Genomic DNA, 57671 nt, shown 5'->3' with positions numbered 1-57671 from the left:
CAAAGGTCACGCTGTAGAAGAACATGAACCACCAGCTGTCGCGGTCGCCCAAGGCTTTAAAATAGTCGGCCATGGATTTGGCTTTCGGGCGCTCAGGCGCATTGCGTGCCAGCCACGCGAAGACAATCAGGGTGAGAATCAACGGAATCAGCGCGAAGCCAAACACATTGCTCCAGCCATACGCCGCGGCCAATAAAGGCGCGAGCAATGCGGCAAACACGGTGCCGGAGTTGCCGGCGCCGGCGATGCCCATGGCCTTGCCTTGGTGCTCGGCCGGGTACCACTGGGAGGCCAAGGGCAGCGCGACCGCAAAAGACGCACCGGCCATGCCGAGGAATACGCCCAGCAGCAGGGCTTGCTCGTAGCTGTGCACCCCGAGTTTCCAGGCCCCGAACAAGGCTGCGATCACAATCACCTGGCCGATCAGCCCGGCGGTCTTGGGCGACAGTTTGTCGGCCAGCATGCCCATTAGAAAGCGCAGCACCGCGCCCGCCAGAATCGGCGTCGCTACCATCAGGCCACGTTGCTGGGTGGTCAGGTGCAAGTCGGCCGCGATCTGTATCGCCAGTGGGCCTAACAAGTACCAGACCATGAAGCTCAGGTCGAAATACAGGAACGCGGCAAACAGGGTCGGGGTGTGCCCGGATTTCCAGAAGCTTGATTTCATCACGCACCTCAACGGTTGGGAGTCTTGTAAGAAGGCCTGTGATGGAACAGCCGGTTGAGGCCGCCCCACCGGCCCCATGAACTGGGGCCAAAACGAAAAAACGCCGCCACCGGGTTTGCTCGGCAAACCGGGTGGGCGACGTCTTTGTCGTAGAGGGGGCAACCGCCGTTGGTTACCTGTAATGAATGCTTAGCAAGTCCTGCGCCAACGCGGCCGGTTGTTCAGCCGAGCAACTCGCTCATTGCGATGATCTGCTCCGCCACCTGGATCAGCTTCTGTTGGCGGCTCATTGCCTGGCGGCGCATCAGGGTGTAGGCCTCTTCCTCATTGCAGTGCTTCATTTTCATCAGCATGCCTTTGGCCAGCTCGATGCGTTTACGTTCGGCCAACTGCTGGTCGCGTGCGTGCAGCTGCGCGCGCAACGACTGGTCGCTTTCAAAGCGGGCCATGGCCACATCAAGGATCGGTTGCAGGCGCTGGGCCTGGATGCCTTCGACGATATACGCGCTGACGCCGGACTTGATCGCCTGGCGCATTACGCTGGGGTCGTGTTCGTCGGTAAACATCACGATTGGCCGTGGTTGGTCGCGGCTCACCAGCACCACTTGCTCCATCACATCGCGGCCTGGTGACTCGGTATCGATCAGAATCACGTCCGGGCGCACTGTTTCGACGCGCGCGGGCAGGTCGATGGTCAGGCCGGACTCATCGATCACCTCAAACCCGGCCTCTGTCAGCGCAGCCTTGAGGCGGCCGACCTTGCGCGGGGTGTCGTTGATCAACAGTATTCGCAACATATCGGTCGTCCTGTCAGCGCAGCGCTTGGCGGCTGGAATCGTCCACCATCGCATGCAAGCGGAAGCTGCGGGCGTAGGCGGCGGGGTCAGAGCCGTTCCAGATTTTGCCGTCGATCAATTGGCTGCTGCGCAGGTCCTGGCTGTTTGCTGGCACGCCAACGGCGTTGGCGGCCTGGCGGTACAGGTCCAATTGCTGCACCTTACGGGCGATGCCCACGTAGTCCGGGTCTTCGCGCAGCAAACCCCAGCGCCGGAACTGAGTCATGAACCACATGCCGTCTGACAGGTAGGGCAGGTTCACCTCGCCATCACCGAAAAAGCGCAATGCATGCGGGTCCTGCCATTGGTTGCCCAGACCGTCATCATAGGCACCCAGCAAGCGCGGCTCGATGCAATCGAGCGGTGCGTCGAGGTATTCGCGGGCGCTCAACAACTGCGCGGTAGAACGGCGGTTTTCCTGGCTTTGTTCGATAAAACGGCTGGCTTCAAGTACCGCCATCACCAGCACGCGTGCGGTATTGGGGTATTGGTCGACAAAGGCCTGAGTGCAGCCGAGGACTTTTTCCGGATGGTCCGGCCAGATCGCCTGTGTGGTTGCCAGGGTAAACCCCTGGTTGTGTTTTACCGCACTGGCGCACCACGGTTCGCCGGCACAGAAGCCATCGATGCGCCCCGCTTGCAGGTGCGCGACCATCTGCGGCGGCGGCACCACCACGCTGTTCACATCCAGCAATGGATGAATGCCTTGGCTTGCCAGCCAGTAATACAGCCACATGGCGTGCGTGCCAGTGGGGAATGTTTGAGCGAAAGTCAGTTTTGTACGGCTTTGGTGCACGTGGCGATCGAGTGCCTCAGGAGTGACCACCCCCTGCTGCTGCAGGCTGTTTGACAGGTTGATGCTCTGGCCGTTTTGGTTGAGCCCCATCAGCACGGCCATGTCGGTAGGCGCAACGCCGCCAATGCCCAAATGCACCGCATAAACCAGCCCATACAGGCTTTGCGCCGCGTCCAGTTCACCGCTGACCAGCTTGTCGCGCAGGTTGGCCCACGATGATTGGCGCTTGAGGTTCAAGGTCAGACCGAACGGTTGGGCGAAGCCTTGGGTCGCGGCCACCACCAGTGAGGCGCAGTCGGTCAGCGCCATGAAGCCCAGGTCGAGGCTGCTCTTTTCCGGAGCGTCACTGCCATTTACCCAAGCCAGCGGATTGTTCACCGGGCTGTTGTCGACCGAATCGTTCATCAACACCTACCTTATCTGTCAAAAAAAAGCGTCGTTTCCCGGGATGGCGCTACAGGCCATTGCAGGATAACGACGCCTTTGTCGGTAGGCACGCTCCGACGTTGGTGCGCGCTTATGCGGAGTTCGTAGCAAGGCACATGCCACGCGCAGACAGGCGCAGTCTTCCGTCAGCTTTCCATCAAGATTCAAACGCGTCTGCCTTTCAGTATGGCCGCCTCTTTACGCCAGACTGCCAGGAACCCCATGGTGTCTATCGATTCCCCGGCCATGATGCGCCACCACTGGCTGCATCACAGGTTGCATTTCTGGTTGCATTTCTGGTTGATGTGCCTCGCATTGTTGTCAGCAAATGTTCATGCCCAAGGGGACAGCTACCTGGCGCGGGATGAAAGCTTGCACACCTTTTTTACTGCGCTGTCGGTGCCGTTGGGCTTGCCCGTGGTGGTCAGCCGCGAAGTCGCGCGTAAACGCATTTCGGGGGCCTTCGATCTGGCGGCGCCGCAGCTCACGCTTGAGGCGGTTGCGCAGCAGCAAGGGCTGATCTGGTACAGCAACGGGCAAGTGTTTTATCTCTATGACGCAGGCGAAGCGAAAAGCTCTGCGGTGGCACTGCGGCATATTTCGGTCGACAGGCTGCGAGGGTTCATGCGCCGATCGGGGCTGGATGAATCACGCTTCCCCTTGCGCGAGAGCGGTGCGCGCACGTTCTATGTGTCGGGGCCACCTGATTATGTGGACCAGGTACTGCACCTGGCCCAACTGATGGACAAGCAACCGCGCGAGGTGCGCGTGGGTGCGCAGACCTTCGGTGTGGTGCAGGTGTTCAATACCCATGTGGCCGACCGTCAGTACGCCATGGGTGACGAAAAGGTCACTGTGTCGGGCATGGCCTCGATGATCGACGCCGTGCTGGCCATCGAGCAGAAGAATGGCGCGCAGCGCCCCGTGAGTTTACTGGCCGACAAGAGCCTGTTGGTGATGGCCTACCCTGACTCCAACAGCTTGTTGGTCAAGGGCAAACCTGCCCAGGTGGCAGCGATTGAAGCGCTGGTAGAGGCGCTCGACACACCCAAGCGGCCGGTTGAAGTGTCGTTGTGGCAGTTAGACGTAGACCGCGACGAACTCCAGAAAATCGACGCGGCCTGGGCTCAGGGCAGCAACGATTCGCCGTCGCCGACGCGCGTGCTGGAACCTCTCGACGACAAGCGCTTGATGCTGCAGCTCGGTGCGCTGGAGCGTCGCCGTAAAGCCAGGGTGACCGCGTTCCCCGCGGTGCTCACAGAGGAAAACGTTCCGGCGGTTTTCCAGGACAACCATACGTTTTACCTGCAAGGCTCCGGGGACGATGACCGAGACTGGCAGCCCGTGCGGTATGGCACTGATGCCAGTGTGCTTGCGCGTTTTGTTGAATCGAATCAAATCGAAATGCTCCTGACCCTGAAGGATGACCGTCAGCTCGACAGCAAACTCAGGCCCGGTGCGGCAGGCGGGGTGGGGCGAGTCGGTATCAGCACGGTGGTGCGCGTGCCTCAGGGCAAGCGTCTATGGCTGGGCGGTTTTCGACGTGACGACGAAGCGAGCGCGCGCGGCCGACGTGCGCAGGTACGGCTATTTGTGATCCAGGCGCGTGCGGTAGGGCTCGACACCAAGATGTTGGCCGGCGCCGTCGGCCCGCCACCGCTGACTCAGAGCCAACATGAGCGCGTGGAGCGCGCGTTTGTGCGTGAAAACCGTGAGGACGCTGAATGAAATAGCCCGATTAAGCGCACATCTTGACGCTTGCCTGAGCGCTTGCTGCGCATGACTGCGAAAAGTCCTACGCAGTGCATGCCAAATGCCTCGATCAAATGGGTTTTTTCCTAACGTTGTTGGCGACTCAGGTTTTTATAGTCGTGATGTTGCCGTATCGGCCGTTTTTGGAAACAAGGAATTCAATGTCAGTAGTCGGATGCAGAGGTGTGTATGACCCTCGTGAATGAAGCGCTTGCGGCCTCACGGGTGTTTGCGGGCTGGACCTTGCAGAGCGATGGCCGCTTGACCGGCGAAAGCGTCGATATTCAATTGCCGCCCAAAGAGTGGCATGTGCTGCGGCTGCTGCTGGGCGCCGAGGGGGCATTGATCACCAAGGATCGTTTGCTTGAGTTGGTCTGGCCGCGTGGCGAGGTCGCAGAAGAGTCGCTCACCCGCTGCATCTATGCGTTGCGCAAGTACCTCAAGCAAGACAAAGGGTTTATCAAGACCATCTATGGCCAGGGTTATCGCTTTACCTGTGCCGTACACACAGAGGGTCACGAACCGCGCAATCCCGAACGCGCGGTCGTGCGGCACGTTTGTTCGGCCTGTGGCCAGGTGACCCATGATTAAGCTTCTGAGCCAAGGCTTGCTGCTGTGCGTAATGATGGGCAGCCATCAGGCTTGGGCCAGTTGCTGGGATGAGGTAGCCAGCCGCTACGACATCGAGCCGGAGTTGCTGCAGGCCATCGCCGCCGTGGAATCGGGTTACCGCACAGAAGCGATGAACCACAGCAACACCGATGGCTCGCGGGATATTGGCCTGATGCAGATCAACAGCATGCATCTGCCGCGTCTGCTTAAGCTGGGGATTACCGAAGACCGACTGTTGAGTGAGCCGTGTTTGTCAGTCGAAGTGGCGGCCTCGATCCTTGCCGAGTTCATTCAGCGTTTCGGCTACAACTGGACCGCCGTGGGCTCCTACAACGCAGGCGGGTCGCCTGAGCGTGAGACGTTGCGCATGCGTTATGCCGAAAAAATATGGGCTCGGTATGAGGCGTTGGTTGCGCAGCGCCACTGACGATTGGGCGGCGCACCTCGCACCTGGCGCGCCACCCCGGCTATAATCGGCGCCACCTTTTGCCGCCATCCGAGTCTCGCCCGCCCATGTATACCTTGGCCCGCCAGTTGTTGTTCAAACTCTCCCCGGAAACCTCGCACGATCTGTCCCTGGACCTGATCGGTGCCGGTGGCCGCCTGGGGCTTAATGGCCTGGTATGCAAGGCGCCGGTAAAACTGCCGGTGTCGGTGATGGGGCTCGATTTTCCGAACCCGGTCGGGTTGGCGGCTGGCCTGGACAAGAACGGCACGGCCATCGACGGTTTTGCGCAACTGGGCTTCGGGTTTGTCGAAGTGGGCACCGTGACGCCCCGGCCACAACCGGGTAACCCCAAGCCACGCATTTTTCGCTTGCCGGAAGCCGAGGCAATCATTAACCGCATGGGCTTCAACAACCTGGGCGTTGACCATTTGCTGTCGCGTGTTCAAGCGGCGAAGTACACAGGCATCCTCGGTATCAATATCGGCAAGAATTTCGACACCCCGGTAGAGCGCGCGGTGGATGATTACCTGATCTGCCTGGACAAGGTTTACGCGCACGCCAGCTACGTCACGGTTAACGTCAGCTCGCCGAATACCCCGGGCCTGCGCAGCCTGCAGTTCGGCGATTCGCTTAAGCAGTTGCTCGAAGCCTTGCGTCAGCGTCAACAAGCGTTGGCGGCTCGCCATGGCAAACACGTGCCGCTGGCCATCAAGATTGCGCCGGACATGAGCGATGAAGAAACCGTGCTGGTTGCCCAGGCCCTGGTGGATTCGGGCATGGACGCGGTGATCGCGACCAACACCACCCTCAGCCGTGTCGGCGTTGAAGGGCTGGCGCAGGCCGATCAAGCGGGCGGGCTGTCGGGCGCACCGGTACGCGACAAAAGCACCCACATCGTCAAGGTACTCGCCGCTGAACTGGCGGGGCGTTTGCCGATCATCGCGGTCGGCGGCATCACCGAGGGCAAGCACGCGGCCGAGAAAATCGCTGCTGGCGCAAGCCTGGTGCAGCTCTACTCGGGCTTCATCTACAAAGGCCCGGCGCTGATTCGCCAGGCGGTGGATGCGATTGCGGCGTTGCCCAAGGCCTGAGGCGTGCGCGTTACCCATTAAAAAGGGCTCCATAAAGGAGCCCCTGGGCCGAAGCCCGCCGCCCGGATGGGGCGTGCGTGGTTAAGTCGTCACGTGGTATTCAAGCTGGTATGTCGGATTAAATGCCCTGTGTTAGCCGACGGCGTGAAGTTCGTTGAGTCTGTGGATTCCCGCAGTGCCGGTCATACCGTCCCAATTGTCGCCGCGTCCTTCTCGCCAGCCGTTGATCCAGGCTTGGCGTACCGACGGTAGAGTAAATGGGCAAAGCTCACGGGATTTGCCATGAACGCCATACTGGTATCCGCGTAAAAATGCTCTTTCCAACGGATCACGCTTAAGTCTTCTCATAGGGTGTTTCCCTCACTTGTTGACTGTCTTGATATCCTTCGGCCTCGTGCGAGGCCAGGCAGAGTTTTCTGCCGTTGGTGGGCTCGCTGCCGGCGTGGCGAGCCTATGTGTCAGTGCCGTTACGGCGCTGACCTGTGTTGAGTTCTAACCAATAGGTCACATGGATTCAATGATCGTTTTGTCATAAGCACGTAACGATAACGATGCTATAGCCATAAGCTGGGATGGCTTTTCGCCCCAATTATCAGGTAAACCCAGCTATGATGTGCCCTGCAAACAGGATGGGTTTCACCTGTTAGTGAGAATGTCCGCCCGTTGCAGTCGGTTATTATTCGACGAAGGGTCGGAATATTTCTTTTTGTTGCATCAATTATTGATCTGCCCCTGCATTCAAGGCCTGAAGGCCCGGCAGCCGGGGTGGAAAGGCACATTCGTGCCACGCGAGCACTCTTCAAGAAAAGTGCTTGATTGAAAACCGAGCCGGCGATGCGTCGCCCGTTCATTTATTGCTGAAAAGCCTGGATTGCCCATGTCGGACCGTTTTGAACTCTTCCTCACCTGCCCCAAGGGCCTCGAAGGCCTGCTGATCGAGGAAGCCATCGGGCTTGGCCTTGAGGAAGCCCGCGAGCACACCTCGGCCGTGCGCGGCATGGCCGACATGGAAACCGCCTACCGCCTGTGCCTCTGGTCGCGCCTGGCGAACCGCGTGTTGCTGGTGCTCAAGCGCTTTCCGATGAAAGACGCCGAAGACCTTTACCACGGCGTGCTGGACATCGAATGGGCAGACCACATGGTTGCCGACGGTTCGCTGGCGGTGGAGTTCAGTGGCCACGGCTCGGGCATCGACAACACCCACTTCGGCGCGCTGAAGGTCAAGGATGCAATCGTCGACAAGCTGCGCACGCCCACCGGCGAACGCCCGTCCATCGACAAGATCAACCCGGACCTGCGCATCCATTTGCGCCTGGACCGCGGCGAAGCAATCCTCTCCCTCGACCTCTCTGGCCACAGCCTGCACCAGCGCGGCTACCGCTTGCAGCAGGGCGCCGCGCCGTTGAAAGAAAACCTCGCGGCGGCGATTCTGATTCGTGCCGGCTGGCCACGTATTGCTGCCGAAGGCGGCGCGCTGACCGACCCGATGTGCGGCGTGGGCACCTTCCTGGTGGAAGGCGCGATGATTGCCGCCGACATGGCGCCCAACCTCAACCGTGAACTGTGGGGTTTCACCACCTGGCTCGGCCACGTCCCGGCACTGTGGAAGAAGCTGCACACCGAGGCGTCTGAACGTGCCGCTATCGGCATGAACAAAGCGCCGTTGTGGGTGCGTGGCTATGAAGCCGACCCGCGTTTGATTCAACCGGCACGCAACAACATCGAACGCGCCGGCTTAAGCCACTGGATCAAGGTGTACCAGGGCGAAGTCGGCACCTTCGAGCCGCGCCCTGACCAGAACCAGAAGGGCCTGGTGATCTGCAACCCACCCTACGGCGAGCGTTTGGGTGACGAAGCCAGCCTGTTGTATCTCTACCAGAACCTCGGTGAGCGCCTGCGCCAGGCCTGCATGGGCTGGGACGCGGCGGTGTTCACCGGCGCGCCGGACCTCGGCAAGCGCATGGGCATTCGCAGCCACAAACAGTATTCGTTCTGGAACGGCGCCTTGCCGTGCAAATTGCTGCTGATCAAGGTCAACCCGGACCAGTTCGTGACCGGCGAGCGCCGCACGCCGGAGCAACGTCAGGCCGAGCGTGAGCAAGCGGCTTACGACCAGGCCCCGACCGAGCCGCAAGAGCGCCAGTACAACAAGAACGGCAACCCGATCAAACCCGCTCCGGCGCCTGCGCCCGTGGTTGAACAGGCGCGCCTGAGCGAAGGCGGGCAGATGTTCGCCAACCGCTTGCAGAAGAACCTGAAGCTGCTCGGCAAATGGGCCAAGCGCGAAGGCGTGGACTGCTACCGTGTGTACGATGCCGACATGCCGGAATACTCGATGGCCATCGACCTCTACCACGATTGGGTGCATGTGCAGGAATACGCCGCGCCTAAATCCATCGACCCGGAAAAAGCCTCCGCGCGTATGTTCGATGCTTTGGCGGCGATTCCGCAGGCGCTGAACGTCGACAAGAGCCGCGTGGTGGTCAAGCGTCGTGAGCGTCAAAGCGGCACCAAGCAATACGAGCGCCAGAGCGCGCAGGGCAAGTTCACTGAGGTCAGCGAAGGTGGCGTGAAGCTGCTGGTCAACCTCACCGACTACCTGGACACCGGCCTGTTTCTGGATCACCGCCCGATGCGCATGCGCATCCAGAAAGAAGCCGCCGGCAAGCGGTTCCTCAACCTGTATTGCTACACCGCCACCGCCAGCGTGCACGCCGCCAAGGGCGGCGCGCGCAGCACCACCAGCGTCGACTTGTCGAAGACTTACCTGGACTGGGCGCGTCGCAACTTCTCGCTCAACGGTTTCTCTGACAAAAACCGTCTGGAGCAGGGTGATGTGATGGCATGGCTGGAAGCCAGCCGCGATGAGTTCGACCTGATCTTCATCGACCCGCCGACGTTCTCCAACTCCAAGCGCATGGAAGGCATCTTCGATGTGCAGCGCGACCATGTGCAATTGCTCGACCTGGCCATGGCCCGGTTGGCACCGGGCGGCGTGCTGTACTTCTCGAACAACTTCCGCAAGTTCGTGCTTGAGGACAACCTCAGCGAACGTTACGCGGTTGAGGAAATCAGCGACAAGACCCTGGACCCGGATTTTGCGCGTAACGCGAAGATCCATCGGGCCTGGAAAATCACCGCTCGCTGATCGCCGTAGCCAAAAGCCGCAACCCCGGAATATTCAGGGCTTGCGGCTTTTTTACGCTGGTCAAATGTTGGGCCGATGGCTATAACTAAGGCCTAGCCAAAGTGGCCCTCCCGCACGCTGGCGTTGTGAGTGTTGCCTATGCCAATGCAAGCCGTTCGCCCTAAAATCCTTGGCTTTATCAGTGAGCAGGCATCGGCTTGGCTGGTTGCATTGGTGGTGTTATCGGCAGGGTGCGCGCTGACCTCGATCATCGCCTGGGCGGCCGCCGACCTCTATCAGCAACAGGTTCGCCAACGTTTCCAGTTGTTGGTCAACGAGCGTTACACCCGCCTTCAAGAACGCTTCGAAGACCAGGAGCAACGCCTGGCCAGCCTGCAGCGGTTTTTCGCCAACTCCGATGAGGTGTCCAGCGCAGAGTTTGACGGTTTCGCCCAACCCCTGTTATTGCACGCCCGCGCCTACGCCTGGGCACCGCGGGTATTTCGCGATCAACGCAGCCGGTTTGAACAAGACATCGCGCGCCAACGCGGCGCACCCTTCGTCATCCGTGAACTGAACGCGTCGGGTGATTTGGCGCCTGCGGCCGAGCGGGATGAGTATGTGCCGGTGTTGTACAGCCAGACCCAAAGCTTGCTGGGCTCGCCATTGGGTTTTGACTTGCTGGCGCAGCCGCTGCGGCGTTCGACCCTCGAGCGTGCGCAACAAAGTGGCAAGCCTGCGGTGTCCCAGCCCATGCAGCTGGTGGGGGTTGAGCCGGCCTATGCCGCCGGCGTATTGCTGGTGGCGCCGGTCAGCAAGCCAACTGATACCGAGCCTTTCGGGTTTGTCATGGCGGTGATCAGCATGCGCCAACTGGTCGCCGACGGTTTGCCCAAGCCGAATCGGGACAACCTGGTGATGCAAATCGACGACACCTCCGGCAGCCAGCCGCACGTGTTGTTCGCGTCCAGCAATGCAGTTGGCATCAGCGACCTGAACGCCGTGCGCCGCCTGACCCTCGGCGATCATGTGTACGCGCTGACATTGCGTACCAGCCACATTTTCGATCAGGCCAATCACTCCTCGGTGAGCATGATTTTGGCCATGGGCGGGCTTCTCAGTCTGCTGCTCAGCGTGTTGCTGTACGTGTTGGTCAGCCAGCGCCAGCGCGCGTTAAAGATGGTCGAGCAACGCACCGTAGAATTGCGCCAGCGCGAGAAGGAGTTGCGCGGGGCGCATGGGCAGTTGCGCAGCATGCTGAACGCCGCCACTCAGGTCGCGATCATCGCCACGGACCTGCGCGGCGTGATCAATACGTTCAATGCCGGTGCCGAGCAGATGCTTGGGTTCAAGTCCGAACAGGTATTGGGGCGCATGACCCTGGAGAGCCTGCACCTGAGCGCTGAACTCGACGCGCACGCGGCCAGTTTGAGAGTGACCATGGGCAAGCGCATCCCACCGAGCCAGGCGATGCTGGTGGAGAGCCCGGACGCCCAGCATGAGGCGCGAGAGTGGACGCTGGTGCGTCAGGATGGCAGTCATTTGACGGTCAACATGCTCGCTACCGTGTTACTCGATGACTTTGGCCTGTGGGTCGGGCACTTGGCGATTTACCTCGACATCACCGAGCAAAAGCGCGCCTACGAGGCGCTCGCAGCACGCGACCGCTTGCTCAAAAAGCTCAGCTCCCACGTACCCGGTGGCATCTTCCAGTTCATCCTGGAGCCCAAGGGCAGCGCGCGTTTTATCTACGCCAGCGATGGCATGCGCGATATTTATGAAATCGATCCAGGGGTGTTGCAGCAGGACGCGAACAGGGTTTTCCAACGCATCCACCCGCTGGACCTGGAACGGGTGCGCGAGTCGATTCGTTTGTCGGCGCTGCAGTTGAGCCATTGGCGTGAAGAGTACCGCGTGCTGTTACCGCAACGCGGCCTGCGCTGGATTCGCGGCGAGGCCACACCGGAAGAATTAGCCGGAGGCGGCACGTTGTGGCACGGTTACGTGTCGGATATTTCCGATCTCAAGCGGGTCGAGGAAGAGCTGCGTGCGCTCTCCATTACCGACTCGCTGACGGGCATCCACAACCGGCGCTACTTCCAGGATCGTCTCAGGGCCGAGATGGTCAGGCTCAACCGATTATCAGGGGCATTGTCATTGATCATGCTCGATATCGATCACTTCAAGCGCATCAACGACCAGTATGGGCACGCGGTGGGGGATGCTGTTTTGCAGGAAGTGTGCAAGCGCATTGGCCAGCGTCTGCGTCGCACCGATGTGTTCTGTCGCTTGGGTGGCGAAGAATTCGTGGTGCTGTGCCCCCAGACCAGTGGCGATCAGGCGCACAACCTGGCGATGGAGTTGTGGCAGTCGCTGCGCAGTGCACCGATGGAGTCCGTTGCGCGCGTGACCGCCAGTTTTGGGGTGGCCAGTTGGCGCGGGGATGAAGGCATCGACGAACTGTTGCTGCGCGCGGACTCGGCGGTGTATGCGGCCAAACAGTCGGGCAGGGACCGGGTTGAGGCGGAGCAATTGCGTGTGTGATGGTCACATTTCAAATGTGGGAGCGGGCTTGCTCGCGATAGCGGTGTGTCAGATAAATATTTTTCAACTGACACAGCGCTATCGCGAGCAAGCCCGCTCCCACAAAGGCAGCTTTTGCTGCTTTATCCAAATAACCTATGCGCACTCGATCTAGAGCACCGGCGCAGCCGCCGTCAGCTTCGGCTGGCGATACAAGTCCAGCAGCACCTGATCCAGCACCGACGAGGCGCCCCAAGGCTTCGAATCGTTGAGGATCGCAACCACTACCCAGCTGTTCCCATTGTTGTCGCGACTAAACCCGGAAATAGCGCGCACTGTGTTCAGGGTGCCCGTTTTAACGTGAGCTTCCCCACGCATGGCGGTAGTTTTCAGACGCTTGCGCATCGTGCCGTCGGTGCCTGCAATCGGCAGCGAGCTGATGTATTCCGCCGCATACGGGCCTCTCCACGCAGCCTGCAGCATCGCGGCCATCTCGCGCGCGCTGACCCGTTCGGCGCGGGACAGGCCAGAGCCGTTCTCCATCACCAGGTGCGGCGCAGTAATGCCCTTTTTCGCCAACCACTGGCGCACCACACGTTGCGCCGCCTTGGCGTCGTCGCCGTCGGCATCGTTGCGAAACTGCGCGCCGAGGCTCAGGAACAACTGCTGGGCCATGGTGTTGTTACTGTATTTATTGATGTCGCGGATGATTTCCGCCAGGTCCGGCGAAAACGCACGGGCCAGCACCTTGGCGTCCTTGGGCACTGGCGCCTGAATGTCACGGCCCTGAATGGTGCCGCCCAATTCTTTCCAGATCGCGCGCACGGCGCCGGCGGTGTAGGTGGCGTGGTCGAGCAGCGACAAGTAGGTCTGCGAACTGCAACCATCGCCCAACTGCCCGCTGACGGTCACGGTAACGCTGCCATCGGCGGCGGTTACCGGGCTGTAGCGCACGTCGCCGGTGCACTGCTTGGCGTTGGACACTTTTACCTGGTTGTCGATGCGAATGCTCGCAATCGGTGGCTCGACCGACACGATCACTCGGCCCGCGTCATTACGGGTGACAAAGCGCAGGGCCTTGAGGTTGACCAACAGGGCATCCGGCTTGACCAGGAACGGTTTGTTCTCATCGTTGCCGTCGTCATTGAATTCGGGCAATTGCGGCGGGTTGAAGAAGCTGCGGTCCAGCACCAGGTCGCCGGTGACTTGCTGCACGCCGTTGGCGCGCAGGTCGCGCATCAACAGCCAGAGTTTTTCCATGTTCAGCTTGGGGTCGCCGCCGCCCTTGAGGTACAGGTTGCCGTGCAACACGCCACCGCTGAGGGTGCCGTCGGTGTAGAACTCGGTTTTCCACTGGTGGTTGGGGCCGAGCATTTCCAGGGCCGCGTAAGTGGTGACCAGTTTCATGGTAGAGGCCGGGTTCACCGAAACATCGGCGTTGAACACGGTCGGCGTGCCGGGGCCGGTGAGGGGCAACATCACCAGCGACAGCGAGGTATTGGGTATTTTGGCCTTCTGCAGGGCCTGCTGAACATTCGGCGGCAGGGTGGTATTGATCGGCGCGGCAGTCACGGAAAAGGCCAGTGGCAGGAGAAAGCTGGCGAGTAGTGCTGAACGAAAAGACTGAGGACGTAAAGAAAGGCAACGCAACGATTTGATCATAAGGAATAAGACCCTGCAGCGGAAAGGGCGAAAAAAGGCGAGGGGTATGTAAGAAAATCCCTCATTGGTCACGAAAGTGTCGGCATTATGCCCCAAGGTGGAGCCAGTTGTAGCTGAACGATAGCTGCAAATCAGCGTTTTTTTTAGCGGCTATTGGCCGCCTGTCTTAGAGAGTCGGGCAATCGTCACCTTAAACTGCTAAAGTGCCGCCCGTTATTACTTATGAGGATTGTTCCAATGGCGACTAACCGTTCCCAGCGTCTGCGCAAAAAACTGTGCGTTGATGAATTTCAAGAGCTGGGTTTCGAACTGAACCTGGACTTCAAAGAAGGCCTGAGTGAAGAAGCTATCGACGCTTTCCTCGAAGCATTCATCAAAGAAGCCATGGAAGCCAACGGTCTGGGCTATGTCGGCGGCGACGACTACGGTCTGGTTTGCCTGCAGAAGCGTGGCTCGGTCTCCGAAGAGCAGCGTGCTGCTGTTGAAGCTTGGCTGAAAACCCGTTCCGAGCTGACCAAGGCTGAAGTCAGCCCGTTGCTGGACGTGTGGTATCCGGAAAAGCCGATCAACGCGGCTAAGTGATACTGAAAAAACGGCGACCCTCGGGTCGCGTTTTTTATGCCTTGCGCCCGTTCAAAATCAGCAGCGTCAACACGCCCGCCACAATCCCCCAAAATGCCGACCCGATAGAAAACAACGTCAAGCCTGACGCAGTGACCATAAAGGTGATCAGCGCCGCTTCGCGTTCCTTCGGCTCATTCATGGCGATGCTCAAGCCATTGATGATCGAGCCAAACAACGCCAGCGCCGCAATCGACAGCACCAGCTCCTTGGGCAAGGCTGCAAACAATGCCGCCAAGGTCGCGCCAAATACCCCGGCAATGCCGTAGAACACCCCGCACCACACGGCAGCGGTGTAGCGCTTGTTGCGGTCTTCATGGGCATGCGGCCCGGTGCAGATGGCTGCACTGATCGCTGCTAAATTGATCCCGTGGGAGCCGAAGGGTGCGAGCACCAACGAGGCCAGACCCGTCACTGTGATCAATGGCGAGGCGGGCACGGTGTAGCCGTCGGCGCGCAACACGGCGACGCCGGGCATGTTCTGCGAGGTCATCGCCACCACGAACAGCGGGATGCCGATGCTGATGGTTGCCGCCAGCGAGAAGTGCGGCGTGGTCCATACCGGCGTTGCCACTTCCAGGTGAAAGTGGCTGAAATCCAGCAGCCCCATCAAGCCCGACAGCACGCTGCCGATCACCAGCGCAGCCAGCACCGCATAACGCGGCGACAGGCGCTTGATGATCAGGTAAGTAAAAAACATCCCCAGCACCAGCCCGGTGCGATGTTGGGCGGCGACGAAAATCTCGCTGCCGATCTTGAACAGAATGCCCGCCAGCAAGGCCGCCGCCAGCGATGCCGGAATGCGCTTGACGAGCTTTTCAAAACTGCCGGTCAGCCCGCAGAGCGTCACCAGCACTGCGCAGGTGATGTAGGCGCCAATCGCCTCGCCGTAACTCACGCCGCCTAGGCTTGTGATCAACAGCGCCGCGCCCGGCGTCGACCACGCAATGGTGATCGGCGTGCGATAGCGCAGCGACAGGCCGATGCTGCACACCGCCATGCCGATGGAGATGGCCCAGATCCACGAGGAAATCTGCGCCGTGGTCAGCCCGGCGGCTTGACCGGCCTGGAACATCAGCACCAGCGAACTGGTGTAACCGGTCATCATCGCAATAAAGCCTGCGACAACGGCCGACGCAGAGGTGTCGGCCAGCGGGCGCAAAGGCGCTTGGGTGGCGTCGGTCATGGGGCGGTGTTCCTTTTACCAGGGTGTTTGCCGGTGAAGGCGCAGATTCAAGCCTAAACTTAAACGCAACGAGCCATTGCAATACAGCCGGGGCCGCAAACAGCCGTACAGTGTGTTGGCGCATTCGGTTGTGTACAATATGCCGTGTTTTTAGGTGATACTTGCCAGCGGCTCGCCGTTGCCGTATTACCGTTAATTCGCCGCCGTTCTCCAAACCCGAGTGCCCATGAACGAACAGTTGCAACCTCTCAAGAAACAACCGCGAGCCGGCAAGGTCGGTCGCACCGGAACCCAGGACGACATCGTCTACGCGCATATCTTCGAGGCAATCCTTGAGCAGCGCCTGGCACCCGGAACCAAATTGAGTGAAGAGGCACTGGGCGAAATCTTTGGCGTCAGCCGCACCATCATTCGCCGAGCGCTGTCGCGCCTGGCCCATGAAGGCGTGGTGTTGCTGCGGCCCAATCGCGGCGCGGTAGTGGCCAGCCCGAGTGTCGAAGAAGCGCGTCAGGTATTCCTGGCCCGGCGTCTGGTCGAGCGGGCGATCACGGAGTTGGCGGTGCAGCACGCCACCGCCGAGCAGTTGGCCGAGTTGCGCCAGATGGTCAACGACGAGCGCGACAGCTTCTCGCGTGGCGATCGCGGTGCCGGTATCCGCCTCTCCGGCGAATTCCATTTGAAGTTGGCAGAAGCGGCAAAAAACGCACCGCTGATCAGCTTCCAGCGCAGCCTGGTGTCGCAAACTTCGTTGATCATCGCCCAGTACGAAAGCGGCAACCGCTCGCACTGTTCCTACGATGAACACACCCAGTTGATCGATGCGATCGAAGCGCGGGATGCGGTGCTGGCGGTGAACCTGATGATGCACCACATGGATCACATCGACAGCAAACTCAACCTCGATGAGGAAAGCGCGTCGGATGATTTGCACGCGGTGTTCTCGCACCTGTTGCAGACCAAAAAGCCAGGGCGCTCCTCAGTAAAACTGTAATTTCCCTGACTCACCAGGGCCAAGAAATGTGGGAGCGGGCTTGCTCGCGAATGCGGTAGATCAGTCAATGCATCTGGTGACTGACACTGCGTATTCGCGAGCAAGCCCGCTCCCACATTTGTTTCTCGGTGTGCTTTAGATCAGCGTTGATGCACGAGATTGCCAGCCGCGTAGGTCTGCAGAATCGCCCGGTCATCCCCCAGCGTCATCAACACAAACAAGGTTTCGGCAATGCTGTTCGCCTGCTTCAAGCGATAGCTGAGCAGCGGCGTCGCGTTGTAGTCCAGCACTAAAAAGTCCGCGTCGGTGCCCGGCTGCAACGTGCCGATCTTGTCTTCCAAACGCAGCGCCCGTGCACCGCCCAGCGTCGCCAGGTACAGCGACTTGAATGGGCTCAACCGTGCGCCCTGCAACTGCATGACCTTGTACGCTTCGTTCAGCGTTTGCAGGAGCGAGAAGCTGGTGCCGCCGCCGACGTCCGTGCCCAGGCCCACGTTCAACTTGTGTTTCTCGGCCATCGGCAGGTTGAACAAACCACTGCCGAGGAACAGGTTCGAGGTCGGGCAGAACGCCACCGCTGAACCGGTTTGCGCCAACCGTGCGCACTCGTCATCACACAGGTGCACGCCGTGGGCGAACACCGAGCGTTCACCGAGCAATTGGTAGTGGTCGTACACATCCAGATAGCCGCTGCGCTCCGGGAACAGCTCCTTCACCCATTCGACTTCCTGGGTGTTCTCACTGATGTGCGTCTGCATATACAAGCCCGGATACTCGCCGAGCAGTTGCCCGGCCAGCGCCAACTGCGCAGGTGTGCTGGTCGGTGCAAAGCGCGGCGTCACCGCATAGTGCAGGCGGCCTTTGCCGTGCCAGCGCTCGATCAGCGCCTTGCTTTGCTGGTAGCCGGTTTCGGCGGTGTCGGTCAAATAGTCCGGCGCGTTGCGGTCCATCATCACCTTGCCGGCGATCATGCGCAGGTCGAGTTTTTGCGCCGCTTCAAAAAACGCCTCCACCGACTGCGGGTGCACACTGCCAAACACCAGCGCGGTGGTGGTGCCGTTGCGCAGCAGTTCCTTGATGAAAATATCGGCGACTTCTTCGGCATGGGCCGTGTCGGCGAACTGGCTTTCACACGGGAACGTGTAGGTGTTGAGCCAGTCCAGCAACTGCTCGCCATAGGCGCCGATCATGCCGGTTTGCGGCAGGTGGATGTGCGTGTCGATCAGGCCGGGGGTGATCAGTGCATCCGGGTAATGCGTCACCGTGACGTCGGCGGGCAGGCTCGCCAGTAAGTCACTGGCGTGGCCCAAGGCGCTGATCTGGCCGTTATCGATCACCAGCAGGCCGTCTTCAAAATACTCATAAGAAGCGTCGACGCCCACCTCGGCAGGGTCGGCGATGCTGTGCAGGATGGCGGCTCGGTAGGCTTTGCGAGTCAAAGGCATGGTTATCTCAATACTTGGCAACAGAAGCTTGGCTGCGGCGTGAAGCCGGCAGCAGTTTGGCAATCGGTTCGGCGCTCGCAGTGTGCTGGCCGAAATTCGCGTTATAGGTGGCGATGATTTCGCCGGCGATAGAGATCGCAATCTCCTCCGGCAATTTGCCCTTGACCTCGCTGAGGCCCATGGGGCAACGCATGCGTTGCATGTGTGCGGTGTCGAAGCCGCGATCACGCAGGCGGTGTTCGAACTTGACCCGTTTGGTCTTCGAGCCGATCAGGCCGAAGTAGGTAAAGTCATTGCGCTTGAGCAGGGCGGCGGTCAGTTCCAGGTCCAGCGCGTGATTGTGGGTCATGACGATGCAGTAACTGCCCACGGGCAAGTCGGCAATTTCGTCGACCGGGTCTTCGCTGACGATTTTACGCACGCCTTGCGGGATATGTTGCGGAAACTCCTGATCACGCGAATCGATCCAGCGTACCCGGCACGGCAGGCTGGCCAGCAGCGGCACCAGCGCGCGGCCGACATGGCCTGCGCCAAACACGGCGATCTGCGCCTGCACCTGGCCCATCGGTTCGAACAGCAGCACGGTCACGCCGCCGCAGCATTGGCCCAGGCTTGCGCCGAGGCTGAAACGTTCGAGATGGGTATTCTGTTGGCCGCGCACGAGCATGTCCCGGGCGATCTGCATCGCCTTGTATTCCAGGTGCCCACCACCGATGGTGTCGAAGGTCTGCGCGGCGCTGATAACGATCTTCGAACCGGCATTGCGCGGCGTCGAGCCGAGCTCCTCGATGATGGTTACCAGTACGCAGGGCTCACCCTGGTTTTGCAGGTCGGCAAGGGCGCTGATCCAGTTGTTCATGTTTACCTCAACATTTCTGTTGTCAGTTCGGCCGTCATCGGGAGCAAGCCCCCTCCCACATTTAGAGCTGCGAGTACATTCCAGTGTGGGAGGGGGCTTGCCCCCGAGGGTGGCGCCTCGATCTAAAGCGACGCCATCTCGGTATCAGCCTCAACCACCTTCGCCACCGTCAATTGGCGCATCTGCTCGCACCCCCACAACACCCGCTCGGGCGTGGCTGGCGCGTCGATATTGGGCTGATGCCGATAGTCGCCCAAGCTCGCCACGGCGTCCTTGATCGCACACCACGAGGCAATGCCGAGCATAAACGGAGGCTCGCCGACCGCCTTGGAATGGAACACCGTGTCTTCCGGGTTCTTGCGGTTTTCCACCAGCTTCACGCGCAAATCCAGCGGCATGTCCGCAACGGCCGGGATCTTGTAGCTGGCCGGCCCGTTGGTCATCAACTTGCCTTTGTTGTTCCACACCAGCTCTTCCATGGTCAGCCAGCCCATGCCCTGAATAAAGCCGCCCTCGACCTGGCCGATGTCGATGGCCGGGTTCAGCGAGGCGCCCACATCGTGGAGGATGTCGGTGCGCAGCATCTTGTACTCGCCCGTCAGGGTGTCGACGATCACCTCGCAACAGGCCGCACCGAACGCAAAATAATAGAACGGCCGACCACGCGCCTGGCTGCGGTCGTAGAAGATCTTCGGGGTTTTGTAGAAGCCGGTACTCGACAGCGACACCTGACCGAAATACGCCTGCTGAATCAGCGCCTCAAACGTCAGGATCTGCTCACGCACGCGCACATGGCCGTTGCGAAATTGCACCTCCGCTTCACTCACGTCGTACTTGCGCGCGGCGAATTCCACCAGGCGTTGCTTGATGGTTTCGGCGGCGTTCTGCGCGGCCTTGCCGTTCAGGTCGGCGCCGCTGGACGCAGCGGTCGGCGAGGTGTTGGGCACTTTGTCGGTGTTGGTCGCAGTGATCTGCACGCGGTCGATGTCAACCTGGAACACTTCGGCCACCACCTGCGCAACCTTGGTGTTCAACCCCTGGCCCATCTCGGTGCCGCCGTGGTTGAGGTGGATGCTGCCGTCGGTGTAGATATGAATCAGCGCACCCGCCTGATTGAGGAAGCTTGCGGTGAACGAAATGCCGAATTTAACCGGGGTCAGCGCCAGGCCTTTTTTCAGGATCGGGCTGTGCGCGTTGTACAAGCGAATCGCCTCACGGCGCTCGGCGTATTGGCTGCTGGCCTCAAGCTCGGCGGTCATTTCTTCGAGCATGTTGTGCTCGACGGTCTGGTAGTAATGGGTGACGTTGCGCTCGGTCTTGCCGTAGTAATTGGCCTTGCGCACGGCCAGCGGGTCCAGGCCCAAGTGGCGGGCGATGGCGTCCATCACTTCTTCAATGGCGACCATGCCCTGCGGGCCGCCGAAGCCGCGGTAAGCGGTGTTGGAGGCGGTGTTGGTCTTGCAGCGATGGCCGTTGACGGTGGCGTCGCCCAGGTAATACGCGTTGTCGGCGTGGAACATTGCGCGGTCGACAATCGAGTTCGACAGGTCCGGCGAGCAGCCGCAGTTACCTGCCAATTCCAGGTTAATACCGTGCAGGCGGCCGCTGTCGTCAAAGCCCACATCGTATTCAATATAGAAGGGGTGGCGCTTGCCGGTCATCAGCATGTCTTCGACACGCTGCAGGCGCATTTTGGTCGGCTGGCCGGTGAGGCGCGCGACCACCGCGCACAGGCACGTGGGGCTGGCCGCCTGGGTTTCTTTGCCGCCGAAACCGCCGCCCATGCGGCGCATGTCGACGACGATTTTGTTCATCGACACGTCGAGCACTTCGGCCACCAGCTTCTGCACTTCGGTGGGGTTTTGCGTGGAGCAGTAGACGATCATGCCGCCGTCTTCGGTGGGCATCACCGACGAAATCTGCGTCTCCAGGTAAAAGTGTTCCTGGCCGCCGATGTGCAACGTGCCCTGCAGGCGGTTCTTCGCCGTGGCCAGCGCGCCCGCCGAATCACCGCGTTGGTGGGTGTGGCTGTCGAGCACGAAATGCTTGTTGCGAAACGCCTCGACCACGTCCAGCACCGGCTCCAGGTCTTCGTATTCGATCACCGCGGCCATCGCGGCTTTGCGTGCGGTTTCGAGGTCGCGGGCGGCAACCGCCAGCACCACTTGGCCGACGAATTGCACCGTGTCGATGGCCAGCAACGGGTCGCCGGGCAACAGCGGGCCGATGTCTTTCAGGCCCGGCACGTCTGCGTGCGTGATAGCAATGCGCACGCCGTCAAACGCATAGCAGGGCGCGGTGTCGATGCTGATGATTCTGGCGTGGGCGCGGTCGGACATACGCGCATACAGGTGCAACTGATTAGGGAATTCCAGGCGGTCATCGATGTACTGCGCTTCGCCGCTGACGTGTTTGGCGGCGCTGTCATGCTTGACGCTGCGGCCGACGCCGGAGGTCAGGTCCTGGGCAAACAGCTCGGCGAGTTCGGCCTGGGTTTTTACCACGACGTGATGGTTAGACATAAGCGGTCACCCGAGTCTCGATGTGCGGCGTTTGCAGTTCGATGAAGTATTTGCGCAGCAGGTTTTGCGCGCTGAGCAGGCGGTATTCCTTGCTCGCGCGAAAGTCTGACAGCGGGGTGAAATCCTCGGCCAGGGCGGCGCAGGCTTTTTCTACGGTGGCGCAATTCCACGTGGCGCCGACCAGCACCGCCTCGCAGTTTTTAGCGCGTTTGGGCGTGGCGGCCATACCGCCGAAGGCAACACGCGCCTCGCGGATCACGCCGTTCTCAAGCTTCAGGTTGAAGGCCGCGCACACCGCAGAAATATCATCGTCCAGGCGCTTGGAAACCTTGTAGGCGCGAAACAAGGTATGGCCCTTGGGCACGATGATCTTCTCGATGAACTCGCTGTCTTGGCGCGCGGTGACCCGGTAGTCGACAAAGTAGTCTTCCAGCGCCAGGCTGCGGCGCGCAGTGCCTTTGCACAGCACGATTTGCGCGCCCAGCGCGATCAGCAACGGCGGCGAATCACCAATCGGCGATGCGTTGCCGATGTTGCCGCCCAAGGTGCCCTGGTTGCGTATTTGCAGCGAGGCGAAGCGCTGCAACAGCTCGCCAAAATCCGCGTATTCGTGGTGCAGCGCGCTGTAGCAATCAGACAGCGCGGTGGCGGCGCCGATTTCCAGACGGTCGTCAAACGACTCGATGCGCTTCATCTCCTCGATGTTGCCGACGTAGATCATCACCGGCAAGCTGCGGTGAAACTGCGTCACTTCGAGTGCCAAATCCGTCCCGCCAGCGAGTAGCCGTGCTTGCGGGTAAGCGTCGTAAAGGTCGGCCAGGTCGGCGACGGTCAACGGCACCAGGCAGCGCTTGTCACCGCTGTTGAGTTCGCCGGTGTGGGTTGGCGCGATGGCTTTGAGGCGAGCAATGGTCTGCGCCTCACGGCTGTCGAACTGGTCGTGGGGCTTGTTGCAGCAGGCCCGTTCGGCGGCCGCCAGAATCGGCCGATAGCCAGTGCAGCGGCACAGGTTGCCGGCCAGCGCTTCATGGGCTTTTTGGCTGTCGGGGGCATCGCTGTTTTTTTGCAGGGCAAACAGCGACATCACAAAACCTGGCGTGCAAAAACCGCATTGCGAGCCGTGGCACTCGACCATGGCTTGCTGAACGCTGTGCAGTTGGCCTTGATGTTTGAGGTCTTCGACGCTGATCAGTTGTTTGCCGTGCAATGACGACACAAACGTCAGGCAGGAGTTGAGGCTGCGATAACGAATCTGCTCGGTGCCTTGCGCGTCGCTGTGCAGCTCGCCGACTACCACGGTGCACGCGCCGCAATCGCCGCTGGCGCAGCCTTCCTTGGTCCCGGGTTTGCCCACGTGTTCGCGCAAATAGTTGAGCACGGTGAGGTTCGGGTCCAGGGCGTGCTCGCTACGGAGTTCCTGGTTAAGTAAAAACTGGATCACGGAAGGCCTCACAGAGTCATTATTGTTGTAAACCGCATTGCGCCGAATCTAGTCATGTCTGACTTTTCGGTCAATGAGTTTCTGACCTAAGGGTCAAGAAATTGCGATCACAACACCTTTAATTAAAGCCCAGTCTTTTGCAGCCAGTGTTTTTGCCGGCTTTCAGGCTTCTTCTGGTGATTGATCTTTGCTTATTTCATGCCAAATTCGCCAAGGTGGGCGTAGCGCCATCAGCGGGCCAATGCGCTACACTGCCGCGCTTGTACTGATAGAAGATTTTGAAGGGAAAACATGACGTTCAAGGCGCCGGACAGTCTCGCCGAGCAAATCGCTCACCACCTCGCCGAACGTATTATTCGCGGCGATCTCAAGCCTGGAGAGCGGATCCAGGAGCAGAAGGTCACGCTGGCGCTGAATGTCAGCCGTGGTTCTGTGCGCGAAGCTTTATTGATCCTTGAACGCCGCCACCTCGTCGCCATCCTGCCGCGCCGTGGCGCCCACGTTACCGAACTCACCGCGCACAAGGTGCAGAGCCTGTGCACGCTGATGGGCGAGCTGTACATCCTGCTGGGCAATGCGGTGGCCGAGGGCTGGCAGGTGCAGGCCGACATGGCGCCGTTCCTGCACATCCAGCAACGCCTGGTGAGCAGTTTCGAGCGTGAGGACATCCGCGCCTTCGTCGAAGAAAGCTTCAACGTGATGCGTGCTGCGTACCCCTTCGCCAATAACCCGTATTTGCAGGAAACCGTCGATAACCTGCAACCGGCGATGAGCCGCGCCTATTACTTGGCGCTGGAACAGCGCAAGGCAGAGATGAGCGAGTACCTGGCGTTGTTCGAGCAATTGCTCGCGGCCGTATTGGCGCGTGACCTGGCGCAGATCCGCCTGGTGCTGTCGGCCTACTGCCACCGCAGCAGCGCGTTGGTCATCGCTGCGTTGGCGGACGCCTAAACGTGCGGCTCAAGTGCATCAAACTGGCGGGGTTCAAATCCTTCGTCGACCCGACCACGGTGAACTTCCCCAGTAACATGGCGGCGGTGGTGGGGCCCAATGGCTGCGGCAAGTCGAACATCATCGACGCCGTACGCTGGGTGATGGGCGAGAGCTCGGCGAAAAACCTGCGTGGCGAGTCGATGACCGACGTCATCTTCAACGGCTCCACCAGTCGCAAACCCGTGAGCCAGGCCAGCATCGAACTGGTGTTTGATAACTCCGACGGCACGCTGGTCGGCGAATACGCGGCGTACGCGGAAATTTCCATCCGCCGCAAGGTCACGCGCGACAGCCAGAACAGCTACTTCCTCAACGGCACCAAGTGCCGCCGCCGCGACATTACCGATATTTTCCTCGGCACGGTCTCGGCCCGCGCAGCTACTCGATCATCGAGCAGGGCATGATCTCCAAGCTGATCGAGGCCAAGCCCGAAGACCTGCGTAACTTTATCGAAGAAGCGGCCGGCATCTCCAAGTACAAGGAGCGCCGCCGCGAAACCGAAAACCGTATCCGCCGCACCCACGAAAACCTCGCCCGCCTGACTGACCTGCGTGAAGAGCTGGAGCGTCAACTTGAGCGCTTGCACCGCCAGGCCCAGGCCGCCGAGAAGTATCAGGAATACAAGGGCGAAGAGCGTCAGCTCAAGGCGCAACTGTCGGCGTTGCGCTGGCAGGCACTGAACGATCAGGTGGGCCAGCGCGAAGCGATTATCGGCACCCAGGAAATCAGCTTTGAAGCGTTGGTAGCCGAACAACGCAATGCCGACGCGAGTATCGAGCGCCTGCGCGACGGGCACCATGACCTGTCCGAGCGCTTCAATCTGGTGCAGGGGCGCTTCTATTCGGTGGGCGGCGATATTGCCCGCGTCGAGCAAAGCATCCAGCACGGCCAGCAGCGGCTGCGCCAATTGCAGGATGATTTGAAGGAAGCCGAGCGCGCGCGCCTCGAAACCGAATCGCACCTGGGCCATGACCGTACTTTGTTGCTGACCCTCGGCGAAGAGCTGGACATGCTCACCCCCGAGCAGGAAATCACCAGCGCCGCAGCCGAAGAAGCCGCCGCTGCGCTGGAAGAGTCCGAAACCACCCTGCACGGTTGGCAGGAGCGCTGGGACACCTTCAACCTGCACTCCGCCGAACCGCGGCGTCAGGCCGAGGTGCAGCAGTCGCGCATCCAACAGTTGGAAACCAGCATGGAGCGCTTGGCCGAACGCCAGCGTCGTTTGCAGGAGGAGCGCGTATTGCTCGCCGCCGACCCGGAAGACGCGGCGATCATGGCGCTGAGCGAGCAACTGGCCGAAAGCGAGATGACGCTGGAGGAGTTGGAAGCCAGCGAAGAACAGCAAGTGGAGCGCCTGGAGCAATTGCGTCAGCAACTGCACCACGCGACCCAGGCCCAGCAGCAAGCGCAAGGCGATTTGCAGCGGCTGAACGGTCGCTTGGCCTCACTTGAAGCGTTGCAGCAAGCCGCGCTCGACCCCGGCACCGGCACCGCCGAATGGCTGCGCGACCAGCACTTGGCCGAGCGCCCACGCCTGGCTGAAGGCTTGACAGTAGAAGCGGGTTGGGAGCTGGCGGTAGAAACCGTGCTCGGCGCCGACCTGCAGGCCGTGCTGGTGGACGATTTTGGCGACTTTGACCTGGCCGGGTTTGCCCAAGGCGATTTGCGCTTGCTCAGCCCGGCCGCCGATGGCACCCGCGTGCCGGGCAGTTTGCTGGACAAGGTCGAGGCGGCGATTGACCTGTCGCCGTGGCTGGGCCACGTTCGGCCGGTTGAAACACTTGAGCAGGCCCTGGCCCAGCGCAGTCAACTGGCCGCCGGCGAAAGCCTGATCAGCCGCGACGGCTACTGGGTCGGCCGGCACTTTTTGCGCGTGCGCCGTGCCAGCGATGCGCAAAGCGGCGTATTGGCGCGCGGGCAAGAAATCGTCAGCCTGAGCGCCGAACGCGAAGAGCGTGAAGCCACCCTCGAAAGCCTTGAAACCGAACTGCAAACCCTGCGCGCCACGCAGCGCCAGCAAGAGACCGGCCGTGAACACCTGCGCCGCCTGTTGCAGGACGAAGCACGCCAGCAAGGCGAGCTGAAAGCACAATTGTCGGCGAGCAAGGCCAAGGTCGAGCAACTGACCCTGCGCCGCACTCGCCTCGACGAAGAGGTCGTGGAAATGGGCGAGCAGCGCGCCCTCGAACACGAGCAAATCGGTGAAGCGCGCCTGCAGTTGCAAGACGCCCTCGACAGCATGGCCCTCGACACCGAGCAGCGTGAGCTGCTGTTGGCCGAGCGCGACAGCCTGCGCGAACGCCTCGACCGCGTGCGCCAGGAAGCCCGCCAGCACAAGGACCACGCGCACCAATTGGCGGTGCGCCTCGGCTCGTTGCGCGCTCAACACACGTCCACCGCCCAGGCGCTTGAGCGCCTGGAAATGCAGTCCGAACGCCTCACCGAAAAGCGCGAGCAACTGAGCCTCAACCTGGAGGAGGGCGAAGCGCCGCTTGAAGAGCTGCGGCTCAAGCTTGAAGAGTTGCTCGACAAGCGCATGACGGTCGACGAAGAACTCAAGACCGCGCAGATCGCCCTGGAAGATGCCGACCGCGAACTGCGTGACGCCGAAAAGCGCCGCACCCAGGCCGAGCAACAATCGCAACTGATTCGCGGCCAACTCGAACAACAGCGCATGGAATGGCAAGCCTTGACCGTGCGCCGCAAAACCCTGCAAGACCAATTGCTGGAAGACGGCTACGACCTGCACGGCGTACTTAATACGCTGACCGCCCACGCCAACGAAAAAGACGCCGAAGAAGAACTAGAGCGCATTGCGGCGCGTATTCAGCGGCTGGGCGCGATCAACCTTGCGGCCATTGATGAGTACCAGCAGCAGTCCGAGCGTAAACGCTATCTGGATGCGCAGAACGCCGACTTGGTCGAAGCGCTGGACACCCTGGAAAACGTGATTCGCAAGATCGACAAGGAAACGCGTAATCGTTTCAAAGATACCTTTGATCAGATTAATGGCGGTTTACAGGCGTTATTCCCGAAAGTTTTCGGCGGTGGCAGCGCTTACTTGGAACTGACGGGCGAAGATCTACTCGATACAGGGGTGACGATCATGGCGCGGCCGCCGGGCAAGAAGAACAGCACCATCCATTTGTTGTCCGGTGGTGAAAAAGCCCTGACCGCATTGGCGCTGGTATTTGCCATCTTCAAGCTGAACCCGGCGCCGTTTTGCATGCTCGACGAAGTTGATGCGCCGCTGGATGACGCTAACGTCGGGCGCTATGCACGGTTGGTCAAAGAGATGTCGCAGACCGTGCAGTTCATCTACATCACGCACAACAAGATCGCCATGGAAATGGCGGACCAGTTGATGGGCGTCACGATGCACGAGCCGGGTTGTTCGCGGTTGGTGGCGGTGGATGTGGAAGAGGCGATGGCGATGGTTGACGCCTAGCGGCGTAGCGGCAAGTTGTGAGCGCAAAGCTGCAAGTGAGTTGGCGTGAGCTTGAGGCTGGTAGCTTATGGCTCGTAGCTCACACTTGGCGCCTGCTGTAGGAGATTGCCTATGTTGTCGAAAAGATGGCAAATCGACACATTTTGCGCCAACTGTGTAAAGTTATCGAAGGTCGTGCTAGTTTAATGTCAAATTTTCGTGTGCGTGGGCAAAACGTCAGTCAGAACATAGAGTTGGCGCCACGTTTTAAAGCGGTTTGCACGGTGCTAAACCCCTTATTTTTCAGCATTTTTTATTAGAGGCACGGGATTACATGGAAATCGGTCTGCGCGAGTGGCTGATCGTCATCGGCATTATTGTCATTGCCGGTATTCTTTTTGATGGCTGGCGCCGCATGCGCGGTGGCAAGGGCAAGCTTAAATTCCGTTTGGACCGCAACCTGTCCAACTTGCCCGACGACGACGGCAGTGCCGAGTTGCTGGGGCCACCGCGTGTGCTGGACACCCATAAAGAGCCGCAGTTGGACGAGCATGACTTGCCGTCGATGAGCGCGCCTATGCGTGAAGCGCGTGAACCCACCGCCAAGCGTGGCAAACGCGGGAGCGCGGCGGTGGCTGAGCCGCATCAGGGTGACTTGAACCTCGACGCCGATGACGGCCCGAGCTTCAGCAGCCGCGACGACGATTTCCCTGACGAGGCGCCGGCCAAAAGCGCGCCACGCCAATCGGTGAACGACCAGCCGGCCGCCGAAGAAGTGTTGGTGATCAGCGTGATCTGCCGCGACACCGCCGGCTTCAAAGGCCCGGCGTTGTTGCAGAACATTCTGGAAAGCGGCCTGCGTTTCGGCGAAATGGATATTTTCCACCGTCACGAAAGCATGGCCGGTAACGGCGAAGTGCTGTTCTCGATGGCCAATGCGGTCAAGCCGGGCACCTTCGACCTGGACGATATTGACCTGTTCAGCACCCCGGCGGTGAGCTTCTTCCTCGGCCTGCCAGGCCCGCGTCACCCCAAGCAAGCGTTCGACGTGATGGTGGCCGCAGCCCGCAAGCTGTCGCAGGAACTCAACGGCGAGCTTAAGGATGACCAACGCAGCGTGCTCACCGCCCAGACCATCGAACACTACCGTCAGCGCATCGTTGAGTTTGAGCGTCGCGCTCTGACACAAAAACGCTGAGGATTGCTTCACAGCGTTGTCGATAGAATAAGCGCACTACCATTGAGCAGCTTCGGCTGCTCTTTTGCTTTCTGAGAGAACACCCATGACCGCCGCCCACACCCGCATCCTTGAATTGCGCGCTGAACTGGATCAGCACAATTACCGCTACCACGTCCTCGACGAGCCGAGCATTCCAGACGCCGAGTATGATCGGTTGTTCCACGAGCTCAAGGCGCTGGAAGCGGCGCACCCGGAGCTGGTCACGCGTGATTCTCCGACACAGCGGGTCGGCAGCGCGGCGCTCTCGGCGTTTACTCAGGTGAAGCATGAGACGCCGATGCTCAGCCTCGGCAACGCCTTTGATGAAACCACGATGCTGGAGTTTGATCGCCGGGTTACCGAAGGTCTCGACCTGCCGGTGGGCGATCTGTTTGGCGCTGGCGCGGCGGTCGAATACAGCTGCGAGCCGAAGCTGGACGGCCTGGCGGTCAGCTTGCTGTATCAGGACGGCGAACTGGTGCGCGGTGCCACGCGCGGTGATGGCACCACCGGCGAAGACATCAGCGTCAACGTGCGCACCGTGCGCAACATCCCGTTGAAGCTGCACGGCAGCGGCTGGCCGGCGACCCTGGAAGTGCGCGGCGAAGTGTTCATGTCCAAAACCGGTTTCGAGCGGCTGAACGCCTCGCAACTGGAAGTGGGCGGCAAGACCTTTGCCAACCCGCGCAATGCCGCCGCCGGCAGCCTGCGCCAGTTGGACTCGAAGATCACCGCCAGCCGCCCGCTGGAGTTCTGCTGCTACGGCGTGACCACCGACATCAGCGACACGCATATTGGCAACCTGCACCAATTGCAGAAGTGGGGCATGCCGATCAGCCATGAACTGAAGCTGGCCAAGGGTATTCAGGATTGCCTGGACTACTACCGCGACATCGGCGAGCGGCGTAACAGCCTGCCGTATGAAATCGACGGCGTGGTGTTCAAGGTCAACAGCATCGCCTCCCAGCGTGAACTGGGCTTTCGCGCACGTGAGCCGCGCTGGGCCATTGCGCATAAATTCCCTGCGATGGAAGAACTGACCGAGCTGCTTGACGTGGAATTCCAGGTTGGCCGTACGGGTGCGGTGACCCCGGTGGCACGCTTGAAGCCGGTCAAGGTGGCCGGTGTGACTGTCTCCAACGCGACCTTGCATAACATGGATGAGGTCGCACGTCTGGGCGTGATGATCGGCGACACCGTGATCATCCGCCGCGCCGGTGATGTGATCCCGCAGGTGGTTTCGGTGGTGCTTGAACGCCGCCCCGAAACGGCCCGCGCCGTGCCGATCCCCGAGCGCTGCCCGGTGTGCGGCTCCCACGTGGAGCGCACGCAACTGGTCAAGCGCAGCAAGGGCAAGGAAACCGTCAGCGAAGGCGCGGTGTACCGCTGCGTTGGCCGCCTGGCCTGTGGCGCGCAGCTCAAGCAGGCGATTATCCACTTCGTCTCGCGCCGCGCCATGGACATCGACGGCCTGGGCGATAAAACCATCGAGCAGTTGGTGGACGAAAAGCTCATCGGTTCGCCGGCCGACCTCTATAAACTCAAGTATGAGCAGATTATCGACCTGGAAGGCTTTGCCGATATTTCCAGCAAGAAGCTGATCACGGCCATCGACAACAGCAAGACGCCGACCCTGGCGCGGTTTATCTACGCCTTGGGCATTCCCGACGTGGGCGAGGAAACAGCCAAGGTGCTGGCGCGCTCGCTGGCGTCGCTGGCGCGCGTGCAGCAGGCCTTGCCCGAAGTGCTGACCTACCTGCCGGACGTGGGCCTGGAAGTGGCGCACGAGATTCACAGCTTTTTTGAAGACAGCCATAACCAGCAAGTGATCGGCGCATTGCTGTCGCCGGATGAATGCGCCTTGCAATTGCAGGAGCAGGGCGACCTGAGCGCCGAGTTCGCCGCCAGCACCACCTTGGGCGGTTTGCTCGACAAGCTGCACGTGCCAAGCGTCGGCCCCGGCGCCGCGCAAAAACTCGCGGATAAATTCACCACCCTTGAAGGCGTGATCAAGGCGGACTGGCTCGACATGCGCCAGGCGCTGCCCGAGAAGCAGGCCAAGGCGGTGCGCGACTTTTTTGATAACGCAGACAATGCCCATCGCGCCCTCGCCATTGAGCAGCAGCTCAAGGACTTTGGCATGCACTGGCAGAGCGAAAAAAAGGTCGTCGAAGGCTTGCCGGAAGCCGGGCACACTTGGGTGCTGACCGGCTCGCTGGAGCTGATGAGCCGCGATGTGGCCAAGGACAAGCTCGAAAGCCTCGGCGCCAAAGTGGCGGGTTCGGTGTCGGCGAAAACGCATTGCGTGGTGGCGGGGCCGGGCGCCGGTTCGAAACTGGCCAAGGCCAGCGAGCTGGGGCTCAAGGTGCTGGATGAGGAGGCGTTTGTGGCGTTCCTGGCCACACACAACATCAGCGTCTGATCGTTTGCCGGGGCGACGCAGCATGCTCCCGTTGGGCTGCAAGGCAGCCCCTTGAATAAAGTGGAACGATTTTAAGGGCTGAATGATCTAGTCTTGGTCACCCAGGGAGAGATCGCCATGTTCCGCTATTTCGAGCAACTCAGTTCACGCATCGCCGCGCCGTTCATGGTCGAATCCTCGCGCAACAGCAAGGTCTGGCAATGCCGTTGCGGGCAAGCACTGTTCTTTCGCAACAGCCAGTGCCTGGCGTGCCAGGCACTGCTGGGTTACCAGCCGCAACAGAGTCGGTTAGCGTCGCTGCAACCTGGCCCCGTCGCGGGCACCTGGCTACAAGACGACAACCTCGATGCCGGCGCCTTTCGCCGCTGCGCCAACCTTGACACCCCGGCTGCGTGTAACTGGCTGATCCCGGCCCACAGCACTGCGACACTGTGCGTGGCGTGCAGCCTGAATCGTACGATCCCCGACCTCTCGATTCTGGAAAACGCCGAGCGCTGGCGCAAAGTCGAAACGGCCAAGCGCCGGCTGGTCGCGCAACTGATCGGCCTGGGCCTGCAAGTGCTGCCCAAAAGCGTCGACGAGGCCACCGGCCTGGCCTTCGACTTTGTCGGCGTTGACCTGCAAGGCAACGCGCCGACCACCGGCCACGCCAACGGCTTGATCACCCTCGACATCAAAGAGGCCGACGACGCCCACCGCGAGAAGATCCGCGTGCAGATGCGCGAACCCTACCGCACCTTGCTCGGCCACTTTCGCCATGAGGTCGGCCATTACTACTGGGACCGGCTGATCGCCAACAGCCATTGGCTCGAACCGTTTCGTAACCTGTTCGGCGACGAACGCGCCAGTTATGCCGACGCTCTGGACCAGCATTACCAGGAAGGCCCGCGCCCCGACTGGCAGCAAACCTGTGTCAGCGCCTACGCGACCATGCACCCTTGGGAAGATTGGGCCGAAACCTGGGCCCACTACCTGCACATGATGGATGCCGTCGACACCGCGCTGGGCTTTGGCATGAGCGCCCGCGAGATGGACCTGGATTACCTGCCGTTCCCGCTGTCCAGCCTGTATGACCCCGAACACCCGGGCGGTGCGGCGTTTTTGTCGTTCGTCAACGCGTGGATCGAACTGGCGGGCATGCTCAACGAACTGTCACGCAGCATGGGCCAGCCAGATTTCTACCCGTTCGTGCTGCCGCCGGCGGTCATCGCCAAACTGCACTTTATTCACCTGGTGATCCAGGAAGAGGGCGGCAGGGCCGATAAAGCCGTTCTGCTGTAGTCGCAAGCACGCCCCGGCCTGCCGGGATCTGCACGAGACCAGTAGGCAAGTGCTTGAACCATCGAATATTTTTAATCTGGCACCAACGGTTGTAACTTCCGATCAGATCGGTACAATGGCCCCGCTTGCCGAGAGGCAAGCGTCGTTATGGTGACCCCATCGGTCCCCCCGCAACGATTACCCGTGAACCTGGTCAGAGCCGGAAGGCAGCAGCCACAGCGGGAACATTGTGTGCCGGGGTGTGGCTGGTGGGGTTGCCTCCATAACGCTCTTCCTTGCTGCAACCCTCCTGTTTCAAATCAAAAAATCTCTCTTTCGTTCACCTGCCCAGTCTTGTTGGCAGCGCTGACGGCTTTGCGCTGGACAACCTCCAGCCGCCTGCTAGCTTCAATCATGCGTATTTTAAAAAAAACGTGGTGCTGGAGTAGTAAGGAAGTGATGGCGCCCATTTCTTGGACAAGGATGATTGCCATGAACAGCCCTCAAAGTTTAACCCCGCGCATCACTGCCTCAGTCGGCACCCTTGGCAAGGCGCGCAATGTGCCTGCCGATATTCAGTACATTCAGCGACTGTTTAATCTGATCACGCCCAAACCCGCTGTGCGCTTGCTGGAGAACGGCAAGTGCGACGCCCAGTTGGTGCGCCGCATCAGCGATTATCAGTTGAGTCGCCTCAATGTCAGTCGGCCCGACGGTGTGATTGACCCGGCAGGCCGCACGTTTAACAGCCTGGTTGAGGATATGCGCAAGGCGCAGGCGGGGGCTCAGGCGCCCGAAGGTCTGCCCCCGCCGGTTCAGCCTGAACCAGACAAGCGGCAGTTGGTCACGCGCGCCACCTGTGACGGTAGCGTGGTCCTCACCGGGGCTGACTTTCAGGGCGCCGCCGCGCAATTGGGCAATGGTATTTCGGTGAATCTCATCAAGGCGTTTGCCACGGTCGAATCGGGTGGGCGCTCAGGGTTCGGGCCAGCCAAAATGCCGGTGATCGCGTTTGAGGGGCACATCTTTCGCAAGTACACCCAGCGCAAGTACGACGCCAGCTATCCCTTGTTGTCGTACCCGTATAAAGAGCCGGCCGGCGCGCAATGGCGAGCCAATAACAAGGACCAGGCGAAGGCTTGGGCAACCCTGAGTGCAGCGTTTAACCTGGACCCGAACGCGGCGCTGATGTCGGCGTCCTGGGGCATGTTTCAGATCATGGGTTTCAACTTCGCCGCCTGCGGATACGCGTCCGTGGTCGAATATGTCACCGTGATGAAGGTCAATGCCGGCCAGCAATTGATGGCGTTCGTCGGCTTTTGCCGCAAGAACCCGGCGTTGGTCAGAGCCATGAAGAACAAGGACTATGTGGGCATGGCTTCCCTTTATAACGGCAAGGACTACGGCGACTACGACAAACGAATCAAAAAAGCCTTTGATGCGCTGGAGAAAAAATAGCCGCGCGGTAATGGCTGCTCGCAGTGTTGCGCCCCGCGTTGGTAACGGTCTCACCGGCAGCAACGCCGGATGGACAACCCAAAGCCGTCTTGTTAGTTTCCGCCAGCCACCTCTACCACGCCGCGCACCGGCTGCGGTCAGCCCTTGACGATGACGTACTCAGGCCCGCACCGCACTTGAAGGGAAAAATACTATGAGCCGTTTTCTAGCCATTGGCGTGTTGTCGTTGTGTGCCATGGTGCCTGCAGTGTCCGGCGCCGCCGAGTTGCATTCGGGCCAGTACGAAGGGCTGATGCTGGCGGTGACGCCCGAGCATCAGGTGGAGGGCTTTTACGCGCAAGAGATGGGCGAGGGTGTGAGCCGTAATTGCGCGTTCTACTTGCAAGGCAAGCCCGAAGCGCTGACTACCTGGCTCGACGAGGCCTATCCCGGCAGCGTGGCGGCGGCGTCCGAGGGCGTGACGTTGACGGTGGAGCAGGGGCGCCAGCATCCCGGCTGCTTCAGCGTATTGATGCCTGAAATTGCCAGCGGTCTGGAACTGACCCAAACCGTCGCCAGGCAATGGATTGGCCTTGTGACCGTGACTGCCGACAAGGCTCACCTGCTGGAAGCGCCAGGCGCCAACGCCGACAAGCGCCCGTATATCGTCAAGGGTGATGTAGTCGGTGTGCTGGCAGCCAAGGACGGCTGGGCGCAGGTTGAGTTCACCAATGCCAAGGGCCGTTCGTTCACCGGTTGGATCAGCCAGGATCAATACAACCGGGTGTCTGCGCCCAATAGCTGAGTAGCGCCTCGGGTTGCGTGAGCGAGCCGTGGATGCCGCAGTGTGCCAAGCACACCGCGGCGTTTTTGTATGTGTGGTTTACGCCTTGTTGCGGTTGAACAGCTTGCGGATCATTGCCAACAGCGCCACAACGCCGATCACGAGGAACTTCTTCGCAGCCAGCAGGAACAGGCCGATCTTGGCGAACAAACCCGCCTTTGCGGCGATACCGCCGGCCACCAAGGCCGCCAACCCATACGTGGCGAGTTTGTCGGTGCTCGGGTTGAAGTCGGTGTACAGGTTGCCGTCGGTGAAGTTGGTGAAGGCCAGCACCTTGGGCAACTCTTGCTTGATCACGGGCAGGTCGGCCATGGCGGCGACTGCGTTGAGTTCCAGCACGCCTTCACGGCCCAGCACGCGGATGCTGTAGTTGAGGGTGTTCTGGTTGGCGTCATCGGCTTTCAGTTCGCGCGCCCAGTACATTTTATGGGTGCTGTCATCGTAGTGCGGCGGCTCGGCCCAGCCCAGCAGGTGCAGGCCTGCGTAGCCTTGTTTCTGACGTTGCTTGTTGTCTTCGACGTCCTCTTCCTGCATTTGCTTGAGCATTTCGGCGTAGTCGATTTTCGCCGCATCCTCGTCGGAAACGTGGCCGTCGGCGTTGTAGCTGACGATCACGCCCCAGCCGCGCTCCGATAACGGGCTGACGGCCTTTGGCACGATCATGCCCAGCGTTTTGAAGCCGGGCGGGTTGCCCCAGCCATCGGTCAACAAGCGCTCGGTGTCGGCGGGGTCGAGGTAGTAAAACTCGTCGTTGAGCTTGAGGGTTGCAATGCCACTCGGCAGGGTGATCAAGCCGGTCTTTTGCTTGAGTGAACCGAGAAAGTGTTCGGCGGTTTCGGCCGGTGCACTGGCTTCAGCGGGAGCCGGTGCGGGTGCCGCGAAAGCGGGAGCGGCACACAGGGTGAGTGCGCTCGCCGCTATTAATAAGCGCAAGTAGTTCATGGTAGTCCCTTACATTTTGAATTAATTTCGCGGAAGAATAACGTAACGGGGTTGTTCTGCGTTAGCCGAAAGCCTCTCGGGTAAGCGTCGCGTCGCGCCGAGGGCGGCAAGCGAAAACATTCATAAAGCGCCAGAACGACGCGCCTGCACGCTGCGGGTTCAGGCCTTTGTGTGGCCAGCCAGCAGAGCCTGGTCAGATTAGACGAGCGTGCCGGATGCAATTTTCCCCTTGCTCCGCTAGCATTACCGGCTTCCGCTTCCCAGTTGCGACGGTTTTCGATGAGTTATCAGGTTCTTGCACGTAAATGGCGCCCGCGCTCGTTCCGCGAAATGGTCGGCCAGACCCATGTGCTCAAGGCTCTGATCAATGCCTTGGACAGCCAGCGGCTGCACCACGCCTACCTGTTCACCGGTACTCGGGGGGTGGGCAAGACCACCATTGCGCGCATCATCGCCAAATGCCTGAACTGTGAAACCGGTATCACCTCGACGCCCTGCGGCACCTGTTCGGTGTGCCGCGAGATCGACGAAGGGCGGTTTGTCGACCTGATCGAGATCGACGCCGCCAGCCGCACCAAGGTGGAAGACACCCGCGAGCTGCTCGATAACGTGCAGTACGCGCCGAGCCGTGGCCGCTTCAAGGTCTACCTGATCGACGAAGTGCACATGCTTTCCAGTCATTCCTTCAACGCGCTGTTGAAAACCCTGGAAGAGCCGCCGCCCTACGTCAAATTCATTCTGGCCACCACCGACCCGCAGAAGCTTCCGGCAACGATTTTGTCGCGTTGCCTGCAGTTCTCCCTGAAAAACATGACCCCTGAACGTGTGGTCGAGCATTTAACCCACGTGCTGGGCGTCGAGAACGTGCCGTTCGAAGACGACGCACTGTGGCTGCTCGGCCGCGCCGCCGACGGTTCGATGCGTGATGCCATGAGCCTCACCGACCAGGCCATCGCCTTTGGTGAAGGCAAGGTCATGGCCGCCGACGTGCGTGCGATGCTCGGCACCCTCGACCACGGCCAGGTCTTTGACGTGCTGCACGCGCTGATCGAAGGTGACGCCAAGGCGCTGCTTGAAGCCGTGCGCCATTTGTCGGAGCAAGGCCCGGACTGGAATGGCGTGCTCTCGGAAATCCTCAATGTGCTGCACCGTGTTGCCATTGCTCAGGCCTTGCCTGAAGGTGTCGACAACGGCCATGGCGACCGCGACCGCGTGTTGGCGCTGGCCCAGGCCTTGCCGGCCGAAGATGTACAGTTTTATTACCAGATGGGCCTGATCGGTCGCAGGGATTTGCCCCTCGCGCCGGACCCGCGCGGTGGCTTCGAAATGGTCCTGCTGCGGATGCTGGCGTTCCGGCCCGCCGATGTCGCAGACGCGCCGAGACAGCCGCTAAAGCCAGTGGGGATCAGCCAGGCCACAGTTGATTCCGCCCAACCAGTGGCTGGCACGGCGGCAGTCGCGCCAGTGGTTGCGACACCTGCGCCGGTTGCGCCGGTGCCTGAACCTGAACCTGCGCCTGTAAAGGTCGCGCCGGTAGTCGAACCGCAACCGGTCATCGAGCCCGAGCCGCAACCGGCACCTGTGGTCGACTTGCCGTGGAACGACGCCGCAGAGCCCGAAGCCGAGTTGCAGCCTTTCGTTGAGCCGGTGCTTGAGACCGCCGGTGAGCAGCCCGAACTGACGCCCATGCCGGCGCCTGCGCCAGACAGCGTAGTGCCGGCCGCGCCGGAATGGGTGTCTGCGCCGGTGCCCGAGCCAACCGTCGCGCAAGTCGACGCCGCCACGCCGGGCATTGATCTGGATGACGAGCCGCCACTGGACGAAGACTACATCGAGCCGGACATCGATTCGGCCTACAGCTACTTGGACGAGTTGGCCAGTGAACACGCTGCCGAGCCTGCACCCGAGCCCGAGGCGGAGCCCGCTGCAGCCCCGGCCACCGGCCTGGCGTTGCAATGGCTGGAGCTGTTCCCGAAACTGCCGATCTCCGGCATGACCGGCAGCATCGCCGCCAACTGCACCTTGATTTCGATTGAAGGCGACCACTGGTTGCTGCACCTGGACCCGGCCCACAGCGCCTTGTTCAACGCCACCCAGCAACGCCGCCTCAATGACGCCCTGAACCAGTACCATGCACGCACGCTGACCATTACCATCGAGTTGATCAAGCCCGAGCAGGAAACCCCGGCCCAGGCCGCGACTCGCCGGCGTATCAACCGCCAGCGCGATGCAGAAAACTCGATTCACGCTGATCCGCTCATCCAGCAATTGATGCAACAGTTTGGTGCGGTCGTGCGTGAGGATACTATTGAACCTGTCGAAGCCCCGGTGCCCCAAGCGTCATAACACCGGGCTACTAACTTGATCCACGTACTTTTGAGGTGATTCCCATGATGAAAGGTGGCATGGCCGGCCTGATGAAGCAGGCGCAGCAGATGCAGGAAAAGATGGCCAAAATGCAGGAAGAACTGGCCAACGCCGAAGTCACCGGTAAAGCCGGTGGCGATATGGTCAGCGTAGTGATGACCGGTCGTCACGACATCAAACGCGTGAGCATCGACCCAAGCGTATTGCCAGGCGCCAGTGAAGACGACCTGGAAATGCTCGAAGCGCTGTTCGCTGCGGCCGTCAACGACGCCGTGCGCAAGATCGAAGCGAACAGCCAGGACAAAATGTCCGGCGTTACTTCCGGCATGCAACTGCCGCCTGGGATGAAGCTGCCGTTCTGATGGGTTAGCTTGGCTACACTCGAATGCCAGGCCATGCGCCTGGCATTTTTGTTTCTGGCGTGAGCCTTCAGGCAAGAAGGACCCTCGCGATGCGCTTTCAATATGAACCCTGGCGCTGCGTGTACGGTCTGCACCCTATACCGATGAATTCGATAAAGGAGTCCTTTGATGTCTCAAGAAGCCATTTTGAACCAGCGTATTGTCCTGGTTTCACGCCCTCAAGGCGCGCCGACCCCGGAAAACTTCCGCCTGGAGCGCGTCAACTTGCCGGAACTGGCTGAAGGCCAAGTGCTGCTGAAAACGCTGTACCTGTCCCTCGACCCCTACATGCGTGGGCGCATGAGTGACGCGCCGTCCTACGCCGCGCCGGTGGAAATCGACGAGGTGATGACCGGTGGCGCTGTCAGCCGTATCGAGCAGTCACGCCATCCGAAATTCGAAGTCGGTGACCTGGTGGTCGGCTCCACCGGTTGGCAGACCCACAGCATTTCTGACGGCCGTAACTTGATGCCGGTGCCCAATGGCTTGGCCAGCCCGTCGATGGCGCTGGGTGTGCTGGGCATGCCGGGCATGACCGCCTACATGGGCCTGATGGACATCGGCCAGCCCAAAGCTGGCGAAACCCTGGTGGTGGCGGCAGCGTCCGGTGCCGTGGGCTCGGTGGTCGGGCAGGTGGCCAAACTCAAAGGCCTGCGCGTAGTCGGTATTGCCGGTGGCGCCGACAAGTGCCGCTATGTGGTCGATGAGCTGGGCTTTGATGCCTGCGTGGATCACAAAAGCGACGATTTTGCCAACGAGCTGGCCGCAGCGTGTTTCAACGGTGTGGACATCTACTATGAAAACGTCGGTGGCAAAGTGTTTGACGCCGTGCTGCCGCTGCTCAACGCCAAGGCGCGGATTCCGTTATGCGGGCTGATCGCCGGTTACAACGCGCATGAAGCCCCGAGCGGCCCAGACCGTCTGCCGGCGCTGCAACGCACCTTGCTGACCAAGCGTGTGCGCATTCAGGGTTTTATCGTGTTCGACGACTACGGCGACCGCCAGCCCGAATTCCTCAGCGCCATGGCGCCGTGGGTGCGTGATGGCAAAATCAAGTTCCGCGAAGACGTGGTCGACGGGCTGGAACAGGCGCCGGAAGCCTTTATCGGTTTGCTTGAGGGGCGCAACTTCGGCAAGTTGGTGGTGCGCGTCGCGCAGGATTGATCATTTGACGCTAAACCGGGGCGCGGGTATAAACCGCGTCTCGTTGTTTTGCCGGACCTTTGCCCATGAGCTTCAGCCCTCTGATTCGTCAATTGATCGACGCCCTGCGCACCTTGCCAGGCGTGGGTCAGAAAACCGCCCAGCGTATGGCGCTGCAACTGCTGGAGCGTGATCGCAGCGGTGGCACACGGTTGGCCCAAGCGTTGAGCCAGGCGATGGCCGGCGTAGGCCACTGCCGCCAGTGCCGCACCCTCACCGAAGAAGACCTTTGCCCGCAATGCGCCGACCCACGCCGCGACGATACGCTGCTGTGCGTGGTCGAAGGGCCGATGGACGTGTACGCGGTGGAGCAAACCGGTTACCGCGGGCGCTATTTTGTGCTCAAGGGGCATTTGTCGCCGCTCGACGGGTTGGGGCCGGAAGCTATCGGTATTCCACAGTTGGTGGCGCGGATTGAAGCGCAGGGCACGTTTACCGAAGTGATCCTGGCCACCAACCCGACAGTGGAAGGCGAGGCGACCGCGCATTACATCGCGCAGTTACTCAGCAACAAAGGCCTGATCACTTCGCGCATCGCCCATGGTGTGCCGTTGGGTGGCGAGCTGGAGTTGGTCGATGGCGGCACCTTGGCGCACTCGTTCGCCGGGCGTAAGCCAATCGCGCTCGGATAGTTTGGATTCACTGTGGCGAGCGGGTCCACCTGCCACAGAGAGGCCAGGCAGCCGCTTATCGTTCAGTCAGCGCAAACTGCGTCAGGCAAAACGTCGGAATGCCCATGTCTTGCAGGCGCTGTGAGCCGCCCAGTTCCGGCAGGTCGATGATTGCAGCCGCTTCGAAGATCTTCGCGCCCATGCGCCGTACCAGGTTGGCAGCGGCGATCAAGGTGCCGCCTGTCGCAATAAGGTCATCGAACATCAATACCGAGTCGCCTTCGCACAGGCTGTCGGCGTGTACTTCGAGGAAGGCTTCGCCGTATTCGGTCTGGTAACCCTCGGCCAGCACGTCAGCCGGCAGCTTGCCTTGCTTGCGGAATAGGATCAGTGGTTTGTTGAGTTGGTAGGCGATGATCGAACCGATCAAAAAGCCCCGCGCATCCATCGCGCCGATATGGCTGAAGTCGGCCTCGACGTAGCGTTGCGCAAAGCTGTCAGCCACCAGGCGCAGGGCACGGGGCGATTGGAACAGCGGCGTGATGTCACGAAAGATCACCCCAGGCTTGGGGAAGTCGATGACAGGGCGAATCAAGGATTTGATGTCGAACGAGTCGAAGGTCATCGTCGAAGAGTCCTGAAGGCGGAAAACGGACTCGAAGTATACCTGCGGCCTCGCCGATTGGCTCGGCCGCAAGTGTCTGGATCAGCCGTCGAGGGTGCCGCCGGCCAGGGCACACAACTGGATCGGGTCAAGGATATGCACTTCCTTGCCTTCAGCGGCAAGCAACTCATTCTGCTGAAAACGCGTGAACACGCGCGACACGGTTTCCACCGCGAGGCCCAGGTAATTGCCGATTTCGTTGCGCGACATGCTCAGGCGGAACTGGTTGGCCGAGAAACCACGTGCGCGGAAACGCGCCGACAGGTTGACCAGAAACGTGGCGATGCGTTCGTCGGCGGTTTTTTTCGATAACAGCAACATCATCTGTTGGTCGTCACGAATCTCGCGGCTCATCACGCGCATCAGTTGGCGACGCAATTGCGGCAACTGCAGGGCTAATTCATCGAGGCGCTCGAAGGGGATTTCGCACACCGAGGTGGTCTCCAGGGCCTGGGCCGACACGGGGTGAATGTCGGTGCCCATGCCCGACAATCCGACAAGCTCGCTGGGCAGATGGAAGCCGGTGATCTGTTCTTCGCCGCCGTCGCTCAGGCTGAAGGTCTTCAACGCGCCCGAACGCACTGCATAAACCGAGTCGAATTTGTCACCTTGGCGGAACAGAAACTCGCCTTTTTTCAGCGGGCGACCGCGTTTAACAATTTCGTCCAGCGCATCCATGTCTTCCAAATTCAACGAAAGTGGCAGGCAGAGGGGGGCGAGGCTGCAATCCTTGCAGTGAGCCTGGCTGTGAGCGCGCAGTTTGACTGGCTCGGACATTTCTTGAATCCTTGTGGTGAAACACACATAAGACGTAAGGGTAACGCACCGAGGGTGGATCAGGCCAGCGTGTACAAAAAAGCAACAACGGTATAAATATTTATGTATCGAGGCCGATACAGTTGGCATATCTATTCAACGGAGCCTGAATCATGTCTGTTATAGCCGCCTACACATCGGCCATCCGCGTACCTTACGTGCCGGACGCCAAGCCGGTTGCCGAGACCGAAAAACAAGCCTCAAGCACCGCGCTGGCGCCTGAAAGCCCAGCGGTGGCGGTGACTATTTCCGCCAATGCATTCAAGGCCGCGGGTTCGGCCAAAAGTGCCAATGCCGATATCGACGACAGCGGCCTGGCCGATAACGTCAAGCAAGTGCTGAAAATGATCCGTCAATTGAAGCAGCAGATCGCCGAGAAACAGGCTCAACTGGCTGCCGTTGCGGCCAACAGCAGCCTCTCTCCGGAAGAGGCGCGGATCAGAACCAGTGCACTTCAAGGTGAAATCAGCATGCTGCAGGCTGGGCTGATGACCGCCCAGACCTCGCTGGCAAAAGCCATGAAAGGCATGAGCGCTGAGGACTCGATGAAGGTTGCCTCGTTGTCGATGTGATCAGATCACCCGTGAGAATCGCTGCCGGTTCTGGTGCTCCAGGTAGGCATCGAACACCATGCACACCGAGCGCACGAGCAGGCGCCCGGCGGGCAGTACGCGAATGCCCAGTGCATCGAGTTCGATCAGGCCGTCTGCGGCCATCGCCTCCAACTGCGGCCACAGCGCATCGAAGTAGCCACGAAAATCGATGTTGAAAGCTTGTTCGATCCGCTCGAATCCCAGGCTGAAGTTGCAGATCAACTGCTGAATCACTTCCCGGCGTAACCGGTCATCCGTGGTGCACACCCAGCCACGGCTGGTGGCCAGTTGCGCGCCGGCGAGGGCGTTCTGGTAGTGATTAAGGTCACTGCTGTTCTGGCAGTACAGGTCGCCAATCTGGCTGATCGCCGACACGCCCAGCCCAATCAAATCGCAATGCCCGTGGGTGGTGTAACCCTGGAAATTGCGTTGCAGCGTGCCTTCTTCCTGGGCGATCGCCAGCTCGTCATCCGGCAGCGCGAAGTGGTCCATGCCGATGTAGCGGTAACCGGCTTGGGTCAACTGTTCGATAGTGGTTTGCAGCATCAACAGCTTGGTTGCCGGGGAGGGCAGGTCGTCGCTGTTGATGCGCCGCTGAGGCATGAAGCGCTCCGGCAGGTGCGCGTAGTTGAACACCGACAGGCGATCCGGTTGCAGGCTGATCACCTCCTCGACCGTGCGCGCGAAGTTGATCGGCGTTTGCTTGGGCAGGCCGTAGATCAGGTCGATATTGATCGAGCGAAACTGCAGGGTGCGTGCCGCGTCGATCACCGCGCGGGTTTCTTCCAGGCTCTGCAGGCGGTTCACCGCACGTTGCACCTCGGGGTCGAGGTCCTGCAGGCCGATGCTGACGCGGTTGAAGCCCAGTTCACGCAACAGGCCCATGGTCGCCCAGTCGGCTTCGCGCGGGTCGATTTCGATGCCGTAGTCGCCGGAGTCATCGTTAAGCAAATTGAAGTGCTGGCGCAGCCGGGCCATCACTTGGCGCAGTTCGTCGTGGCTGAGGAAGGTGGGCGTGCCGCCGCCAAAATGCAACTGCTGCACCGTTTGTTTCGGGTCGAGGTGGCAGGCCACCAGTTGGATTTCCTGCTCCAGGCGCTGCAGGTAGGCATGGGCGCGGCCGCGGTCTTTGGTGATGACTTTGTTGCAGGCGCAGTAGTAACAAATGTTCGCGCAGAACGGCACATGCACGTACAGCGACATTGGCCGTGCCGCCTTGCGGCTGTCGCGCAGGGCATGCAGCAGGTCGAAGGTGCCGACCTGGCTGTCGAATTGCACGGCCGTGGGGTAGGACGTATAGCGCGGCCCCGCCAAGTCGTAGCGGTGAATCAGATCAGTGTCCCAACGAATGGCGTCGAGCATGCGGGCGGTCCCCCGGATAGGCTAGGAGGCCGAGTCTAGGCGTGCGTGGGCGATGGCATGTTGACTTGCATCAACGGGGAGCGGCGCTATGCCACACCGCGATTTAATGACCCATCAGCCAGTGTTGATGCGGGCCGGGCAAGGTCCACAGACCAAACACGATCACCAGCAACCCGCCGGCCACACGCACACTTCGTCGACGCAATAACGCGGTGACGCGTTCGGCGGCCAAGCCGGTGGCGAGCAACACCGGCCAGGTGCCCAGCCCGAACGCGAGCATCAGCACTGCGCTGTGCAGCGCGTTGCCCTGGCTCGCCGCCCACAGCAGCGTGCTGTAGACCAAACCGCACGGCAACCAGCCCCAAAGCGCACCCAGCAACAGGGCGCGGGGCAGGCTGCTGACCGGCAGCAAACGGTTGGCGACCGGCTGCAGGTGCCGCCACAGGCCGCGGCCGAGGCGTTCTATACGCGTAAGGCCGCTCCACCAGCCGGCCAGGTATAAACCCATGCAAATCAGCAGCAGCCCGGCCAGCACGCGCATAAACAGGGCCGCAGGGCTGTTGGCGACGGCCCAGCCGGCCAGCCCGATCAATAACCCGGCCGTGGCATAGCTGAGGATGCGCCCCAGGTTGTACGCCAGCAGCAGGCGAAACTTTCGGCGGCTTTGCGCTTTGGGAATCGCCAGCGTCAGCGCGCCCATCAGCCCGCCGCACATGCCCAGGCAATGGCCACCGCCCAACAGGCCGAGGATCAAGGCCGAGACCAGCAGCGGCGCGAGCTCAAGCATGCGGCGGATCTTTGCGCGGTTGCTCGGCGCCGTTGGCCTGGTCGACGGCGGCCAAGTGGTTCGGGTCTTGATCGTCAAACAGCACGCTGTGGGCAGGGCCGTCGAGGTCATCGTACTGGCCGCTGTCCACCGCCCAGAAGAAGACGTAAATGGCCACGCCCACCAACAGCAGCGCCGCCGGAATCATTACGTATAGCGCTGGCATCTGCACTCCAGGCCCGCGCGGCTCAAGCCGGCAGCGGGCGGTTTACCAAGGTGGCGCGGTTAACCTGCACGCCAGGCAGGCGGGTCAGGCGCAGGGCGTTGAGTACCACGATCAACGAGCTGAGCGACATGCCGATGGCTGCCCAGATCGGGGTTATCCAACCCAGCGCGGCAAACGGCAGCATAAGCCCATTGTACAGCCCGGCCCACAGCAGGTTTTCGATGATGACCCGCCGCGTGCGCCGCGCAGGGTAAAGGCTTGCACCAGCGCGTCGAGGCGGTTGGACAGCAGTACCGCATCGGCGCTGGTTTTCGCAAGGTCGGTGGCCGAACCCATGGCCACGCTGATGTCGGCGGCGGCGAGCACCGGCACATCGTTGACGCCATCGCCGAGCATCAATACCTTGCGGCCCTCCTTGTGCAGCCGTTGCAGCACCGCAAGCTTGCCATCGGGGGGCAGGCCGCCGTGAGCTTCGTCGATGCCCAGCGCCAACGCGACACTGGCGACCATCGGTGAGCTGTCGCCCGACAGCAACAGCGTACGCCAGCCACGCGCCTTGCACGCGGCCAGCAGCGCCGGTGCGTCGCTGCGCAGGCGGTCATCCAGTACGAACCAGGCGAGGGCACCTTCGCGGTCGCCGAGCAGCAGCCATTGCCCGGCGTCGTCCGGTGATGCGGGCGGTGTGCAACCACTCAACTGGCAAACAAAAGCGGGCTGGCCAATGCGCAACAGGCGTTCGCCCACGCGGCCTTCGAGGCCGAGCCCAGGGAAACTCAAGACTGCCTCGGCGGCCAGCGGCGCACGGCCAAAGGCGCGCGCAATCGGGTGTTCCGAGCGGTTCTCCAGCGCGGCGGCAAGGCTCAGGCAGTCATCGCTGTTTAACGCGCTCAAGGCGCGAATCGCGCGCAGTGCCAGGCGGCCTTCGGTGAGGGTGCCGGTCTTGTCGAAAATAACCGTGTCGATCTGGTTCAAGCCTTCCAGCACATGGCCGCGCGTCAGCAGCAGCCCGAGTGTGTGCAAAGTGCCGGTGGCGGCGGTGAGTGCGGTGGGCGTGGCCAACGACAGTGCGCAGGGGCAGGTTGCGACCAACATGGCGAGGACGATCCAGAACGCCCGCGCTGAGTCCAGTTGCCACCACACCACGCCAATCACCACCGCCGCGATCAGCGAGCAGAGCAAAAACCACTGCGCGGCGCGGTCGGCGATTTGCGCCAGGCGTGGCTTCTCGGCCTGGGCGCGCTCCAGCAGGCGTACGATGGCGGACAAGCGCGTGTCATGCCCCAGCGCACGCACTTCGACGGTCAGCGCGCCGTCGACATTGAGCGTGCCCGCGGTGACGCTGTCGCCGCTGCGCCGGGGTTGCGGCAGGTATTCGCCAGTGAGCAGCGACTCATCGATGCTCGACTGGCCGTCGAGGATCACGCCGTCCGCCGGCAGCACTGCGCCGGGGTGTACCAGCACGCGGTCGCCCAACGCCAGTTCGCTCAGCAGGATGCGTTCGCTCTGGCCGTCACGTTTGAGGCGCAGGCACGAGGCGGGCAATACGTTGACCAGTTGCGCGGTGGCCGCCGCCGTGCGTTCGCGGGCGCGGCGCTCCAGGTAGCGGCCTGCGAGCAGGAACAGCGCGAACATGCCCACCGCGTCGAAATACAGCTCGCCCACGCCGGTAATCGCGGTCCAGATACCCGCCAAATACGCGCCGCCAATCGCCAGCGACACCGACACGTCCATGGTCAGGTGGCGCGTGCGCACATCGCGCATAGCGCCTTTGAAAAATGGCGCGCAGCTGTAAAACACGATGGGCGTTGTCAGAAACATCGCAACCCAGCGCAGGATCACATGCAGCTCCGGGCTCAGGTCGATATTGAATTCGGGCCAGGTGGCCATGGTCGCCATCATCGCCTGGAACCACAGCAACCCGGCGACGCCGAGCTGGCGCAAGGCCCGGCGATTGTCGCTGGCCAGTTGCTCGGCGGCGCGGTCGGCTTGATACGGGTGGGCGACGTAGCCGATATGGCGCAGTTCGCTCAGTAGCTGGCTCAACGGTAATTGCGCAGCGGCCCAGCGGACCTGCAGGCGGTGGTTGGACAGGTTCAGCCGCGCCTCGGCCACGGCCGGCAGGCGGCGCAGGTGTTTTTCGATCAGCCAGCCACACGCGGCGCAACTGATGCCCTCCATCAGCAGCGTGGTTTCAGACAGCTCACCGTCATGGCGCACGAAGGGTTTTTGCACGTCGGCGCGGTCATACAGCGCCAGTTCGTCCACTAGCTGCACCGGCAGCGCCTCGGGGTTGGCCGAGGCTTCGCTGCGGTGTTGGTAATAGTGCTGCAGGCCACCGGCCACAATCGCTTCGGCCACCGCCTGGCAGCCCGGGCAGCAGAGCTCGCGGGGTTCGCCGAGGATCACGGCCGTGAAGCAACTGCCCGATGGCACGGGCAGGGCGCAGTGGTAGCAGGGGGTGGTCATGGTTTGGAATCTATAGTGGCGGGCAGGGCCTCATCGCGAAGCGCAGGTTTTTATTTTTTCAGCTCTTCAGCACCTTGCAGCGGTTCATCACCCAGCAGCAAGTCCTTGTCGTGGCTGACCTGTTCTTCTTCGAACAGGCGCCAGGTTCTGTCGCCCTCGACGCCGAGTAACTCGACGAAGCGCCGGCCTTCGACCGTGTCGGTGACCTGGCCGATATAGCGGCCGGGTTCGCTGGCACTGCGCGCCAGGTTGATCTTGCGATCCTTCTCGGGCTGCGTCGGCGAAATCAGGTTGAGTTCCAGCGTGGCCGGGTTGCTGTTGCCGGTCAGGTGCAACTCGACTTCGCCGGTCAGCGCGTCCAGGTGCATCCTGGCGCGCAGTTGCAGGGTTTGCGCGAGCAGCTCGCGGTCCAGCGAGCGGTTGATGCCTTTACCGGCCTCGTAGTAGTTGTCGTTGACCAGGTTATCGGGGTTGTTTACCGCGATGGTCACCATGGACAAGGTCAAGGTCACCGAGCAGGCCAGTATGGCGATGATGATCCAGGGCCAAAGGTGCTTGTACCAAGGGCTTGCGGCGTTAGCGATGGGCATTGTTTTGCGCTCTTCCTGTTAACGGACCTGTGGGCCGATGAATCGGCTCTTGGCTTCAATGTGCACGCTGTCGTCGTCCGCATCGCGCAGGATGAATTTCACCTCGTTGGTGGTCGACGGCATCTGTTCCGGCGCGCTCGACAGCTCTACCGGCAGGCTGAAAATCTCCCCGGCCGCGACCTTGATTTCACGCAGGCCTTGCAGCTTGAGGTCCGGCAGGCCCGAGGCGTCGAGCACGTAGGTGTGGTCGCGCTGGTCCTTGTTCATGATCTTCAAGCTGTAGACGTTTTCGATCCGCCCTTCGGCGTTTTCGCGGTACAGCACGCGGTCCTTGCTGACGTCAAAACCGACCAGCGAACGCATGAAGAATGCCCCCGCCAACAGGCCGATCATCGCCAGCAATACCAGCGCGTAGCCGATCAGGCGCGGGCGCAAGGTATGAGTTTTCTGCCCGGACAGGTTGTGTTCGGTGGTGTAGCTGATCAGGCCGCGCGGGTAGTCCATCTTGTCCATGATGGTGTCGCAGGCGTCGATACACGCCGCGCAACCGATGCACTCGATTTGCAGGCCGTCGCGGATGTCGATACCGGTGGGGCACACCTGCACGCACATCGTGCAGTCGATGCAATCGCCAAGGCCTTGAGCCTCATAGTCGATGCCTTTTTTACGCGGGCCACGTACTTCGCCACGGCGTGGGTCGTACGACACGATCAGCGTGTCTTTGTCGAACATCACGCTTTGGAAGCGCGCATACGGGCACATGTAGATGCACACCTGTTCGCGCAGCCAACCGGCGTTGCCATAGGTGGCGAGCGTGAAGAAACCCACCCAGAAATACGACCAGCCATCGGCCTGGCCGGTGAAGAACTCGAACACCAGTTCACGGATCGGCGAGAAGTAGCCGACGAAGGTCATGCCGGTGGCAAAACCGATCAACAGCCACAGCGTGTGCTTGCTGAATTTGCGCAGAAATTTGCTCGCGCCCATCGGCATTTTGTCGAGCTTGATGCGCTGGTTGCGGTCGCCTTCGGTGACCTTTTCGCACCACATGAAAATCCACGTCCACACGCTTTGCGGGCAGGTATAACCGCACCACACGCGCCCGGCGTACACGGTGATAAAGAACAGGCCAAAGGCTGCAACGATGAGAATGCCCGAAAGCAGGATGAAATCCTGTGGCCAGAACGTCGCGCCAAAAATGAAGAATTTACGCTCCGGCAGGTTCCACCACACCGCCTGATGGCCGCCCCAGTTCAGCCACACGGTGCCGAAGTACAGCAGGAACAACGCGGCGCCGCCGAGCATGCGCAAATTGCGAAAAAAGCCGGTGAATGCGCGCGTGTAGATTTTCTCTCGCGAGGCATAGAGGTCGACGGTTTTGGCAGGCGGGGTAATGTCATTTACCGGTATCTGGTTGCTCATCATTGCATCCCACGGCAGTGGAAATTTGCCTCGGCCAGTACGTGCCAACCGGGGTCAAACAAGGGTGTTGCAGTGGCGTAATGATACGCCCGCGATGGCGCTGAAAGGGTGCGACCTTTGGTCGCGTTGGGGTAAATCAATTGATGGTGTATGTGATCTGGGTCAATTGACTTTGCAAGTATGGCCGGTTTCCAAGCGCAGGTTGTTCATTCATCCCACGGATTAATCACCGCAACGCCGCTGGATTTAAAGTCTCTGACGTTACGCGTGACGACAGTGAGGCCATGCACCAGCGCGGTGGCGGCAATCAATGCGTCACTTTCGTTGGCCTGGTCCGGCACCTGCAGGTGGGCGCAACGCAACGCAACGGCGGCATCGACCGGCAGAATTCTGGCATCGAACGCCGGCATCACATGACGCTTTAGCCAGGTACGCAACACCTTTCCCTGGGCCGGGTCTCTGCGCTCCATGCGCAATACGCCTGTTTCCAATTCTTTAAGCGTAATCGCGGAGATAAACAGATGCAGCGCAATGACGCTTTTGGCCCAAGCGACAACGTTTGCATCCGCCTGGGGTTTACGAAGTTCAGAGATGACGTTGGTATCGAGTAGATACATCAAGAGAGGTCCACGGGTCGGTGAGTGATCACGGCACGTTTGGTTTCGAAGTCTATTGCGGCCGCTTCCTCCATCACCAGCAGGTCAACGATGTCGGCATTGAGGCCTGTCAGTTTCTGGTAGTCCTCAATGCTTAGCAGTACATGCGCGGGCTTGCCTCGATCGGTGATAAAAACCGGCCCCTGGCGGGCGGCTTTTTTGGCACCGCTTGTGTCTTGATTGAATTCACGGCTGGAAATAGTAGTGGTGGTCATGGGGGATTCCCCTTCGTCGGGCTAGATGTAGTTACGTTACTACTTGGCGCGGGGGCGCCGCAAGCCCGAAGCTACGAGTGGTCATGGGGCTCTCCTGCGGGCAGCAACCACACGGCGTTACTGCTCGTCGGCAGGTTTGTCCGCATGCGACAAGCTGTACACATACGCCGCCAGTAAGTGCACTTTGTCGTTGCCTTGCAGCAACTCCTGCGCAGGCATCTGGCCCTGACGGCCATAACGGATGGTCTGCTGCAACTGCGCGAAGCTCGACCCATAAATAAACGCGCCGGGGTGGGTGAGGTCGGGCGCGCCCATGGCGGGCGTGCCTTTACCGGCCGGGCCGTGGCAGGCCACGCAGTTGGCGGCGAAGAGCTTGGCGCCATTGGCCACGTCGGCCTTGGCGCCTTCAGGCAGTGTGCGACCGTCCAGCTTGGTCACTACAAAACCCGACACGTCAGCCACGCCTTGTTCGCCAATGATGTCGGCCCAGGGCGGCATCACCGCGTGGCGGCCTTTAAGAATGCTTTCCTTGATGGCGTCGGGGTCGCCGCCCCAGCGCCAGTCGGCGTCGGTCAGGTTAGGGAAGCCGTAGGCGCCTTTGGCGTCGGAGCCGTGGCACACCGAGCAGTTGGAGGCGAACAGGCGGCCGCCCATCTTCAAGGCTTGCGGGTCTTTGGCGACTGCTTCAATCGGCATTGAGGCGAATTTGGCGAAGATCGGGCCGAACCTGGCCTCTGACCTGGCCATTTCCTTTTCCCATTCGTGCACGCCGGTCCAGCCGGTTTTGCCATTGGCGAAGTGGGTTTGCGTGTCGTTGTCGAGGTAGTTGTAGCCCGGCAGCAGGCCTTTCCAGTTGCCCAGGCCGGGGTAAAGCACCAGGTAGCCGAGGGCGAAAATGATGGTGCCGACAAACAGCATGAACCACCACTTGGGCAGCGGGTTGTCGTATTCCTCGATGCCGTCAAACGAGTGGCCGACGGTCTCGTCCGTTTGTTCGGTGCGCTGGCCTTTGCGGGTAGACAGCAGCAGCCAGGTCAGCGCGAAAATAGTCCCCAGGGTGAGGACTGTGACGTACAGGCTCCAGAACGTAGTCATTCGTTGCTGCTCCTGGACGTTTGCTCGACTTGCTTGATGGCGTGCGGGTCATCCGCAAAAGGCAGCAGGGTTGCCTCGTCGAACGCCGACTTGCGTTTGGGGCTGAACACCCACAACGCCAGGCCGATAAAGGCCACCATCACCACCAGGGTGCCCAGGCCACGAATCATGCCGATATCCATGCAGGTCACCGTTTGCTTTTGATGAGGGTGCCAAGGCCTTGCAGGTAGGCCACCAATGCGTCCATTTCGGTCTTGCCCTTGACGGCGGCGGCTGCACCGGCGATGTCTTCGTCGGTGTAGGGCACGCCCAGCGTGCGCAAGACTTCCATCTTCTTCGCGGTGTCCTTGCCGTCCAGCTTGTTTTCGACGAGGAACGGGTACGCCGGCATTTTTGACTCAGGCACCACGTTGCGCGGGTTGTACAGGTGCGCGCGGTGCCAGTCGTCCGAGTAACGTGCGCCGACGCGGGCAAGGTCCGGGCCGGTACGTTTGGAGCCCCACAGAAACGGGTGGTCCCACACGCTTTCACCGGCGACCGAGTAGTGGCCATAACGCTCGGTTTCGGCGCGGAACGGTCGGATCATCTGCGAATGGCAGCCCACGCAACCGTTGGCGATGTAAACGTCGCGGCCTTCCAGTTCAAGCGCGGTGCGCGGCTTCATGCCTTCCACCGGCTTGTTGGTCACGTCCTGGAAAAACAGCGGAACGATCTGCGTCAGGCCGCCGATGCTCACGGCGATAACCATGAGAAAAGCCAGCAGGCCGATATTTTTTTCGACGACTTCATGCTTCATCAGTGCGCTCCCACAACGGCGATTCTGGCGGCGGCTTCGGCTTCTTTAGGGTCCGAAGCCCGCACGGTGCGCCATACGTTGTAGGCCATGAACAGCATGCCGCTGGCGAAGAACGTACCGCCCACGGCGCGCACGATGTAGCCGGGGTGGCTGGCTTGCAGCGCTTCGACGAAGGAGTAGGTGAGCGTGCCGTCATCGTTGATCGCGCGCCACATCAGGCCTTGGGTGATGCCGTTGACCCACATCGAGGCGATGTACAGCACGGTGCCGATGGTGGCCAGCCAGAAGTGCGTGTTGATCAGCCCGACGCTGTGCATCTGCGCACGGCCGAACAGTTTGGGGATCATGTGGTACAGCGCGCCGATGGAGATCATCGCCACCCAACCGAGGGCGCCAGCGTGCACATGGCCGATGGTCCAGTCGGTGTAATGCGACAGCGAGTTGACGGTTTTGATTGCCATCATCGGCCCTTCGAAGGTCGACATGCCGTAGAACGCCAGCGACACCACCAAAAAGCGCAGGATCGGGTCGGTGCGCAACTTATGCCAGGCGCCGGACAGCGTCATCATGCCGTTGATCATGCCGCCCCAGCTTGGCGCCAGCAGGATGATCGACATCGCCATGCCCAGCGATTGTGCCCAGTCCGGCAGCGCCGTGTAGTGCAAGTGGTGCGGGCCGGCCCAGATGTACAGGGTGATCAGCGCCCAGAAGTGCACGATGGACAGGCGATACGAATAAATAGGACGCTCGGCCTGTTTGGGCACGAAGTAATACATCATCCCGAGAAAACCGGTGGTCAGGAAAAAGCCCACGGCGTTGTGGCCGTACCACCACTGGATCATCGCGTCGGTCGCCCCGGCGTAGGCCGAATAGGACTTGAACCAACTGACCGGCAATGACGCGTGGTTGACGATGTGCAGCATCGCCGTCACCAGGATAAACGCACCGTAAAACCAGTTACCCACATAGATGTGCTTGGTCTTGCGCTTGACGATGGTGCCGAAGAACACCACAGCGTAGATGACCCAGACGATTGCCAGCAAAATCGCAATTGGCCATTCCAGCTCGGCGTATTCCTTGGTGGTGGTGTAACCCAGCGGCAGGGTGATGATGGCGCCGAGGATAACCGCTTGCCAGCCCCAGAAAGTGAAGGCGGCGAGGCCATCAGAGATCAGTCGCGCCTGGCAGGTGCGCTGCACAACATAGTAGGAAGTGGCAAACAGCGCACAACCACCGAAGGCGAAAATCACCAGGTTAGTGTGCAGCGGGCGCAGGCGGCCAAAGGTCGTCCAGGGCAAACCGAAATTCAGTTCCGGCCACACCAGTTGCGAGGCAATGAACACCCCGAGCCCCATGCCAAGGATGCCCCAGACCACCGTCATGATGGCGAACTGGCGGACCACCTTATAGTTATAAGCAGTCGGGCTGATTGCTGCGCTCATTCTAAGGTTCCACGGTTTAGGTTTTTTATAATTGAATTTCGGCCGCAGTATGTAGAAAGCGAAGGGCCATTGCAACGCAATGGCTGACCGCTACCGAAGCGTTCCGCGCCAGATTCTGCGCCCTTTCCATATAGGGTGTAAGGACAATTTCAGCACTCTAAAGCTGATCGAGTGGACAAGAAATATAGCAGGTTGCGAAGCGCTTGGTTAGGCGCACAAAAAATCGGTCCGCTGTGCGGGCAAGCGTAGACCCGAATGGCAGGAGGGGACAGGGATGTATTGGACCAACACAAGCAATCACCTGTGGTCAGCAGGCTAACTGTGGCGAGGGGGCTTGCTCCCGATGGGCTGCGCAGCAGCCCCAAAATCCCGGGAGCGCTGCGCACTCCAACGCGAGCAAGCCCGCTCGCCACAAGGGCGAGCAGGGCGAGTGGTTATTGCGCGGGGTGGGAAAGGCTGTACACGTAGGCCGCCAGCAAGTGCACCTTGTCATTGCCTTGCAGCACGTCCTGCGCTGGCATCTGGCCCTGGCGGCCGTGGCGGATGGTCTGTTGCAACTGCGCCAAACTGGTGCCGTAGATAAAGCCGCCGGGCTCGGTCAGGTTCGGCGCGCCCATGGCTTCTACGCCGTGGCCTTGTGGGCCGTGGCAAGCGACGCAGGTGCTGCTGAACGCGGCTTGACCGGCGACGAGGTCGGCGCTGTTGTCAGCCGGCAACGGCAGTTTGGCCAAGTCGTGGCGCACGTAGGCGGCAAGGTTTTTCACCGCGTCTTCGCCCAGCACTTCACCCCAGGCCGGCATCGCCGCGTGGCGACCGTTCAGGATGGTGGCTTTGATTGCCTCGGCCGAACCGCCCCAGCGCCACAGGTTGTCGGAAAGGTTCGGGAAGCCGTAGCCGCCCTTGGCATCCGAGCCGTGGCACACCGCGCAGTTGGAGGCAAACAACCGACCGCCCATTTTCAGCGCTTGCGGGTCTTTGGCGACTGCTTCCACCGGCATCGCCGCGAATTTGGCGAAGATCGGCCCGAACCGGGTGTCGGCGCGCGCCATTTCCTTGTCCCACTCCTTGGCCGAGGTCCAGCCGTCTTCGTAGCCCGGCAGCACGCCTTTCCAGTTGCCCAGGCCCGGGTAGAGGATCAGGTAGCCGACCGCGAACACCAGCGTGCCGGCGAACAGCATGAACCACCACTGCGGCAGCGGGTTGTCATATTCCTCGATGCCGTCGAAGGCGTGGCCCATGGTCTGGTCGACACTGCCCTTGGTCTCGCCCTTGCGGGTGCCGATCAACAGCCAGGTCAGGCCGGTCAAACTGCCGAGGGTCAGTACGCAAATCCATGCACTCCAGAAAGGTGTCATGGCTGGTTGCTCCTTGTTGCAGGCTCTGGTTGAGCGTCGGATGGAGAAGGTTCATCGGCAAACGGCAGCAGGCGCGCCTGCTCGAAGTCTGCGTTGCGGCGGTTGTTGAACACCCACAGCGACAGGCCGATAAACGCGATGGCGACCACCAGCGTGCCTAGGCCGCGAATAGTCCCCGCATCGAATTCAAATCCCATGGCTCACCTCTTGCTCTTGATGGCAGTGCCGAGCACTTGCAGGTATGCAACCAGCGCGTCCATTTCGGTCTTGCCCTCGAGGCTGGCAACCGCGCCACTGATGTCGTCGTCGGTGTAGGGCACGCCGAGGGTGCGCATCACCTTCAACTTGGTCTCGGTGTGGCTGCTGTCGACCTGCGCTGTGACCAGCCACGGGTAGGCCGGCATTTTTGACTCGGGCACCACGTTGCGCGGGTTGTACAAGTGCGCGCGGTGCCAGTCGTCCGAGTAGCGCGCCCCAACGCGGGCCAGGTCCGGCCCGGTGCGCTTGGAGCCCCACAGGAACGGGTGGTCCCACACGCTTTCGCCCGCCACCGAGTAGTGGCCGTAGCGTTCGGTTTCGGCGCGGAACGGGCGGATCATCTGCGAGTGGCACTGCACGCAGCCTTCGCGGATGTAAATGTCGCGGCCTTCCAGTTGCAACGCGGTGTAGGGCTTCATGCCCTCGACGGGTGTGTTGGTCACGTCCTGGAAGAACAGTGGGACGATCTGGGTCAAGCCGCCGATACTCACGGCGAGCACCATCAGCAGCATCAGCAGGCCGACGTTTTTTTCAATCGTTTCGTGTTTCATCGCAGTCTCCTCAGGCCATCTGCGCGACAGGCGCGGCTTCGACCGGTTGCGCCGAACGCACGGTGCGCCACGTGTTGTAAGCCATCAGCAACATGCCGCTGAGGAACACTGCACCGCCCACCAGCCGCACGATAAAGCCAGGGTGGCTGGCCACCAGGGTTTCGACGAAGGAGTAGGTCAAGGTGCCGTCTTCGTTGACCGCCCGCCACATCAGGCCCTGGGCGATGCCGTTGACCCACATCGAGGCGATGTAGAGCACGGTGCCGATGGTGGCCAGCCAGAAGTGCGCGTTGATCAACCCGAGGCTGTACATCTGCTCGCGGCCGAAGACTTTCGGGATCATGTGGTACAGCGCGCCGATCGAGATCATCGCCACCCAACCCAGCGCCCCGGCGTGTACGTGGCCGATGGTCCAGTCGGTGTAGTGGGAGAGGGCGTTGACGGTCTTGATCGCCATCATCGGGCCTTCGAAGGTCGACATGCCGTAGAACGCCAGCGATACCACCAAAAAGCGCAGGATCGGGTCGCTGCGCAACTTATGCCAGGCGCCCGACAGCGTCATCATGCCGTTGATCATGCCGCCCCAGCTCGGCGCCAGCAGCACCAGCGACATCACCATGCCCAGCGACTGCGCCCAGTCCGGCAGCGCGGTGTAGTGCAAATGGTGCGGGCCGGCCCAGATGTACAGGGTGATCAGCGCCCAGAAGTGCACGATGGACAAGCGATAGGAGTACACCGGGCGTTCGGCCTGCTTGGGCACGAAGTAATACATCATCCCCAAAAAGCCCGCGGTGAGGAAAAAGCCTACCGCGTTATGCCCATACCACCACTGCACCATGGCATCCGTCGCACCGCCGTAGAGGGAGTAGGACTTGGTCAGGCTGACCGGTATTTCCAGGTTGTTGACGATGTGCAGGATGGCCACGGTGATGATGAACGCACCGAAGAACCAGTTGCCGACGTAGATGTGCCGGGTGGTGCGCTTCATCACCGTGCCGAAAAATACGATGGCATAGGCGACCCAGACGATGGTGATCAGGATGTCGATCGGCCATTCAAGTTCTGCGTATTCCTTGGAGCTGGTGTAGCCCAGCGGCAAGGTGATGGCGGCCAACACAATCACCAACTGCCAGCCCCAGAAGCAGAACGCGGCGATTTTTGGCGCGAACAGCCGGGTTTGGCAGGTGCGCTGCACCGAGTAAAACGAGCTGGCGAACAAGGCGCAGCCGCCGAACGCAAAGATCACCGCGTTGGTGTGCAGCGGGCGCAGGCGGCCGAAGCTGGTCCAGGGCAAATCGAAGTTCAGTGCAGGCCAAACCAATTGAGCCGCGAGAAAAACCCCGAGCCCCATGCCGACGATGCCCCACACCACCGTCATAATGGCGAATTGGCGGACCACCTTGTAGTTATAGGCGGTACTTAAAGTAGTGTTCATGGTTCCCCATCCACGGTTCAACCCAAGCCAGTGCGGCACTTGGGCTGGAGTTATAGGCAGACTAAAAAGCGAGGCAAGCATGGGCAAAGAGCACAAGGCCAGTATTGACGGGGATCAATGGGCGCAGTGTGTGCGCGAACGCGGCTGGTTGTGGGATGTCGCGACGCCTGCGGCGACGGGCGAGCCCGTCACGTTGATCCTGGCCCACGGCGCCGGTGCACCGATGGACTCGGCCTTTATGCATGACATGGCTGCACGCCTTGCCGGGCATGGCGTGAACGTGTTGCGCTTCGAGTTCCCGTACATGGCGCAGCGCCGCTTGGACGGCGGTAAACGCCCGCCAAACCCGGCGCCCAAACTGCTCGAAGCCTGGCGCGAGGTGTATGCCGAGGTGCGGCGTCATGTCGCTGGGAAACTGGCGATGGGCGGCAAGTCGATGGGCGGGCGCATGGCCAGCCTGCTGGCCGATGAACTGGCGGCTGATGGGTTGGTGTGCCTGGGTTATCCGTTTTATGCGGTGGGCAAGCCGGAAAAACCGAGGGTCGAGCATCTGGCCGGGCTGAAGACGCCGACATTGGTTGTGCAAGGTGAGCGTGATGCGCTGGGGAATCGTGCGGCGGTGGAAGGGTATGACTTATCGCCGAGCATCAAGGTGATGTGGCTGGTGGCGGGGGATCATGACTTGAAGCCGCTGAAGGCCTCGGGGTTTAGTCATGTGCAGCATTTGGAGGCTGCGGCGGTGCACGTGGTTGAGTTTTTGGCGCGCTGTTAAGGCCCCATCGGGAGCAAGCCCCCTCCCACATATACATTCAAATGTGGGAGGGGCGGTGCG

Annotated in this window: 49 protein-coding genes, 1 other RNA gene and 2 pseudogenes (1 of these 52 running past the window's edge); 22 read left to right on the top strand and 30 right to left on the bottom strand. The window is 60.9% G+C overall.

What is annotated here, in order from left to right; all coding sequences use genetic code 11:
* The 3 genes from F0169_RS03945 to F0169_RS03935 form a co-directional block, all read right to left on the bottom strand.
* Positions 1–667 carry the 5' portion of a nitrate/nitrite transporter gene (locus F0169_RS03945; protein ID WP_058412262.1) on the bottom strand. Its footprint begins 545 nt before the window's first position, so only the first 667 of its 1212 coding nucleotides appear in the window; its start codon is at positions 665–667; its stop codon lies beyond the left edge, outside the window.
* A 221-nt stretch (positions 668–888) separates the two neighbouring features.
* Positions 889–1464: an ANTAR domain-containing response regulator gene (locus tag F0169_RS03940; RefSeq protein WP_058412261.1), complete on the bottom strand. Its 576-nt coding sequence runs from the start codon at positions 1462–1464 to the stop codon at positions 889–891.
* 13 nt (positions 1465–1477) lie between these two features.
* Positions 1478–2704, bottom strand: a complete 1227-nt coding sequence (locus F0169_RS03935; RefSeq protein WP_058412260.1) for a CmpA/NrtA family ABC transporter substrate-binding protein — start codon at positions 2702–2704, stop codon at positions 1478–1480.
* Between the two features lie 246 nt (positions 2705–2950).
* On the opposite strand from F0169_RS03935, the gene sctC reads away from it, so the two are divergent.
* From sctC to F0169_RS03915, 4 genes are all read left to right on the top strand, one after another.
* Complete coding sequence (sctC, locus tag F0169_RS03930; protein WP_425274274.1) at positions 2951–4453, top strand: type III secretion system outer membrane ring subunit SctC; 1503 nt, start codon at positions 2951–2953, stop codon at positions 4451–4453.
* Positions 4454–4666: 213 nt separating this feature from the next.
* On the top strand, positions 4667–5068 hold the full coding sequence (locus tag F0169_RS03925; protein ID WP_058412259.1) for a winged helix-turn-helix domain-containing protein: 402 nt from the start codon (positions 4667–4669) through the stop codon (positions 5066–5068).
* On the top strand, positions 5061–5516 hold the full coding sequence (locus F0169_RS03920; RefSeq protein WP_058412258.1) for a transglycosylase SLT domain-containing protein: 456 nt from the start codon (positions 5061–5063) through the stop codon (positions 5514–5516). The genes F0169_RS03925 and F0169_RS03920 overlap by 8 nt, the downstream gene beginning before the upstream one ends.
* A gap of 86 nt (positions 5517–5602) precedes the next feature.
* Positions 5603–6628: a quinone-dependent dihydroorotate dehydrogenase gene (locus tag F0169_RS03915; RefSeq protein WP_152745660.1), complete on the top strand. Its 1026-nt coding sequence runs from the start codon at positions 5603–5605 to the stop codon at positions 6626–6628.
* A 132-nt stretch (positions 6629–6760) separates the two neighbouring features.
* Here F0169_RS03915 and rmf read toward each other — a convergent pair whose 3' ends face one another.
* On the bottom strand, positions 6761–6976 hold the full coding sequence (gene rmf / locus F0169_RS03910) for a ribosome modulation factor (protein WP_002553055.1): 216 nt from the start codon (positions 6974–6976) through the stop codon (positions 6761–6763).
* A gap of 529 nt (positions 6977–7505) precedes the next feature.
* Here rmf and rlmKL point away from each other — a divergent pair.
* Together rlmKL and F0169_RS03895 are read left to right on the top strand one after the other, a co-directional pair.
* Complete coding sequence (rlmKL, locus tag F0169_RS03900) at positions 7506–9776, top strand: bifunctional 23S rRNA (guanine(2069)-N(7))-methyltransferase RlmK/23S rRNA (guanine(2445)-N(2))-methyltransferase RlmL (RefSeq protein ID WP_152745658.1); 2271 nt, start codon at positions 7506–7508, stop codon at positions 9774–9776.
* Positions 9777–9914: 138 nt separating this feature from the next.
* Positions 9915–12299 carry a sensor domain-containing diguanylate cyclase gene (locus F0169_RS03895; RefSeq protein WP_152745656.1) on the top strand — a complete coding sequence of 795 codons (2385 nt, stop codon included), beginning with the start codon at positions 9915–9917 and terminating at the stop codon, positions 12297–12299.
* A 150-nt stretch (positions 12300–12449) separates the two neighbouring features.
* On the opposite strand, the gene dacB is transcribed toward F0169_RS03895, so the two are convergent.
* On the bottom strand, positions 12450–13940 hold the full coding sequence (gene dacB / locus F0169_RS03890) for a D-alanyl-D-alanine carboxypeptidase/D-alanyl-D-alanine endopeptidase (protein WP_152745654.1): 1491 nt from the start codon (positions 13938–13940) through the stop codon (positions 12450–12452).
* A gap of 237 nt (positions 13941–14177) precedes the next feature.
* On the opposite strand from dacB, the gene F0169_RS03885 reads away from it, so the two are divergent.
* The gene (locus F0169_RS03885; RefSeq protein ID WP_010208515.1) at positions 14178–14522 is read left to right on the top strand and encodes a YggL family protein; all 345 of its coding nucleotides are present in this window, start codon (positions 14178–14180) and stop codon (positions 14520–14522) included.
* A 34-nt stretch (positions 14523–14556) separates the two neighbouring features.
* Here the strand turns inward: F0169_RS03885 and F0169_RS03880 are convergent, their stop codons facing one another.
* Positions 14557–15747 carry a benzoate/H(+) symporter BenE family transporter gene (locus F0169_RS03880; RefSeq protein ID WP_152745652.1) on the bottom strand — a complete coding sequence of 397 codons (1191 nt, stop codon included), beginning with the start codon at positions 15745–15747 and terminating at the stop codon, positions 14557–14559.
* A gap of 226 nt (positions 15748–15973) precedes the next feature.
* Between F0169_RS03880 and F0169_RS03875 the strand changes: the two genes are divergently transcribed.
* Complete coding sequence (locus F0169_RS03875; RefSeq protein WP_058412252.1) at positions 15974–16738, top strand: GntR family transcriptional regulator; 765 nt, start codon at positions 15974–15976, stop codon at positions 16736–16738.
* Positions 16739–16878: 140 nt separating this feature from the next.
* On the opposite strand, the gene guaD is transcribed toward F0169_RS03875, so the two are convergent.
* The 4 genes from guaD to xdhA form a co-directional block, all read right to left on the bottom strand.
* Positions 16879–18183: a guanine deaminase gene (gene guaD, locus F0169_RS03870; protein ID WP_152745650.1), complete on the bottom strand. Its 1305-nt coding sequence runs from the start codon at positions 18181–18183 to the stop codon at positions 16879–16881.
* A 7-nt stretch (positions 18184–18190) separates the two neighbouring features.
* Positions 18191–19042, bottom strand: a complete 852-nt coding sequence (gene xdhC, locus F0169_RS03865; protein ID WP_152745648.1) for a xanthine dehydrogenase accessory protein XdhC — start codon at positions 19040–19042, stop codon at positions 18191–18193.
* Between the two features lie 122 nt (positions 19043–19164).
* Positions 19165–21564: a xanthine dehydrogenase molybdopterin binding subunit gene (gene xdhB / locus F0169_RS03860; protein ID WP_152745646.1), complete on the bottom strand. Its 2400-nt coding sequence runs from the start codon at positions 21562–21564 to the stop codon at positions 19165–19167.
* The gene (gene xdhA / locus F0169_RS03855; protein WP_172979320.1) at positions 21557–23005 is read right to left on the bottom strand and encodes a xanthine dehydrogenase small subunit; all 1449 of its coding nucleotides are present in this window, start codon (positions 23003–23005) and stop codon (positions 21557–21559) included. The genes xdhB and xdhA overlap by 8 nt, the downstream gene beginning before the upstream one ends.
* A 291-nt stretch (positions 23006–23296) precedes the next feature.
* Between xdhA and F0169_RS03850 the strand changes: the two genes are divergently transcribed.
* The 6 genes and pseudogenes from F0169_RS03850 (at position 23297) to ffs (ending at position 32601) form a co-directional block, all read left to right on the top strand.
* Positions 23297–23956 (top strand): GntR family transcriptional regulator, encoded by a 660-nt coding sequence (locus F0169_RS03850; protein WP_152745644.1) that lies wholly within the window; start codon positions 23297–23299, stop codon positions 23954–23956.
* A gap of 2 nt (positions 23957–23958) precedes the next feature.
* Positions 23959–27446, top strand: a pseudogene (gene smc / locus F0169_RS03845) (chromosome segregation protein SMC).
* Positions 27447–27759: 313 nt separating this feature from the next.
* Positions 27760–28623 (top strand): cell division protein ZipA, encoded by an 864-nt coding sequence (zipA, locus tag F0169_RS03840; protein ID WP_152745642.1) that lies wholly within the window; start codon positions 27760–27762, stop codon positions 28621–28623.
* An 85-nt stretch (positions 28624–28708) separates the two neighbouring features.
* Positions 28709–31066, top strand: a complete 2358-nt coding sequence (ligA, locus tag F0169_RS03835) for an NAD-dependent DNA ligase LigA (RefSeq protein WP_152745640.1) — start codon at positions 28709–28711, stop codon at positions 31064–31066.
* Between the two features lie 117 nt (positions 31067–31183).
* A complete protein-coding gene (locus F0169_RS03830) occupies positions 31184–32347 on the top strand; it encodes a zinc-binding metallopeptidase family protein (RefSeq protein ID WP_152745638.1) in 1164 nt (387 codons plus the stop codon).
* Positions 32348–32504: 157 nt separating this feature from the next.
* Positions 32505–32601: signal recognition particle sRNA small type (gene ffs / locus F0169_RS03825), an RNA gene on the top strand.
* A 45-nt stretch (positions 32602–32646) separates the two neighbouring features.
* Here ffs and F0169_RS27305 read toward each other — a convergent pair.
* Positions 32647–32820, bottom strand: coding sequence for a hypothetical protein (locus F0169_RS27305; RefSeq protein WP_172979319.1), 174 nt, complete (start codon positions 32818–32820; stop codon positions 32647–32649).
* Here F0169_RS27305 and F0169_RS03820 point away from each other — a divergent pair.
* Positions 32819–33784: an N-acetylmuramidase family protein gene (locus tag F0169_RS03820; RefSeq protein WP_152745636.1), complete on the top strand. Its 966-nt coding sequence runs from the start codon at positions 32819–32821 to the stop codon at positions 33782–33784. The genes F0169_RS27305 and F0169_RS03820 overlap by 2 nt on opposite strands.
* Before the next feature lie 193 nt (positions 33785–33977).
* Positions 33978–34568, top strand: coding sequence for an SH3 domain-containing protein (locus F0169_RS03815; protein WP_152745634.1), 591 nt, complete (start codon positions 33978–33980; stop codon positions 34566–34568).
* Between the two features lie 78 nt (positions 34569–34646).
* Here the strand turns inward: F0169_RS03815 and F0169_RS03810 are convergent, their stop codons facing one another.
* Positions 34647–35549: a DUF2167 domain-containing protein gene (locus tag F0169_RS03810; protein ID WP_152745632.1), complete on the bottom strand. Its 903-nt coding sequence runs from the start codon at positions 35547–35549 to the stop codon at positions 34647–34649.
* A 279-nt stretch (positions 35550–35828) separates the two neighbouring features.
* Here F0169_RS03810 and dnaX point away from each other — a divergent pair, with 279 nt between their 5' ends.
* The 4 genes from dnaX to recR all read left to right on the top strand — a co-directional run bounded on the left by dnaX (position 35829) and on the right by recR (position 40152).
* On the top strand, positions 35829–37895 hold the full coding sequence (gene dnaX / locus F0169_RS03805) for a DNA polymerase III subunit gamma/tau (RefSeq protein WP_152745630.1): 2067 nt from the start codon (positions 35829–35831) through the stop codon (positions 37893–37895).
* 44 nt (positions 37896–37939) lie between these two features.
* Positions 37940–38278, top strand: coding sequence for a YbaB/EbfC family nucleoid-associated protein (locus tag F0169_RS03800; RefSeq protein WP_058412239.1), 339 nt, complete (start codon positions 37940–37942; stop codon positions 38276–38278).
* A gap of 168 nt (positions 38279–38446) precedes the next feature.
* A complete protein-coding gene (locus F0169_RS03795; RefSeq protein WP_152745627.1) occupies positions 38447–39481 on the top strand; it encodes an NADP-dependent oxidoreductase in 1035 nt (344 codons plus the stop codon).
* Between the two features lie 65 nt (positions 39482–39546).
* Positions 39547–40152: a recombination mediator RecR gene (recR, locus tag F0169_RS03790; RefSeq protein ID WP_152745625.1), complete on the top strand. Its 606-nt coding sequence runs from the start codon at positions 39547–39549 to the stop codon at positions 40150–40152.
* 55 nt (positions 40153–40207) lie between these two features.
* Here recR and F0169_RS03785 read toward each other — a convergent pair whose 3' ends face one another.
* Positions 40208–40756: an adenine phosphoribosyltransferase gene (locus F0169_RS03785; protein WP_083357366.1), complete on the bottom strand. Its 549-nt coding sequence runs from the start codon at positions 40754–40756 to the stop codon at positions 40208–40210.
* An 81-nt stretch (positions 40757–40837) separates the two neighbouring features.
* The gene (gene fnr, locus F0169_RS03780) at positions 40838–41572 is read right to left on the bottom strand and encodes a fumarate/nitrate reduction transcriptional regulator Fnr (RefSeq protein WP_058412235.1); all 735 of its coding nucleotides are present in this window, start codon (positions 41570–41572) and stop codon (positions 40838–40840) included.
* Between the two features lie 152 nt (positions 41573–41724).
* On the opposite strand from fnr, the gene F0169_RS03775 reads away from it, so the two are divergent.
* Complete coding sequence (locus F0169_RS03775; RefSeq protein ID WP_122249746.1) at positions 41725–42183, top strand: FlxA-like family protein; 459 nt, start codon at positions 41725–41727, stop codon at positions 42181–42183.
* Here F0169_RS03775 and hemN read toward each other — a convergent pair whose 3' ends face one another.
* The 16 genes and pseudogenes from hemN to ccoN (F0169_RS03690) all read right to left on the bottom strand — a co-directional run bounded on the left by hemN (position 42184) and on the right by ccoN (F0169_RS03690) (position 56839).
* Positions 42184–43566 (bottom strand): oxygen-independent coproporphyrinogen III oxidase, encoded by a 1383-nt coding sequence (gene hemN, locus F0169_RS03770; protein ID WP_152745623.1) that lies wholly within the window; start codon positions 43564–43566, stop codon positions 42184–42186.
* A 103-nt stretch (positions 43567–43669) separates the two neighbouring features.
* Positions 43670–44353 (bottom strand): sulfite exporter TauE/SafE family protein, encoded by a 684-nt coding sequence (locus tag F0169_RS03765; RefSeq protein WP_152745621.1) that lies wholly within the window; start codon positions 44351–44353, stop codon positions 43670–43672.
* On the bottom strand, positions 44346–44558 hold the full coding sequence (gene ccoS, locus F0169_RS03760; protein WP_058412231.1) for a cbb3-type cytochrome oxidase assembly protein CcoS: 213 nt from the start codon (positions 44556–44558) through the stop codon (positions 44346–44348). The genes F0169_RS03765 and ccoS overlap by 8 nt, the downstream gene beginning before the upstream one ends.
* 22 nt (positions 44559–44580) lie before the next feature.
* Positions 44581–47024 (bottom strand): annotated as a pseudogene (locus tag F0169_RS03755) (heavy metal translocating P-type ATPase).
* A gap of 50 nt (positions 47025–47074) precedes the next feature.
* Positions 47075–47614 (bottom strand): FixH family protein, encoded by a 540-nt coding sequence (locus F0169_RS03750; protein ID WP_058412229.1) that lies wholly within the window; start codon positions 47612–47614, stop codon positions 47075–47077.
* Positions 47615–47632: 18 nt separating this feature from the next.
* Positions 47633–49036, bottom strand: coding sequence for a cytochrome c oxidase accessory protein CcoG (gene ccoG, locus F0169_RS03745; RefSeq protein WP_152745619.1), 1404 nt, complete (start codon positions 49034–49036; stop codon positions 47633–47635).
* 206 nt (positions 49037–49242) lie between these two features.
* Positions 49243–49653: a type II toxin-antitoxin system VapC family toxin gene (locus F0169_RS03740; RefSeq protein ID WP_152745617.1), complete on the bottom strand. Its 411-nt coding sequence runs from the start codon at positions 49651–49653 to the stop codon at positions 49243–49245.
* The gene (locus tag F0169_RS03735; RefSeq protein WP_152745615.1) at positions 49653–49907 is read right to left on the bottom strand and encodes a type II toxin-antitoxin system Phd/YefM family antitoxin; all 255 of its coding nucleotides are present in this window, start codon (positions 49905–49907) and stop codon (positions 49653–49655) included. The genes F0169_RS03740 and F0169_RS03735 overlap by 1 nt, the downstream gene beginning before the upstream one ends.
* A 117-nt stretch (positions 49908–50024) precedes the next feature.
* Positions 50025–51002, bottom strand: a complete 978-nt coding sequence (gene ccoP / locus F0169_RS03730) for a cytochrome-c oxidase, cbb3-type subunit III (protein ID WP_152745613.1) — start codon at positions 51000–51002, stop codon at positions 50025–50027.
* Positions 50999–51184 carry a CcoQ/FixQ family Cbb3-type cytochrome c oxidase assembly chaperone gene (locus F0169_RS03725; protein WP_058412224.1) on the bottom strand — a complete coding sequence of 62 codons (186 nt, stop codon included), beginning with the start codon at positions 51182–51184 and terminating at the stop codon, positions 50999–51001. Before F0169_RS03725 ends, ccoP (F0169_RS03730) begins: the two co-directional genes overlap by 4 nt.
* A gap of 5 nt (positions 51185–51189) precedes the next feature.
* A complete protein-coding gene (gene ccoO, locus F0169_RS03720) occupies positions 51190–51798 on the bottom strand; it encodes a cytochrome-c oxidase, cbb3-type subunit II (RefSeq protein WP_058412223.1) in 609 nt (202 codons plus the stop codon).
* Positions 51798–53240: a cytochrome-c oxidase, cbb3-type subunit I gene (gene ccoN, locus F0169_RS03715; RefSeq protein WP_122249753.1), complete on the bottom strand. Its 1443-nt coding sequence runs from the start codon at positions 53238–53240 to the stop codon at positions 51798–51800. Before ccoN (F0169_RS03715) ends, ccoO (F0169_RS03720) begins: the two co-directional genes overlap by 1 nt.
* 434 nt (positions 53241–53674) lie before the next feature.
* Positions 53675–54595, bottom strand: coding sequence for a cytochrome-c oxidase, cbb3-type subunit III (gene ccoP, locus F0169_RS03705; protein WP_152745609.1), 921 nt, complete (start codon positions 54593–54595; stop codon positions 53675–53677).
* Positions 54592–54792 carry a cbb3-type cytochrome oxidase subunit 3 gene (locus tag F0169_RS03700; RefSeq protein WP_058412220.1) on the bottom strand — a complete coding sequence of 67 codons (201 nt, stop codon included), beginning with the start codon at positions 54790–54792 and terminating at the stop codon, positions 54592–54594. Before F0169_RS03700 ends, ccoP (F0169_RS03705) begins: the two co-directional genes overlap by 4 nt.
* Positions 54793–54795: 3 nt before the next feature.
* Positions 54796–55404: a cytochrome-c oxidase, cbb3-type subunit II gene (gene ccoO / locus F0169_RS03695; protein WP_152745607.1), complete on the bottom strand. Its 609-nt coding sequence runs from the start codon at positions 55402–55404 to the stop codon at positions 54796–54798.
* Positions 55405–55414: 10 nt separating this feature from the next.
* A complete protein-coding gene (ccoN, locus tag F0169_RS03690) occupies positions 55415–56839 on the bottom strand; it encodes a cytochrome-c oxidase, cbb3-type subunit I (RefSeq protein ID WP_058412218.1) in 1425 nt (474 codons plus the stop codon).
* A 79-nt stretch (positions 56840–56918) separates the two neighbouring features.
* On the opposite strand from ccoN (F0169_RS03690), the gene F0169_RS03685 reads away from it, so the two are divergent.
* A complete protein-coding gene (locus F0169_RS03685; RefSeq protein WP_152745605.1) occupies positions 56919–57611 on the top strand; it encodes an alpha/beta family hydrolase in 693 nt (230 codons plus the stop codon).
* Positions 57612–57671 lie beyond the last annotated feature (60 nt).

Source organism: Pseudomonas kitaguniensis (genome assembly GCF_009296165.1).
Lineage (GTDB): Bacteria > Pseudomonadota > Gammaproteobacteria > Pseudomonadales > Pseudomonadaceae > Aquipseudomonas > Aquipseudomonas kitaguniensis.
This window is presented reverse-complemented; position numbering and strand designations above follow the sequence as displayed.

Coding starts and splice junctions, on each gene's coding strand:
- ccoS (WP_058412231.1), bottom strand. CDS start 44,558: ATGCCAGCGCTATACGTAATGATTCCGGCGGCGCTGCTGTTGGTGGGC.
- F0169_RS03815 (WP_152745634.1), top strand. CDS start 33,978: ATGAGCCGTTTTCTAGCCATTGGCGTGTTGTCGTTGTGTGCCATGGTG.
- F0169_RS03700 (WP_058412220.1), bottom strand. CDS start 54,792: ATGGGATTTGAATTCGATGCGGGGACTATTCGCGGCCTAGGCACGCTG.
- zipA (WP_152745642.1), top strand. CDS start 27,760: ATGGAAATCGGTCTGCGCGAGTGGCTGATCGTCATCGGCATTATTGTC.
- guaD (WP_152745650.1), bottom strand. CDS start 18,183: ATGCCTTTGACTCGCAAAGCCTACCGAGCCGCCATCCTGCACAGCATC.
- recR (WP_152745625.1), top strand. CDS start 39,547: ATGAGCTTCAGCCCTCTGATTCGTCAATTGATCGACGCCCTGCGCACC.
- F0169_RS03875 (WP_058412252.1), top strand. CDS start 15,974: ATGAACGAACAGTTGCAACCTCTCAAGAAACAACCGCGAGCCGGCAAG.
- F0169_RS03885 (WP_010208515.1), top strand. CDS start 14,178: ATGGCGACTAACCGTTCCCAGCGTCTGCGCAAAAAACTGTGCGTTGAT.
- hemN (WP_152745623.1), bottom strand. CDS start 43,566: ATGCTCGACGCCATTCGTTGGGACACTGATCTGATTCACCGCTACGAC.
- xdhB (WP_152745646.1), bottom strand. CDS start 21,564: ATGTCTAACCATCACGTCGTGGTAAAAACCCAGGCCGAACTCGCCGAG.
- F0169_RS03935 (WP_058412260.1), bottom strand. CDS start 2,704: ATGAACGATTCGGTCGACAACAGCCCGGTGAACAATCCGCTGGCTTGG.
- ligA (WP_152745640.1), top strand. CDS start 28,709: ATGACCGCCGCCCACACCCGCATCCTTGAATTGCGCGCTGAACTGGAT.
- rmf (WP_002553055.1), bottom strand. CDS start 6,976: ATGAGAAGACTTAAGCGTGATCCGTTGGAAAGAGCATTTTTACGCGGA.
- ccoP (WP_152745613.1), bottom strand. CDS start 51,002: ATGACTACGTTCTGGAGCCTGTACGTCACAGTCCTCACCCTGGGGACT.
- ccoO (WP_058412223.1), bottom strand. CDS start 51,798: ATGAAGCATGAAGTCGTCGAAAAAAATATCGGCCTGCTGGCTTTTCTC.
- F0169_RS03795 (WP_152745627.1), top strand. CDS start 38,447: ATGTCTCAAGAAGCCATTTTGAACCAGCGTATTGTCCTGGTTTCACGC.
- ccoN (WP_122249753.1), bottom strand. CDS start 53,240: ATGAGCGCAGCAATCAGCCCGACTGCTTATAACTATAAGGTGGTCCGC.
- F0169_RS03920 (WP_058412258.1), top strand. CDS start 5,061: ATGATTAAGCTTCTGAGCCAAGGCTTGCTGCTGTGCGTAATGATGGGC.
- ccoG (WP_152745619.1), bottom strand. CDS start 49,036: ATGAGCAACCAGATACCGGTAAATGACATTACCCCGCCTGCCAAAACC.
- ccoP (WP_152745609.1), bottom strand. CDS start 54,595: ATGACACCTTTCTGGAGTGCATGGATTTGCGTACTGACCCTCGGCAGT.
- dnaX (WP_152745630.1), top strand. CDS start 35,829: ATGAGTTATCAGGTTCTTGCACGTAAATGGCGCCCGCGCTCGTTCCGC.
- F0169_RS03850 (WP_152745644.1), top strand. CDS start 23,297: ATGACGTTCAAGGCGCCGGACAGTCTCGCCGAGCAAATCGCTCACCAC.
- F0169_RS03800 (WP_058412239.1), top strand. CDS start 37,940: ATGATGAAAGGTGGCATGGCCGGCCTGATGAAGCAGGCGCAGCAGATG.
- F0169_RS03725 (WP_058412224.1), bottom strand. CDS start 51,184: ATGGATATCGGCATGATTCGTGGCCTGGGCACCCTGGTGGTGATGGTG.
- F0169_RS03940 (WP_058412261.1), bottom strand. CDS start 1,464: ATGTTGCGAATACTGTTGATCAACGACACCCCGCGCAAGGTCGGCCGC.
- F0169_RS03775 (WP_122249746.1), top strand. CDS start 41,725: ATGTCTGTTATAGCCGCCTACACATCGGCCATCCGCGTACCTTACGTG.
- F0169_RS03685 (WP_152745605.1), top strand. CDS start 56,919: ATGGGCAAAGAGCACAAGGCCAGTATTGACGGGGATCAATGGGCGCAG.
- F0169_RS03915 (WP_152745660.1), top strand. CDS start 5,603: ATGTATACCTTGGCCCGCCAGTTGTTGTTCAAACTCTCCCCGGAAACC.
- F0169_RS03750 (WP_058412229.1), bottom strand. CDS start 47,614: ATGCCCATCGCTAACGCCGCAAGCCCTTGGTACAAGCACCTTTGGCCC.
- F0169_RS27305 (WP_172979319.1), bottom strand. CDS start 32,820: ATGGCAATCATCCTTGTCCAAGAAATGGGCGCCATCACTTCCTTACTA.
- F0169_RS03765 (WP_152745621.1), bottom strand. CDS start 44,353: ATGCTTGAGCTCGCGCCGCTGCTGGTCTCGGCCTTGATCCTCGGCCTG.
- F0169_RS03785 (WP_083357366.1), bottom strand. CDS start 40,756: ATGACCTTCGACTCGTTCGACATCAAATCCTTGATTCGCCCTGTCATC.
- ccoN (WP_058412218.1), bottom strand. CDS start 56,839: ATGAACACTACTTTAAGTACCGCCTATAACTACAAGGTGGTCCGCCAA.
- F0169_RS03925 (WP_058412259.1), top strand. CDS start 4,667: ATGACCCTCGTGAATGAAGCGCTTGCGGCCTCACGGGTGTTTGCGGGC.
- F0169_RS03735 (WP_152745615.1), bottom strand. CDS start 49,907: ATGACCACCACTACTATTTCCAGCCGTGAATTCAATCAAGACACAAGC.
- F0169_RS03810 (WP_152745632.1), bottom strand. CDS start 35,549: ATGAACTACTTGCGCTTATTAATAGCGGCGAGCGCACTCACCCTGTGT.
- fnr (WP_058412235.1), bottom strand. CDS start 41,572: ATGTCCGAGCCAGTCAAACTGCGCGCTCACAGCCAGGCTCACTGCAAG.
- ccoO (WP_152745607.1), bottom strand. CDS start 55,404: ATGAAACACGAAACGATTGAAAAAAACGTCGGCCTGCTGATGCTGCTG.
- F0169_RS03880 (WP_152745652.1), bottom strand. CDS start 15,747: ATGACCGACGCCACCCAAGCGCCTTTGCGCCCGCTGGCCGACACCTCT.
- F0169_RS03895 (WP_152745656.1), top strand. CDS start 9,915: ATGCCAATGCAAGCCGTTCGCCCTAAAATCCTTGGCTTTATCAGTGAG.
- F0169_RS03830 (WP_152745638.1), top strand. CDS start 31,184: ATGTTCCGCTATTTCGAGCAACTCAGTTCACGCATCGCCGCGCCGTTC.
- dacB (WP_152745654.1), bottom strand. CDS start 13,940: ATGATCAAATCGTTGCGTTGCCTTTCTTTACGTCCTCAGTCTTTTCGT.
- xdhC (WP_152745648.1), bottom strand. CDS start 19,042: ATGAACAACTGGATCAGCGCCCTTGCCGACCTGCAAAACCAGGGTGAG.
- F0169_RS03820 (WP_152745636.1), top strand. CDS start 32,819: ATGAACAGCCCTCAAAGTTTAACCCCGCGCATCACTGCCTCAGTCGGC.
- F0169_RS03740 (WP_152745617.1), bottom strand. CDS start 49,653: ATGTATCTACTCGATACCAACGTCATCTCTGAACTTCGTAAACCCCAG.
- rlmKL (WP_152745658.1), top strand. CDS start 7,506: ATGTCGGACCGTTTTGAACTCTTCCTCACCTGCCCCAAGGGCCTCGAA.